Raw genomic sequence first — 57,671 nt, forward strand, 5'->3', positions numbered from 1 at the left:
GAATTAGTGGCAGGGTTGATAATTCATGGTTACTTCCTCTCCAACCATGCACCAAATCGTGACCTTCAAATACGAGCGGCAATAAATCTGCTTAGGTTCTTTGCCCCACAACTCTTCTTCTATGGGGTCATCTCAATCGGAACAGCCCTACTTAACACCTTTAGACACTTTGCCGTCCCCGCCTTTGCGCCCATTGCCAACAACGTCATAGCTATCATCACCCTGGCAATCTTTCACTTCTCATTCTCCTCTCTAACTGAGGCACAAAAGCTGAACTCTCTCGCAAATGGCGGTTCACTACTTTGGCTCTTAGGGATCGGAACTACTGCGGGGGTAGCACTTCAATGTGCAATCGTCCTATATGCAATGAGAGGACGAGGCTTTGCCCTCTCTGTTCGTTTTGACCTCTCCAACCCCGCGGTAAAAGAGATCACTCGCCTTTCGGGGTGGACCTTTGGTTATGTGCTTGCCAATCAAGTCTCTCTATTTTTCATGCTCACCCTTGCAGAGGGCCACTCCCCCGGCTCTGTGAGTGCCTATAACAATTCATATCTATTTTTTCAGCTCCCCTATGGCATTGCAGCCTTTTCGGTCATGGCTGCAATCTTGCCAGACCTTGCCGAATACTACTCCCACCACGAGATAGGGGCCTTCCGTCGCAACTTAACTCGTGGGGCTCGAATCTCGGTAGCCCTATTGATCCCCTTCAGTGCCATCTATGTCACCATGTCACATCAGATAGTTCAGATTCTCCTTGGCCACGGAGCAGCAAGTGCTATTGGCATCAACTTGACATCCAAAAGCCTTATCGCTCTAGGCCTTGGATTACCGGGATTCGGAGCCTACCTAGCACTCGTACAAGGCTTTCAAAGTGCAAGGCGAGCCAAAGAGGTATTTTGGATCTATTTCATCGAGAACCTGCTAAATATTATTCTGGCAATAGTTTTAATCCATAGCTATGGCGTCTTTGGTCTTGCTCTCTCAGTCTCGATTAGCTACAGCGTCTCAGCGGTCATCGCAGCCATTGTCATGCGCCGACTAGCGCTTTCACCTTATTTGAGATCTCTTTTATACTCTTGGATTCGCATTGCGATACCGTCATTAGCCATGGGGATAGTCATAAAGGTTGTCTCAAACTACCTAGGTGCTTCAAATGGGGCTAAATTGATTGTCTATATTGGCGTCGAACTTATATTGGGGTCAATTGCCTTCGGTTCAGTTGTGGCCTTAGGTTATGGAATTTCAACAATCACCAGAAGCGGAAGAACAACAAAATGAGCAAGATCAAAATCATAACGGATTCAGCTTCGGATATACCGCCGCATTTGATCGACGAACTACAGATAGGTATCGTTCCACTTACTATTACCTTCGGCGATAAGTCCTACAAAGACGTAATCGAATTGAGCGTCGAAGAGTTCTGGGAAAAGTCACAAAGCTCGCCAACCCTTCCGCAAACGGCCGCCCCTTCTATAGCGGCTTTCGTCGAAGCCATGACAGAGGCGATTGAGAGTGGTTATGACGGAATTATAGTCATCACTCTCTCCTCGAAACTTTCAGCAACTTATCAAAGCGCTACCCGCGCTAGCGAAGAGGTCGGCCAATCAAAGATTCCGATAATAGTCATCGACTCTGAATTGGCAACATATGGCCAAGGCTCACTAGCCGTTCTAGGAAGTGAAAACTCCTCGTTGCCAATCGAAGAATTGGCAACTTTGATTAGGAACACAAAAGCGAGAACGCGCGTCTTTGGGGCCTTAGACACTCTTGATAACCTAAGAAAGGGCGGCAGAATAGGCCCTGCAGCCGCAACGCTGGGCTCAATCCTCTCAGTAAAGCCGATCATCGAGGTAAAAGACGGGGTAATTGAGGCACCTTCAAAGCAACGCACCCGAAAGCGCGCGCTTGAATATCTCTACGACCTCGTTCAAGGCCAAGCGGACCAGATAGAAAAGATTGCGGTGATTAGCGCTTTAGCGCCAGACACCGATGAGTTCGTCGCAAAGATAAAAGAGATCACAAAACTAAAAGATATCCCAGTGGCGATAATTGGACCTGTAATTGGCTCCCACAGTGGCCCAAGGACTATTGGGGTGGCCTTCACCCTTCAAGAAAAAGCCCACTGAGATAACTTTGGCATTAGGGCTTCTAGAAGGAAAAAGCATTTTATCGGGTACATGGGGCGAATAAACTAATTGATAGTTGAAGACTTCTTTTGCCCCAAATTTTTCGAATCATAAGAGCCAGATCAAGTTATCGAGTTGGTTCATTTAGAAAAACTAGATTTAGAAAAACTAAATAAAGACGAGATGCGTAGATGCCTTCAAGTGAACACTAACCAATTCGAACTGATGAAGATATTTAGAACAACTAGAGCCAACTGGAACAACTTAGATACACCTAAATCTATTGATTCCAAATCCACCCAGACCACAATAACGATTTGACAACGGAGATTCCAATGGACCAAGAGATCAATCCACAAAGCGCCCCGTCCAAAAAGAGCGACTGGCCAGAACGCGCGACAAACTTGGTAATTGAAGTTACCGATTCGATCAGAGAAAAGGGGATCTCACCCATCTATCGAATAGTGAGAGTTCTGATCTTCGGCCTTTTGGGCGCAGCCCTTGCCTCTACCGTAGCGATCCTACTATTAATTGGCATCATCCGAGCGATGACGGTCTATCTCTTTGGAGACAATGTCTGGATCACCTACCTAGTTTTGGGAGTTATTTTCAGCGCCGCGGGGTTCTTTATATGGTCAAAGCGAATCAAAGCGCTCAATGATTAAAGATTTATAAACCAAGGAACAATAAAAAGATGACCCAAAAGACTAAGGTAGCAATCGTCGGATCGGGACCAGCCGGACTCACCGCCGCCATCTATAGCGCAAGAGCTAATCTATCCCCCGTAATGATCGAAGGAGAGATCTCCTCCACCTCGGATCAGCCAGGTGGACAATTGATGCTTACAACAGAGATTGAGAACTTTCCTGGCTTTATCAATGGAATTGATGGTCCGGAATTGATGGGGAACTTCAAAGCCCAAGCCGAGCGATTCGGAACTTTGATACACAGCGCCAAAGTCTCCAAGGTGGACTTTTCCACTCGCCCATTTCGTCTTTGGACCACAGATCAAGTTGGAGATCTCAATGATCTTGATCCAGCCTATGAGACCGACAGCGTCATCATTTCAACTGGAGCTAGATCATTGATGCTTGGCGTTGACCGAGAGATAGAACTAATCGGCCACGGGGTCTCGACTTGTGCCACATGTGATGGATTTTTCTTTAGAGGAAAAGAGATTGCTGTCGTCGGTGGTGGAGATTCAGCCATGGAAGAGGCGATCTTCCTTACAAAATTTGCAACAAAGGTTTACGTGATAGTACGACGCCACGAGCTACGAGCCTCTAAAATCATGGCCGATCGCGCTATGGCTAACACCAAGATCGAATTCATCTGGGAATCTGTCGTTAGTGAACTTATCGGTGAAAACTCCCTCGAGGCGATAGTTCTGCAAAACAGAGCCACCAAGGAGACCTCGAAGCTATTAGTCACGGGTCTTTTTGTTGCTATCGGCCACGTCCCCAATACCGACATATTCCAGGGTCAGATCGACCTTGATGAAAATAACTACATCATCACCCATGATGGCACCTACACCTCCGTGGAGGGAGTATTTGCCTGCGGTGATGTTCAAGACCACAAATATCGTCAGGCTATAACAGCTGCAGGGTCGGGATGTATGGCAGCAATCGACACAGAGCGTTGGCTCGAACACCAAGTGACCCATTGACTCAGGCCAGATAAAGGAATAGACCAACCTTAAAATTGCGTTTTAAATGACGAGCGCTAATGTCGATCGAATTGGTCGTATTTTTGTAGCTAACTAATGGCGAAAGGCTAGATAAAAAGATGGAAATTTTAAAGGATAAATCCTTTGACGAGCAACTGCTAAACAATGATCTTTTGCTCGTAGACTTTTGGGCAGAATGGTGTGGCCCTTGCAAGATGATAGCTCCGATCCTAGAGGAGATTCAGCGCGAGAAAGAGGGAGTACTCCAGATCGGCAAATTGGATGTCGACGAGAACATGGAGACGGCACGCCGATACGAGGTAATGAGCATTCCGACACTAATTCTCTTCAAGAAGGGCGAGCCAGTGCTACGCATGGTGGGAGCTCGATCGAAATCAGCACTACTTCGCGAAATAGAGGCACACCTCTAAGGTCCATGACAGAGCGTTCGTTCAAAGCTGGCGCCAACGAAGAATTTGAGAGCGACCTCGGCGAGGCCGATATCCCAATTGGACCAGGGTCTAAACCCACTTCAGTAGGACACCTACAGCGGCTACTTACCCAATGTGGGTATGTAGCCGTAGATGACTTAGGTACCTTTGGCTCCTCAACCAAAAACCAACTTCGCGCATTTCAGCAGTCAAAAGGCATCACTCCAAATGGAATCTGTGATGGATTGACTTGGCATGTCTTAATTGAGGCCCACTGGAAGTTGGGCGACCGCTTGCTCTATCTAAAGACGCCCATGCTTAGAGGTGACGATATTGCCCAACTGCAAGGTCGTCTCTCATGGCTCGGCTTTGATCCAGGCAAGGTAGATGGTGTCTTTGGACCAAAGACCCTTCGAGCCGTAGGAGAGTTCCAAATTAATGTGGGTCTCTCTGGAGATGGCATATCAGGAGCAGAGACAATAGCCGAACTGGAACGAAACATCGGTCGTAGTTCGGTTACAGTAACTAGCTTCAAAGAAGCCTTGCGCTTTGGAGACCCGGCAAAAGATATAAGAACATTAAAGCTTGCCATTGCGGCCCCGCTCAGTCTTGCCGTGAATGCCGAGATGATCCGCCAATCGCTAAACAAAGAGGGCATTCGCTCCACTAGCTTTATCCATCCCGACATCACTACCATCGCAAGCCTCACCAATACCTCCGGTGCAGATCTCTCGATCTTCCTTGAAATATCTCGCTCAAACCAAGGATGTATCTCCTACTTTCAAGGCTTCAGATATACATCAACTATCGGGCGATCTATCGCCCAAACTATCGCAGATGAGTTAGAAAAAGTCCTACCTATACCGTCGGTTGAAGTATTAGGTTCTACACATAGAATGCTCCAACTTACAAGAACACCATCTGTAGTAGTAGCAATCGGGGAGCCACACCTATGGAGCCTCTACTCCATCGAGATATCAGCCGCTATTATTAGCGGCCTGACCAGCTGGAAAGCTGACCAACAGTAGTTATACACAGGGTTATCCACAACTGTGTAAATCTCAGATTAAGGTTTAGATTCAGACCATCTAAACCTTAAAGTTAGACTTTACCTACCACCTAAATAGATCGAAACAACTCTAAAACACACCTGAGATACCATCGCCATCCCCATAGCAAAAATAATGAAGGCTTCTCAAAAAAACAAGGGCCAAATTGCCCTTGGCCTTGGTTGTGTTACTAAAGAAAACTTATAATCGCCCCGATATTAAAGACAGCTAATTAGTCGAAGGTACCGGAGATGCTATGCAAGTTACGACTAGCTCAGATCGAGAACTCCTTGGTTCGCTACGGAACTTTCTTACCAATACCGAAAAGGCGCTAATTCTCGTAGCTCGAGAAGAAATCATTTGGATCAACAATGCAACCGCAACACTGATGGCTACGGCTGCTATCGATATCATCGGTCAACGACTTGACCAGATTACCACTATAGAGATTCCTGCTAAGCTCAACCACGCTCAAAGTCTCGAGGGCGAACTAGTTCACGCCACTGGAATTACGATACCAATTTCTTGTCTAGCAACCCCGCTCTCCAATAGCGAGATGATGCTAGAGATCACAGACCGAACCGAATTTGATGCCCATCACGAGCTCGCCCTCTATCAAGAGCGCCTCTGGGTTTTAGCAAATCAGATTCCTATAGGAATCTTCTACAGCGAGGTAGGCCTACGTACCGAATTCGCAAATGACTTTCTGGCACAGATATATCAAAGTCCGGTCGAGACCCTCCTTGGCACCGGATGGATTGACCAGATTCCTCCAATAAGTCGTCCTATAATCGAGGAGGCCGTACTAAAGACCCTATCTGGCGTAGTAACAGAGAGCGAAATTGATCTAGTCACCTTTAGTGGCACCACCAAACGAATCCTATATACCATTTCACCAATTATCTCTGGTGACGGGCGAGCAGGATTTGCAGGCACGGCAGAAGACATCACAGACAGATGCCTCCGCGAAGAACAGATGGCCCATGCCGCAACACATGACCCCCTCACCGGACTGCCCAACAGAGCAGCGATGATGAACGATCTCTATAGCCACCATCAAGCTCTCACCAATAAAGAGATTAAGGGCATAACGGTAATCTTCTGCGATCTAAATGATTTCAAAGTTGTAAACGACAGCTTAGGTCATAAGGCTGGGGACCGTATATTGATAGAAGCTGCCAACGGTCTACGTTATGGCTGTCGAGATGGCAATCTAGCCTATCGCTATGCTGGAGACGAATTTGTAGTCCTTTGCCCTGGAATCTTCGACAACGCTGAAGCCACAACAATCATCGCCGAACTAAAGTCATCCATGGAGGCGCCAGTCCACTTCGCAAATACACAAATAAGAATCTCTGGAAGCTTCGGCTCATTTACCTCCAGCGATCCCGCGATATCCCCCGAAGAACTCCTAAATAGAGCTGATGCCTCCATGTATGGTGTGAAACAACGTTCAAAGCAAAGACGCGAGGGGTAATTATGTCCACTTCAACACTTTCAAAGTTAGTATCGCTCCTGAAGAACGCCAACACAAACCCTTCAGTAGCATCAATGATCGTCTCAGCCATAGACAACCCCGACTCTGGGACCGGTGATATATCTAAGTTGATCAACAGTGATCCTATATTAAGTGCGAACATAATTCGAATTGCCAACTCAAACTACTATGGTCTTCCCGGAAGAGTATCTAACCTCAACTTCGCCGTCTCAATCCTGGGTCTTTTGGCAATCAGGTCGATAGCACTCGCATCACTACTTAGAGCTTCAATCGATATTCCCACGCAAATATGGCACAAACTCCTCGCCAACTCTATCGCCACAGCAAAGACTGCAGAAGCAATGTCGCTAGATCGATCATTTGGACTAACTGGAGGTCTCTTGGCGGATTTTGGTGAGGTAATAATCTACAACAGCGACAGAGATACCTGCAATCAAATTCAAAAAGAAACCCTCCTACAACCACTAGCTGAACGCGGACCCTACCAGGAAGAACTCGAACTCATCCAATTTGGTGTCACACATTCAGAACTCTCGAACTCAATCTTAACCAAATGGGGATATCCTGACGAATTCTGCAATGCTATCGCCCACCATCACCATGAACCCATAGAAGCAAGCGATCAAAACTCCAAAGCTCTCTATTGGGGAATGCTCATCGCTGAATCGATTCAGCAACCCGATCACACTACCTCAGACTCGCTCCAACTACCCTCCCCCATGGGCGGATTTAACTTCGAAACGATCTCCGAAGAGATAGGCCTCTTTATCGCGTCAGTTGACACACCGTAAGAACCAGATAGGTCCTCACCAGGTAGAGTTCACCACAATCCCAAAATAGCACGCCTCACATAACCACAAGTGCATAAATCATCCACTCAGAAAAACAGGAAACCATCCCGGAAAACTCACGGATAATTCTCCTGGAATAAACTCTTACACCAGGGATCCTGTCATGGCCATCGACCAAACCAAGACAAAGAGATCTCAATCAAAAGGCTGCCGCGAAATGGGACGACCTACTAAAACCAACCACAAACCTTAGAGACAGCCTATCTTGATGGCACAAGAAACTTTAGCTATAGTCCAATCCCGAAGCGGTTCACTTTAACTAGCAAAACCACACAACAAATGCAATAAATCCAAGAAGACCAACAGTCGCCAGTCGCCAGTCGCCAGTCGCCAGTCGCCAGTCAGAAGCATCTTCTAGACACCACAGTCGCACCGACCTGAAGTCCTTATAGTGGCTCCTGAGACCACCAAACCGATCCACAATCTGTCTTTGAGCATCTACCAGGACTTCCATTACGCTCAGACACAGTACTAGACAACCTCGACCGCATTAGCCGCCACTCAATACAACCCAAGAGCTCTCACACAAGGCACCATATTAAAACGAAGGACAAACCAGTAGTCCCAGCTCTGGATCAATTCCTAGAAAAAGCCTCATATCCATAGAAGCAAGATACTCAAAAGTCTATCCACCAAAGGGTGCTCCTTGGATAGATCCCCTATTGACCCAACCCTAAAGCCCCAACTAATGCACCCCATCTTTACCAACCGGCTCAAACCCAGCAACCTCCCCTTAACCATGGCGAAGCAAAACGAACAACTCGCCCTTAGTCCTCACCCTTGCGGTGCAACAAATCGACCGCAAAACCAATGGAAACCATCACCATAATGACCTCCCCTTAACCATGGCGAAGCAAAACGACACAAAAAAATCGTGCTACCTCAAAACTCCCTAAGAACCATACGAAGAAAGTTCTATGCAAACCACCAGCTACATCCGATGATAACGCACCATAGCCTCTGCCCTAAACGGCACAATCTTCCGCTTTATAAAAAAGCTGGGTGATGGACACAAAACCGATTATCGCCCAACCTATGGCTACGAAACCAGCCAACCAAGAGCCCGGATTTCGATTGCCATGCTTTGCACCAATCCCAACTGGTACCTCTATAACACCCGGTAGAACAATTAGGGCTAGTTCCGCTACATTTCGGACCAAATACTTGCTGGCCAGGAGGAGATCCAACCTCGGGTTGCCTAGAAACACAAAGCTATCTCAAAGAGCAATTGCTACGAAAATCTTCCAATTAGTTCTGTTGCTTACTTTAAATCTCGATATCGCGATCCTAAAGACCCTTGTGCCTCTCGGCGAAATAAAGATCGAACAACTCCCCCGTCACCACTATCCAAACCAACCATGACAGAGCCCAGAAAATTGACTGGACATAAAATTGACAGCCAAGGAAACTAACTCGGCACTGGATATTTGGGCTGATCGGCGAACCAATGTAAGAGACCCTTGAAGGGGAATCAAAAAAACGATCACACCAAAACATAAGAGACCTTCCGATCGCCAGGGGTAATGTTCGCCATATTGATCGTAGTCAGGAGCAAAACCATCCTCCTGTATTATCGATATCGAACGAAATGGATTGCGCAGCTTTTCTAGATCGATCTCACCTACTGAGAATCTGCCGAGACCATACCTGCCATGAAAGCGGTCGATCCAGCACCTAACTTATTTAGTTGCTGAACAAAATACTCAAACTACCGGCTAACTACAGACCAAATGCAAAACAATCAGAATAATACGACGACGCAGACCGGTCACTAGCCAGAATAATCCGAGGCCTAGGGCTATAGGTGTTTCACGTGAAACACAATCGCACTGACGAATGATCACCGAACTATAGGTTAGGTAACATGCCAAACATGGCTTTGACAGGGCATATCTAAGAAAAACCCTGGAAAAGAAAGCCACTAATCACCTCACCCAACAGCCAATTCAAAAACAAAAAGACTCTTTATAGCACTTGACTAGGCGAAGGTAACGCATTAAAGAAGGCAAAATTTTAAAGACAGGAAACAAGGTAGAAGCTAGCCAAAAAGATAAAGGAATAACTAACAAGACAGGATCGCTCTAAGTCCCGAACTCCCCATCACCATAGACCCGGGCAATTAAGGTCTTGCTTCCACTCCGGCGAGATTAGCAACCAAAGAGATCTATCAATAGAGATAACCACTCAAATGCAACTCCTATACCTTTCGACAAAAATTAAAACGCTTCTTTAAACGCGCCACCTGGATAGAGTACACGATTCAACAGAGCAAAACAGAACAGTCACGGTGTAGCCAACTCTAAGCCAAAAACTAAGGATGGCCCCCAGCAATTCAATGCGAACTAGATCGTCTTGAACAGATCCTTCTCGGCCTAGTACAACGGTGCCCCTGGTTCAACGGTGCCACTGGTTCAACCAATCACTACCCCCTTGACAATCCGAACTACTGTCATAGCAAAAGCAAAAAGCTCACGAGAAATCAAGATAGTCTCAGATCGCCGCCAAAACCTTACAAATCCACCCGAATCGGAGATACCCCAACGAGATCTCAATCCTTCCGGAAATACCATCGATTGATGAGATCAATAACTGCCGTACCTGTCACTACGCGATCTCGAATCGAAATTACCTCAACGTTGCGATCCATTAGGTAGATCCGAATAGACAAAAGAGCAAACCGACACCGAAAACGAGTAGCAATGCCACCCTTAATGGTGTAGCCTAACTAACATAAGTGAAACCACTAGATATCGCCCCAGCAGCCCAAAGCAAACGCCTAAATCTCACGTCACCTTCTAGAAGATCCTTCTTGAAGATCCTTCTTGAAAGACTAACGCTGCAGGCATCGATCAAATGTGTGTTTCACGTGAAACAAATGCCGTAAATGTATGGACGGGGAGACCGTGACTGATAATCAAACTAGAATCATCGCCATCGCTAACCAAAAGGGTGGGGTAGGGAAAACTACCACTTCGGTAAATCTAGCAGCCGCAATCGCCGAATCGGGAAAACGCGTCCTGGTGATAGACCTAGATCCCCAAGGTAACGCGAGTACCGGTATGGGAATCGACATTAGAGCTCTAGCCACTACTGTCTACGACGTCCTTCTTCATGATGTACCCATTGAGGATGCAATCGAACCAACCGCTGTCAAAAACCTCTTCGTTCTACCAGCTAACATAGATTTGGCCGGTGCAGAGATCGAATTGGTAAGCCAACTCAGTCGCGAGAATCGCCTCAAGAGGACGCTCGATGAAGTCTCGGACGAATTTGACCTCATCATTATCGACTGTCCACCGTCTCTCGGCCTTCTGACCATCAATGCACTTGTTGCTGCTGCCGAGGTCCTTGTTCCCATTCAGTGCGAATATTATGCATTAGAAGGACTCACCCAACTCTTCCGAAACGTAAAGCTTGTAAAATCTAACCTCAATCCAACCCTCGAGGTTACCCATATAGTGCTCACTATGTACGACTCTCGAACCAAACTAGCCGAACAGGTAGCCGCAGACGTACAATCGCACTATCCACAGATCGTCTGCAAAACAGTGATTCCTCGTTCCGTGAGACTCTCTGAAGCACCCTCCTACGGACAACCAATTACAGTATTTGACCCCATATCCCGTGGGGCAGTGGCCTATCGCGAACTAGCCAAGGAAATAAACTGATGGTACGAAAGGCTGGACTCGGTAGGGGACTTGGTTCCCTGATACCCCAAGGTGAGTCACAAGATCGCCAAGCAACTTACAAAGAGATTCCCACATCGCACATTCGACCCAACCCCGATCAACCGCGCAAATCCTTCGATGAAGAAGCCCTCTCAAGCCTTGCCGCATCGATTGGCGCAATGGGAATCATTCAACCAATCTTGGTACACGAGATCGAAGAAGGTCAATACCAAATCATTGCGGGGGAGCGCCGCTGGAGAGCCGCCCGACGGGTTGGATTAGATACGGTACCTGCAATAGTACAACAGGCCGACTCCAAGATGTCGCTAGAGCAAGCTCTGGTAGAAAACCTGCATCGAGAGGATCTAAATCCAATCGAAGAGGCGATGGCCTACCAGAGCCTGATTGAAGAGTTCGCATTCACCCATGAAACTCTTGCAACCCGAATTGGAAAGTCGCGTGCGGTAATAACAAACTCAATGAGGCTACTGCAACTACCGGCAAATGCCCAGCGACTCTTAGTAGAACGACGCATCTCACCTGGCCACGCTCGTCTGCTACTTTCCATAAGCGATCGCACGCAGCAAGAACAATACGCAAAGAGAATCGTCGAGGAAGACCTCTCAGTAAGGGCACTTGAGGCACTTCTTGGAGAAAACAATGTGCCTAAGGTCGGCAAACCAAAAAAAGACACGAAGCAATTTAAACCCGCTGGCATTATGGAACTCGAGAAAATCTTGGTCGACCTACTAGATACCAAGGTCGAAGTGCAAATGCCCAAATCGAACTCACCAAAGTCAAAAGGAAGGGTAGTCATCGAATTCGATAACCTCGAAGACCTCAAACGAATCACCGAACAACTCATCGAAGATGAAAAGGAATAGACATATCCAAAAAATATTGCGTCCGGAAGATTACTCTTTGGGCGCCGTATAGCAAGATCGCTACAAAGATAACGGCGGCTAGGCAACCAGCCAAAGCGGATCCAAACTCACCAAAAAGACCCTGAAACCTCGAAAACGGATAGGTGGAACCCTACAGAAGACGTCTACCAACCTAAGGGCCTCTGATAGCCCTTTAGCGGCCTTAGGTCACCAGAGTGGATTCTTCACTATATTTCGAAAAGCACGGCCTCTAACACGATCCTGAAGCTTGGGGATAACTACAAAGTGAAAATCTAAATGAACAAATGTAGGAACTCCAAAACCAAGTTTAGAAAGTCCCGCCACAGACCAACGTGTATTGTCGAAGCCTTGGGCGTCGGTGGGCGTCGGCGGTTCGCTAGCTAGCAAGATCCCACCGGGTCTAATAAAACCCGATGCTATCTCTGCCAATATCGGAGGTGCTCCAAAGCACCTAGCAACCACACAGTCGAAGCGTCCAAGAACATCTCCTAGCTCTTCAGCCCGTCCGTTTCGAGCGATCAATCGATCCGCTAAAGCGAACTCTATCGAGTATCGACTTGCCAATGCAGAGCGTTTCGCCATTCCATCGACCAAAGTAACAAATAAAGCGTCGTCTAAAAGGGCCATCAATAATCCCGGAATACCAACTCCAGAGCCGAGATCTAAAATCGAAAGGTTACCCGAACCAAGATGGCCTCGAACTACATCGATGTAGTTCGAGGCCATCTCTAGCAATTTTTCTAAGCTATCGGAACCGATCCCGCCAATCAACCGACTCTCTTGATACCAAGGCTCCAAGGAATCAGAAATTGAGGCATCTGTCATAGTTTGACTACCGTAACCTATCGGTCACGGTCACGGTCAAAATCTTCAGAGTCGCCATTTGACTCCCATGGCCTAGGCGACACCACAACATAGCGACGTGGTTCACGCCCCTCTGAACGGGTAAAGATACCTTCCATATCATTCAAAACGTCATGGACAATCTTTCGATCCGATGAATTCATCGCTTCAAGAGCCTTTTGACGATCAGAAACCTTAACTTGGTTCGCTACAGAGATAGCAAAGGCTTCCAAGGAAGTTCGACGTCGCTCTCTAAAACCCGCTATGTCCACATTGATGCGAGCATTGGCACGACGAAATCGATTTTGAACAGAAGCTCTAGCCAACTCTTGAACTGAGGCCATTACAAGCCCCTTAGGTCCAATTAAAAGGCCAAAATTCGCATCTCCAGTTATATCGATCGATATTTGGTCGTCTTCCATTGATGAAACAGAGATCTGCCCTGGGATGTGAAACTCCCTCATCAAACCAGCCAGAAACTCTTGAGCAGCTCCCGCCTGATCGACCAACGGAATGGCCTCCTCGACTTCATCTTGATAGTCCTCTTCAGTCATCTTTGTTGGAACCCTTCTTCCGTTACGTTCATTTGAAACTTCTCTAGCAGGAGTTTCTCGTTCTTCAACAACATCGCTCTTTTCATAGTTGTTTTTCTCATTGTTGATTGAAGCAGCCTCTGAACGCCCTCTGCCATTGGAGCTAGTGTGAGTACTTGAATTTGAAGCAGTTGGTCGCTCATTAGAGGTCGATGTTCGTTCACTGGAGCCACCAGGTCGCTCACGCCGACGCCTAGTCCTGCGAGCAGCATCCTTGGAACGAGGAATATTTGGTTTAACTCTAACGCGAATTCTAGCTTCACGCTTTGTCCGACCAAACATGCCAGTCTTTGGCTCCTCTAATACTTCGAAATCAATCTCACTCTCGTCAACCCCTAAAAGGTCAAGAGCGGCTGTCATTGCCTCCTCGACAGATCGACCTGTAGTCTCTACCCATTCCATATCTTGATTTAATCCTCTTTGAATTCTATAAAAGCCGCAACAAACTAGCGTTTCTTTTTCTTGGCTTGCGAGTTACCATTGCGACTTGTCGCTGGACGCGGTCTTGGTGGAGTAGTTCCACCTCCCGAACGAGGAGTTCCGCCATTTCCCGAATTCTTCGGTTGGGTCTGGCCCTGAGCCTCTTTCATTCGATCCATGAAACCTACCTTTGGAGGCGCCACATATGTCCCAGCAGCCTTCTGAGCTTTAATCTCATCGGCCTGCTTACGTGCATCGATTGAATGGCTCCTTAGAACCGGATCTCTCCTCCACATAAACTCTTGCTGGACAATTCTAAATAGTGACGAAACTACAAAGTAAAGGTTTACACCGGCTGGAATGCCTATGTAAATTACACCATAAATTAGGGGCGAATACTTCATAATCGCAGCCTGCTGCGGGTTTGCATTTGCAGCAGCTGGATTTTTGGAGTAAATCTGCCAGGTTGATAGAAATACCAGACCAATCGCCAATGCGACTAGTCCGTAATAAGGAAGAGCATTGATAAAACCAGTGTGAACGTGCGTAGCAGCAGTACCTAAATTCAGTCCGATGGAGTGCATATTGCCATTGGAGGCCTTTAGGTTCTTATAGATCAAAGTCGACTGACCCACGTACTTAGGTGCCGCGGTACCGTTGGGCAACTTGTTGGTAAGTCCACGAATAACGTCGTACATGACAAAGAGAACAGGAAACTGCAATAGCATTGGCAGACATCCACCGGCTGGCGAGACCTTATTTTCCTTAAAGAGCCTTTGCATCTCTTCATTTTGCCGTACCTTATCGCCCTTATGCTTAGCTTGAAGAGCCTTAAGTTCAGGCTGCAACTTTTGCATGGAGATCATCGATCTGGTACTCATGGCGGTAAGGGGCCACAAAAAAGCCATAACCGTTACAGTTAACAGGCCAATTGATAGGGAGTAACTATGCAAAAACCCATAATAGAAGGCGATTAGCCCTGCAATTAAGTCGAATAGGGGCTTGAATAAATCACCCAAATAAGTCATCGAACTACCTTTTTACCGTTCGCTTCGGGTACTGGGTCAAACCCAGATCCACCAAATGGATTACATCTTGCTATACGCTTGAGCGAAAGACCAACGCCTTTGGCTAAACCATGTGTCTCAATTGCCTCAATGCTATAGTCTGAGCACGAAGGAAAGTAGCGACAAGGCGACACTCTGCCAAATCTAACCTTTTGGTAGCCTGCTATGGCACCAAGCACTAACTTCTTCATCTCAAAAAACCTTCACCTTAGGACTACGACCATGGAACTCAACTAGGCCATGGCTTTCTTCTTGACAATCTCGATCAAATCTTCTAGCATCTCTTTGAGATCGTCATAGCTCAGAAGATGGGCGCCAGGATAGACAGATATAACGTACATACCAGAGCCTATAGCATCTTCGCGACTACGAAATATCTCCCTTACTCGCCGCCGAATCTTATTTCGAACGTGAGCCTTGCCGACCTTCCTTGGAACTGCCATTCCGATCGACAGCTCTGAGCCCTTATTGAGATAACTAAGGGCCAAACACTGCTTTCGGCTGCGTTTGCCAAGGTTTCTAACCTCTTGAAAGTCCTTTGATTCTCTAATCGAGTCCACAATTAACTCTCGCTGAAATAACAACTCCGCCCAACAAACCTAGGGACGTCACCTTGTGAACATAAACTCAAAATCATCTATTGCAACGATTTGCAATGCCAAGACTGAAATTAAATAGCAAAAATATTACAAAACTGCCACAACAACACTCAATTTTGCGGTCGATACTAATTTTGCTACCTAAATAACTGGCAATTTCGTAAAAAAAATCGAGCAAACTTAGAGATTAAATCGAGCTATCTATGAAATTTAGATCTATATGGGCGGTGACTATGATCAAAAAGATCCATTAATCCCTAAGCGCTAATATTTACTCTACCCTTGAGTCGACGGGCTTTGAGAACGGCTCTACCTGCTCTTGTAGACATACGGTGTCTAAATCCGTGCTTTTTCGAGCGCTTCCTATTGTTAGGCTGAAAAGTTCTCTTCATCGTTACTACTCCAAAATCTCATAAAATTCGAATTGAATCGCGCATTAGCGCTTTATGAACAAAATTCCATAATAGCCTTATCTAGCCCATGGTCGAACCGCCATCTCATACAAGATGGTCACAAGAGCAAATTCATAGCGAATCGATGGAGAATTACATACTTCGAATTATCTAGAATCATAGTCACCATCTCACATTGGTAACTCAACTTTTATACCCTAAAGACAAACGAAACAAAAAACCGAATACGAGGAAGACACGATGCGCGACGCTGATGAAATATGGAGACTATGTCGCCCACACATTCTCGAACGTATTAGTGAGTCCTCGTGGTATGCCCTCTTTGAGACAATTATCCCAATCGACGATGAAAGCGAATCTCTTACGCTTGTAGTTCAATCGACGATAGCAAAATCTCGAATCGAAGAACGTCATCTCACGACGATTACACAAGCACTCGAGGCGATAGGCATCTCAAATGCAAACGTAACTATTCGCGCAGAAAAACACATCGAAGAGGTGGAAGCGCCACGATCCTCTGGATCAACTCGCTCAAATACCCTTTCACCTCTCTTTGAGCCGACTAACACTTCGGGGGGCTTTTCCGCTAAAGATTCCAAAATTGCTAAAGCCAACGAAACGTCTCGTGGCCTTATCAACCCCTCCCACACCTTTGAAGCATTTGTCATCGGTAGCTCCAACCGCTTTGCCCATGCAGCTGCATTATCGGTAGCTGAAACTCCATCGAGAAGCTACAACCCCCTATTCATCCATGGAAAAGCAGGTCTTGGAAAGACTCACCTCCTCAATGCGATTGGAAATTACTCCCTTGAGAACTATCCCGCCCTTACTGTTAGGTACGTTTCCACTGAAACATTCCTAAATGAATTTGTAGATGCAATTAGAAAAAACACCACTACGGCCTTCAAACGTCGCTATCGCGAATGTGACGTACTGCTGATCGATGATATCCAGTTTCTCGAGAGCCGAGAATCTCTCCAAGAGGAGTTCTTCCACACCTTCAACCATCTACATTCAGCCGGAAAACAGATGGTCATCACCTCGGATCGCCCACCAAAGGCTATTGCAACCCTAGAAGAACGACTTCGAAGTCGCTTCATGTCTGGACTGATAACAGATGTGCAGCCACCAGAGGTTGAAACACGTCTGGCAATTCTTCGGAAAAAGTCCGAGCTAATGCCAAATCCTGTACCTTTTGACGTACTGGAGTTTATAGCACAAGCTATCTCAGACAATATTAGAGAGCTAGAGGGGGCACTTATTCGAGTCTCCGCCTTCGCATCGCTAAATAACCTCGAAATTACAGTTCCATTGGCCAGAGAGCTTTTAGTGGACTTAGTTGACGGCTCAACTCCAAAGACAATCACTCCACAGGAGATAATTGAGACGATATCGTCCTACTATGGCCTCTCACCTCTAGAGATCCAAGGTTCATCAAGAAAGAGACCGCTTGTCGAGGCGCGCCAAGTCGCTATGTATGTCTTTAGAGAGCTCACAACACTGAGCTTCCCTGCAATTGGAAAAGAGTTTGGAAACCGAGATCACACCACAGTCATGCACGCAGTCAACAAGGTGGAATCCAAGATGAGCGAAGATAGAGAGACCTATAACCGCGTCACAGCTCTGCTATCTAAGATAAGAAGTCAACAGCTGTGAATAACCCTGTGGATAAGTTGTGAATAATTGGTAAACGAATGTTGAAAACAAGATGAAAAGTAAGCAATCTTTTGAAACTGCAAAAACACCATGCACAGCCTCGACTAACCCTGTGGAAAAAAGTCCGATAAGTTATATACCACAAGCTGGAACAATGGCTAGATATCCACAGTCCACAGCCCCTATTACTACAGTTATCATTTAAATTTAATTCAAGGAGTTATTAGTTGCGTTTTAGTTGCGAGAGAGACCTCTTATCAGAAAGTATCGGCATAGCATCCAGAGCACTTGAGAGCCGATCTTTTGGAAATGGCGTTCATTTAGACTTAACAGGTGACAATCTGGTAATTTACGCCCATGAAACCGATATTTTAATTGAGGTAAGAATTGAAGTATTGGGTCACGAAGATGGAAGTTGTGTTATTCCGACTCCACTGACCAGCGACCTAATTAAATCTCTTGGGGAAGGCATAGTGGAAATTGATGTTGACGATATGGCACTGACCATGCGTTCACAACGAGCCAAGATGTCTGTAAATCTCGTGGCCGACTTCAATCCACCGTATCTAAGAGACGAGACTGTCGCTCCAGTGACCGTGGATGCGGGCGAACTAAAGGAAGCTTTGGCCCAGGTGATTAGAGCTTCAGCTAAAGGTGATGCTCGAGATTTTGTCTACACGGGAGTTTTATTTGCAGCCATCGATGGCGGCCTTCGTTTGGTTGCCACAGACGGAGTACGTATGGCGATACGAGACCTTCGAGGAGTGAATCTGCTCGAGAGCGATTCGGAAGTTATTGTGCCAGCTCGCTCGCTGACCGAACTTGAGAAACTACTAGCTCTTAGATCTCAAAAAGAAGAGCTTCGTGTATCTGTGGGTGATAAAGAAGCCGCCTTCGAGATTGGTGACTTTTTGTTGGTAACTCGATTGATCGAAGAAAGATATCGCGATTATCGACAGGTAATCCAGCCCAGCTATCCAAAACGGCTCGTCGTATCCAAGCGTGAGATCGTTGAAGCTCTACGCCGACTGCGAAGAATGGCTCGCGAAAATCGAGATATGACTAACCTGAGACTCGACATAACGGAGACACGCCTCTTTATGAGTGTTCATATTCCTCAAGTTGGAACTGCCACTGAAGAGCTAGAGGCAACTTACATCGGCGACGAGGAGATTTCACTTGCCTTTGATCCTGAACTGCTAAATGAAGGAATCGATGCCGTTGGATCTGAGTATGCCGCTCTAGAAATAGTTGCAACCAACAAGGCGGTTAGAATTGCTAACGCAGACAATAGCGACTTGACTTATCTGCTAATGCCAATTCGTCAGTAGGCAGGCCAGCATCTCTCAGCGTAAGTGGATCTTTAGCTCTTTGTGGAATTATTTTGCCCGAGAGTTGATCGACGTTTGTTGAAGGGATCTTTTTGCCCTTAGTGAAATGGAATTGCGCTGTTTGTCGGCTTTGTAGAGATTACTGATTTTAGGAAAGTACGATCGGTAACGATTACCCCTTCTTCCGTGGGCGTTACAGCAATCGTTGGTCGCAATGGTCAGGGAAAGTCCTCTATTATCGAGGCTCTTTCCTATGCGATCACTGGTCGATCATTCAGGGGCGCGCCAAAGGATTCCATGATTACAAAAGAGTGTGAATCCTCCATCGTAAGGGCAAATATCTTTTCTAACCAGCGCGAACTTCTCTTGGAACTCTCGCTAAATAGGGGAGGCTCCGATCGGCTCCTGTTAAATCGGAATGTAACACCACGAAGAGATGTAGTTAGAGCGATTCCGCTCACAGTCTTCACGCTCTCAGATATTGAGATTGTCTCAGGATCTCCTGCTCATCGACGGGAATTCATCGATGACTCCTTGATTTTGATGGGTCCGCGAGCGAGCGAGACCGTAGACAATTACGAAAGATTACTTCAGCATCGAAGCCATATCCTCAAATCACTACAACGAGGCGATGGTAGTGTGGGCTATGATTCTTTGGAGATATTCGACGAATCATTAGCAATTGAAGGTGAAAGGCTGATTCGAATGCGCCTTTCCCTACTGTCTAGGATCGAGCCCATCCTAAATGAGTTGTATGCTGATATAGCGGGAAAAGGTGAGAAGGTCCTAACAAGTTATGTGCCTTCTGTTCGTACGAACTTAATGTCGGATCTGTTAGATTCTCGAAGAGACGATATTAGGCGAGGAATAACGAGCGTCGGGCCACACCGTGACGACATTATCTTTAGGATCAATGGTCTAAATGCTAGATATGAAGCATCTCAAGGTGAGCAGCGAACGTTAGCTTTTTCGTTAAAGATGGCGCTCCATGAGTTGTTGCGATCGCGAATCGGTGAAGATCCAATCATATTATTGGACGACGTCTTTTCAGAGCTTGACGAGGAAAGAATTGAAAAGGTATTGAAACGGACGAAAAGCGCACAGGCCATTGTGACTACAAGTATTGATCATCAAATCGATGAAAAAGTTAATCAAAAATTAGTAATTGAAAGCGGTTCACTTCTGTGAGTAGGTCGATCGAAAGTATGGATGATGCAAGTCTGCATCCTTTTACGAATTCAATTGCAATCGTAAAAAAGATGATTGATAAAAATGACTCGCTTTTATTGGATGAGATTATTCAATCATGGAACGAGTTGGTGGGAGTTCTCATAGGTGCACATTCCAGGCCTACTTTGGTTAAGGATAGTATCTTGGTAGTAGCTGTGGATTCGCCACCAACGAAGACCTCTCTTACCTTGGCGTCACGCAAAATTATCGCTGAATTGACAAGTCGTGGTTATGGCTTTACCGGCATTGAGACGCAATTGCGATCGCGAGTAAAGGCCCAAACTCTAAATCTGGAAGGTGACAACGTTGGAAAGTGATCTAGGGACTACAAGCGTCACAGCCGCTTACAATGCTGACTCTATTACAGTTCTAGAGGGACTTGAGCCCGTTCGCTTGCGACCTGGTATGTATATCGGATCGACAAGCACCTCTGGTTTGCACCATTTGGTCTGGGAGGTAGTTGATAACGCCGTTGATGAAGCCATGGCTGGTCATTGTGACCATATCGTAGTTACTCTTTTAGAGGATGGCGGAGTTCGCGTTAGTGACAATGGACGTGGAATTCCAGTCGATCCACACCCAAGCTATCCAGGCAAAAGTGCAGCCGAAGTTGTTCTCACAGTCTTGCACGCCGGTGGAAAATTTGGCGGTGGGGGATATAAAGTCTCAGGAGGATTGCACGGTGTAGGTGTTTCAGTTGTTAATGCACTTTCATCGAGGTTGGTTCTTGAGATAGACCGAGATAAGCGCTCCTACATGATGTCCTTTGTTGACGGGGGAACTGTGGAAAGAGCCCTCTATGATGTTGGTCGATCTAGAGGCAGAGACCATGGAACTACTGTAACCTTTTACCCGGATTCTACGATCTTTGACGACATTGAATTTCGTGCCCAAACCATTACTGAGCGACTTCAGATTATGGCTTTTTTGAATAAGAGCCTAAGAATAGATTTTTACGACAAGCGAAGTGGACGAAGTCAAAGCGAGAGCTTTTGTTATGCTGGTGGCATAGTCGACTTTGTGGCTCATTTGAATTCGTCAAAAGAGGCGTTATTCAAAAAAGTTGGTTATTTTTCAGCATCTGAAGACACTTCCGAAGTTGAGATCTCTTTCCAATGGAATACTGCATACTACGAGAGCATTCACTCGTTTGCCAATGGAATTTCAACTATCGATGGAGGCGCTCATGAAGAGGGGTTTCGCAAAGCGCTGACGACAGTGCTAAATAAATATGCTCGTTCGCGAGCTTTATTGAAAGAAAAAGACGAGAACTTAGCGGGTGAAGACGTTCGAGAGGGCCTCTCGGCGATTATATCGGTTCGCCTTACAGACCCTCAGTTTGAAGGTCAAACCAAAGGACGTCTTGGAAATGCATCGATTCGATCGATGGTTGAGCGAGCTTCAAACGAACGACTGAGTGAATGGTTCGAAGAGAATCCCAAAGAAGCTCAACTGATTACCTCAAAGGCGATAGCAGCCGCTCGTTCTCGATTAGCTGCCAAGCAGGCTCGTGACCTAACCAGGCGAAAGAGCGCTCTTGAAGGCGCTGGATTGCCAGGTAAGTTGGTGGATTGTTCTTCAAAGAATGCAGCGGAATCCGAGCTCTTTATCGTTGAAGGAAACTCCGCAGGTGGCTCAGCTAAGGACGCTAGAGATCCTAAGACACAGGCAATTTTGCCAATTAGAGGCAAGATATTAAATGTTGAACGTGCTCGTTTGGATAAGATGCTCAAAAATCAAGAGGTCCAGGCATTAATTTCAGCGATCGGTGGTGGGATGGCCGATGACTTTGACGTAAGTAAGATTCGATATCACAAGGTGATCATTCTTGCCGATGCAGACGTCGATGGCTCCCATATCCGCACTTTGTTATTGACCTTCTTCTTTAGACAGATGCGGGCCCTAGTTGAGGGCGGCTTCGTCTACGTTGCACAACCTCCACTTTTTTCTACACGAGTAGGTAAATCCAAGATCTATCTAAAAGATGAGGCAGCTAGAGTTCGTTTTCTGAGTAATTCTCCGAATCATAAAGATGAGTTTCAACGCCTCAAGGGCCTTGGCGAGATGGACTTTGATGAGCTGAGGGATACCACCATGGATGCATCAAAGCGCTCACTATTGCAGATTTCGGTTGAACAAGCAGCGCTCGCTGACGAGGTTTGCTCTGTTTTGATGGGTGATGACGTTGAAGTGAGACGAAAGTTCATCCAGACAAATGCCAAGGACGTTAGGTTCTTAGACATTTAGCTTCTCCTTATCTTGGTGAAGGTGTAATTGGTTGATCATTACTTTTTCAATTTTGGTAAATGATCCCTTAGGTTTTTAGTCGTTGTAGTTAGGAGCTATCAGTTGAGTCCTTCAACGTCAGATTCAGATGGCGGAATAATCGGCTCGGTGGAGCCGATTGAGATTCAAGAAGAGATGGAAAGATCTTTCTTAGAATATTCGATGTCGGTAATTGTATCGCGAGCCCTTCCAGATGCTAGAGACGGTTTAAAGCCCGTCCATCGTCGTATTCTTTATTCGATGTTTGCAGAGGGGCTACGTCCCGATAGACCTCATGTAAAGTGCTCCAAGGTAGTTGGCGACGTGATGGGTAAGTTTCACCCTCATGGTGACTCGGCTATCTACGAAGCATTGGTTCGAATGGCGCAGGATTTTTCGCTACGCCATCCGTTGATCGATGGTCATGGTAACTTTGGATCGCCAGATCCAGATACTGGTGCAGCAGCAGCTCGATATACCGAGTGCCGACTGACTCCGCTAGCTCTTCAGCTGATGTCTGGAATCGATGAAGATACTGTAGATTTCATTCCGAACTACGATGGTTCCGAGCAAGAGCCCTCTGTTTTGCCTGCTCGTTTTCCTAACTTACTGGTCAATGGTTCTCAGGGTATCGCGGTTGGAATGGCCACCAATATTCCTCCTCATAACCTTGAGGAGGTTGTTGACGCAACGATCTACCTGATTGATAATCCAGAGGCTACGCCAGACAATTTGATGACCTTCGTTAAAGGGCCAGATTTCCCAACTGGTGCTCAGATTCTGGGACGCGCAGGAATAATTGATGCTTATCGAACAGGTAGGGGTTCAATCAAGATGCGGGCACTCGCAGAGATCGAGGAGACTCGCACCGGCGGCCATCGCATAGTAGTAACTCAAATTCCATACCAAACATCGGTAGAGCAGATCGAACGCAAGGTAGCGGAACTCGCTAACAACCGTGAACTCGAAGGAATTCGAGAGGTACAAAACGACTCAGCGGGAAGAGTCAACCGTCTGGTTATCGACCTAAAAAGAGATGCCAATCCCAATGTCGTCTTAAATAATCTCTTCAAGTTGACTCCAATGGAGTCGCGATTTAGCGTCAACTTGCTAGCGATCGTGGATGGTGTTCCAAGAACCTTGAATCTTGTTCAAGCTTTACGAGCCTACATAGATCATCAAATTGAGGTAGTTAGGCGACGAAGTGAGTTTCGACTCGCTAAAGCTAGGGCTAGGGCGCATATCGTTGAAGGTTTACTTCGATGTATCGATCAACTAGATGCAGTTATTACACTTATTCGGGCTTCAGACGATCGACAAAGTGCTCGAAGCGGACTTATGGGCGAGCCCTTTCTTTTTAGTGAAATTCAAGCTAACCACATCCTAGATATGACACTTGGGCGTCTAACAAGACTTGGTCGCACTGAACTTGAAAATGAGATCTTGGCCCTTAGAGAAACAATTGCCTTTTTAGAGAGTCTTTTAGCCGATGACGAAGCCGTAAATGGGGTTGTAAAGTCCGAACTGATCTCTGTTCGGGATGAATTTAAGAATCCAAGGCGTACCCAAATTGTGACAGATCCAGGTGACTTTAGTGACGAGGATCTTATCGAAGATGAACCGCGGGTTGTAATCTTAACCAAGAGTGGCTATATCAAAGCCATGAGTTCTGACTCATTTAGAACCCAGGCCCGTGGCGGAAAGGGCGTTCAAGGAGCCAAGGTCAAAGACGAAGATGTTGTCTCTGAGGTTCTTCATACCAATTCGCATAGCTATCTTCTCTTCTTTACCAACAAAGGTAAGGTCTATCGAATTAAGACCCATGAACTTGGTGTGCGGGAGAGAACAGCTCGAGGGATGGCACTTGTCAACTTGCTTGCTTTAGATGCTGATGAATCTGTTGCAACTGTTTTGGATACCCAAACATATTATCCAGATTCATTCCTGGTCTTCTTTACCAGGATGGGCTTAGTCAAAAAGACTAGGTTAGCTGAATACGATAAGTCACGCCGTGAAGGTCTGATCGCTTTGGCACTACGTGATGGTGATGAATTGGTAAAGGTCTTGGTGGTAGCGCCCGATAGTGACATATTGGTCTTGACGAAACACGGCATGGGAATAAGGTTTGCCGAATCGGATGTGAGGCCAGTGGGCAGAAGTGCATCTGGGGTGAGAGCCATTCGTCTTCGAATTGATGATACTGTAGTGGCAGCGATTGAAACCGGTACTCGATCTGAAGTTTTAATGGTTACAGGAGCCGGTTTTGCCAAGAGGACAAAGGTGGCGAGATTTAGCGTTCAGACCAGAGGTGGTCAAGGTGTCCGTGCAATTCGATTGACACATGCCCGAGGAGAGCTTGTTGCAGCTTTTGCTACATCTGCTAACGATGAGGTGATTGTAGTAGCATCTGGAGGTACGACAATTCGAACTACGGTATCTTCAATTGCTGATCAGGGTAGAGACGCGACGGGTGTTAAGATAATCGAACTAGATTCGACTCAGTTTGTAAGTTCGGTTACACCTGTGGTACCGATAGAGTCCGAATAAGACGGCGGATAAGTGCCGACATAACACCGAGGCGCCAAGAGTATGAAAGGTAACATCCTAAAGAGATGGTAACTGAAAGAGCTACACGTCAACGGCCTGCGCGGCCCCAGATAATCGCGCGAGAGCAAAAGCAGCGTCGGCAACCCAAGCCGACGCAGCGGATAAAAATTAAGCACATATCATTAGTCTCCCTTTTGAAGGTCTCCTTCTTTTTTTACCTGGGTCTAGTTATTGTTGGAAGTTTGGCAACGCTCGTTATCTGGTCGGTAATGGCATCAGGCGGATATATTATTAAATTGAATCACCTGGTTGATCAGTTGTTCGGCACAACTAATTACAGTGTTTCACTGTCACAGGTTATGGTTATCCAACTAAGCTTTGGCGCGGTATGGGTTTTGATCTCTACGGTTGTAACTTTTGTCGGCGGGGTACTCTATAACCTGTCCTCTGAAATAGGCAACGGTATAGGTATTAGCATCATGGACGACAGCAAGTAGTCATTTACCTGCTAAGTTGTTCATGTGACTTTTTTGGGGCTATAGCTCAGTTGGTTAGAGCGCAGCACTGATAATGCTGAGGTCGCTGGTTCGAGTCCAGCTAGCCCCACTAGATATATTTTGATATCTAGATGGTCACTCTTGAGATAATCAAGAACAACAGGGATAGGTTAATTAGATTTATTCTTGTTGAAAATCTGGGGATGTAGCTCAGCTGGAAGAGCACCTGCTTTGCACGCAGGGGGTCAGGGGTTCGAGTCCCCTCATCTCCACCAGGTATCCCTATGAGATATATTGGCCCTTCAGCTTTTAGCGGGGTCCATGTGTTATTTGGCTCTCCCAACCATCATGTGGTTCTCCAACCTCCCCCAACTGATAAGTGACGCCTGCACGATAAGAACTTTGGGTCTTTAAAAACATTTAATGAAATGTGTAGAAGCTCGTGACCCCAGTTATTTAGACCGGGCGACAGACCATGAAAGCGGCTCTTGCGTTTCTGCCGGGGTGGGGTACTCGATTTCATACGCGGTAAGACTCTTTATCTAGCCCTAAGTGATCTTCTTTATCCGATACGTATCGATAGTTGCGCTGTGGATGAGACCGTATGGAACTATTTAGCCCCAGTTTCGGCGTGCGTCATGAATGAAAGAGGTTGTAAATCATGTAGAAGCTGATAACAATCACACTGCAATGCTACATAGATGATGGAGGTAGGCCCTCCGGGATCGCCTTTTGGGAGGAGATTCCAAACCACCGTACGGGGCATTAGCTAAAGACTGTTGTCCAAAGCGGTACGGAAAAGTTAGAGCAATGACTCTTTCAGGTATGAGTTAAGAAGACGAGTGAAAACAAACCACTGACGAAGCGTTCGAAATTGGTATGGATGATGTCGAAACCGAGGGACGTCGAACTTTCGGGACAACTTGGAGACTAACCCAATTAGTGCTCCTTGGGCATCCGGCGTGTAGGTGGCGTGAGCTTAACATCAGGCGTTTATGTGGAACATGAGAACCCAGTCCTAGACGTTCTTGGCTAAGCCCACATGGGCTAAGCCCAAAGATGAGGAAAAACCTACAAGTTGCAGATCAACAAGAGGGAAAGTACCAAATGCCTATGGATTGGGGGCGGACCATCCCGTAGTAGCTACGAAGTCCTTGTAATGAGGATGGAGCCAAGGGGATGGAGTGAACAGGAAATGCAAATGAACAACTTCTCAAGGTAAAAGTTGAGGGGGAGGGATCAAATGACAAGACCACGACAAGAAAAAGCTTTTGATATCGACAAGTACGTCGTACTTAAAGCATACAAAGAGGCAAAAGCCAATCGAGGAGCACCAGGGATTGATAAGCAGTCCATCTCAGTCTTTGAGATGGATCTAAAGAACAATCTCTACCAACTCTGGAATCGAATGGCTTCTGGAAGTTATTTTCCAGCGGCAACTAGATATGTCGAGATAGACAAGTCAGATGGCGGTAAAAGAATCCTAGGTATTCCAACCGTCAAAGATCGCATCGCCCAAGGGGTAGCTAAAGCCTACATAGAGCCAAGATTGGAAGAGGTCTTCCACGAAGACTCCTATGGTTACAGGCCGAATCGCTCAGCCCATGATGCCATTGAAAAAGCACGCAAGAGATGTTGGAAGTACGATTGGGTCATTGATCTAGATATCAAGGCCTTCTTCGACACAATAGATCATGAACTGCTGCTAAAAGCTGTCTCTATGCACGTATCAGAGCCATGGATAATTCTCTACATCAAACGTTGGTTGAAAGCTCCAATGCAAAACAAAGATGGACAACTAATAGATCGAGAGCAAGGATTACCCCAAGGCGGGGTGATTTCTCCGATTTTGGCGAATCTGTTCTTACATTACGCTTTTGACAAATGGATGGTAAAGAACTTACCCTATGCCCCGTTTGAACGATACGCGGATGACCTTTTGGTACATGTGAAAACAAAGAAACGAGCCGAAGAGATCCTAGAGGCTATAGGTCAGAGAATGACGCAGGTCAAGTTGGAGTTACATCCACAAAAGACCAAAATCGTCTATTGTAAGGACTCCAACCGTAAAGGAGAGTTCGAACAAATACGCTTTGACTTTCTAGGATTTACCTTTGCACCACGCTACGCCCGCAATAAGTTCAAGCAGCAGTTTAACAACTTCCTGCCAGCGGCTTCAGATAAAGCGGTAGAAGAAATGGGCAGAGAACTTAGGCGGTTTCGTATTCACCTCCAAACAGGCCAAACCATAGCCGAACTCGCCAGGCTTTACAACCCGGTGATCTTAGGCTGGATCAACTACTATGGACGCTTCTACAAATCCAGATTAGGCCAACTCCTCCGTCGTATCAATATCTATTTGATTAGATGGGCACGCAAAAAGTACAGGCGACTTAGCATACGAGCAAATGCTTGGAAATACCTATCTCAAATAGCCGAACGTGAACCCAATCTTTGGGCTCACTGGTCATTTGGGGTAATACCAAAAGTCGGTTCGCTAGGAGCCGTGTGAATTGAGAGGTTCACGCACGGTTCTGTGAGAGCGGGGAGGGGAAGTTCCTCCCCGCCACTCGACGTGCGTCATGAATGAAAGAGGTTGTAAATCATGTAGAAGCTGATAACAATCACACTGCAATGCTACATAGATGATGGAGGTAGGCCCTCCGGGATCGCCTTTTGGGAGGAGATTCCAAACCACCTTATCGATAATGGCACGGGGCATTAGCTAAAGACTGTTGTCCAAAGCGGTACTAAAAAAGTTAGAGCAATGACTCTTTCAGGTATGAGTTAAGAAGACGAGTGAAAACAAACCACTGACGAAGCGTTCGAAATTGGTATGGATGATGTCGAAACCGAGGGACGTCGAACTTTCGGGACAACTTGGAGACTAACCCAATTAGTGCTCCTTGGGCATCCGGCGTGTAGGTGGCGTGAGCTTAACATCAGGCGTTTATGTGGAACATGAGAACCCAGTCCTAGACGTTCTTGGCTAAGCCCACATGGGCTAAGCCCAAAGATGAGGAAAAACCTACAAGTTGCAGATCAACAAGAGGGAAAGTACCAAATGCCTATGGATTGGGGGCGGACCATCCCGTAGTAGCTACGAAGTCCTTGTAATGAGGATGGAGCCAAGGGGATGGAGTGAACAGGAAATGCAAATGAACAACTTCTCAAGGTAAAAGTTGAGGGGGAGGGATCAAATGACAAGACCACGACAAGAAAAAGCTTTTGACAAAAGACAAGTACGTCGTACTTAAAGCATACAAAGAGGCAAAAGCCAATCGAGGAGCACCAGGGATTGATAAGCAGTCCATCTCAGTCTTTGAGATGGATCTAAAGAACAATCTCTACCAACTCTGGAATCGAATGGCTTCTGGAAGTTATTTTCCAGCGGCAACTAGATATGTCGAGATAGACAAGTCAGATGGCGGTAAAAGAATCCTAGGTATTCCAACCGTCAAAGATCGCATCGCCCAAGGGGTAGCTAAAGCCTACATAGAGCCAAGATTGGAAGAGGTCTTCCACGAAGACTCCTATGGTTACAGGCCGAATCGCTCAGCCCATGATGCCATTGAAAAAGCACGCAAGAGATGTTGGAAGTACGATTGGGTCATTGATCTAGATATCAAGGCCTTCTTCGACACAATAGATCATGAACTGCTGCTAAAAGCTGTCTCTATGCACGTATCAGAGCCATGGATAATTCTCTACATCAAACGTTGGTTGAAAGCTCCAATGCAAAACAAAGATGGACAACTAATAGATCGAGAGCAAGGATTACCCCAAGGCGGGGTGATTTCTCCGATTTTGGCGAATCTGTTCTTACATTACGCTTTTGACAAATGGATGGTAAAGAACTTACCCTATGCCCCGTTTGAACGATACGCGGATGACCTTTTGGTACATGTGGAAACAAAGAAACGAGCCGAAGAGATCCTAGAGGCTATAGGTCAGAGAATGACGCAGGTCAAGTTGGAGTTACATCCACAAAAGACCAAAATCGTCTATTGTAAGGACTCCAACCGTAAAGGAGAGTTCGAACAAATACGCTTTGACTTTCTAGGATTTACCTTTGCACCACGCTACGCCCGCAATAAGTTCAAGCAGCAGTTTAACAACTTCCTGCCAGCGGCTTCAGATAAAGCGGTAGAAGAAATGGGCAGAGAACTTAGGCGGTTTCGTATTCACCTCCAAACAGGCCAAACCATAGCCGAACTCGCCAGGCTTTACAACCCGGTGATCTTAGGCTGGATCAACTACTATGGACGCTTCTACAAATCCAGATTAGGCCAACTCCTCCGACGTATCAATATCTATTTGATTAGATGGGCACGCAAAAAGTACAGGCGACTTAGCATACGAGCAAATGCTTGGAAATACCTATCTCAAATAGCCGAACGTGAACCCAATCTTTGGGCTCACTGGTCATTTGGGGTAATACCAAAAGTCGGTTCGCTAGGAGCCGTGTGAATTGAGAGGTTCACGCACGGTTCTGTGAGAGCGGGGAGGGGAAGTTCCTCCCCGCCACTCGACGTGCGTCATGAATGAAAGAGGTTGTAAATCATGTAGAAGCTGATAACAATCACACTGCAATGCTACATAGATGATGGAGGTAGGCCCTCCGGGATCGCCTTTTGGGAGGAGATTCCAAACCACCGTACGGGGCATTAGCTAAAGACTGTTGTCCAAAGCGGTACGGAAAAGTTAGAGCAATGACTCTTTCAGGTATGAGTTAAGAAGACGAGTGAAAACAAACCACTGACGAAGCGTTCGAAATTGGTATGGATGATGTCGAAACCGAGGGACGTCGAACTTTCGGGACAACTTGGAGACTAACCCAATTAGTGCTCCTTGGGCATCCGGCGTGTAGGTGGCGTGAGCTTAACATCAGGCGTTTATGTGGAACATGAGAACCCAGTCCTAGACGTTCTTGGCTAAGCCCACATGGGCTAAGCCCATAGATGAGGAAAAACCTACAAGTTGCAGATCAACAAGAGGGAAAGTACCAAATGCCTATGGATTGGGGGCGGACCATCCCGTAGTAGCTACGAAGTCCTTGTAATGAGGATGGAGCCAAGGGGATGGAGTGAACAGGAAATGCAAATGAACAACTTCTCAAGGTAAAAGTTGAGGGGGAGGGATCAAATGACAAGACCACGACAAGAAAAAGCTTTTGATATCGACAAGTACGTCGTACTTAAAGCATACAAAGAGGCAAAAGCCAATCGAGGAGCACCAGGGATTGATAAGCAGTCCATCTCAGTCTTTGAGATGGATCTAAAGAACAATCTCTACCAACTCTGGAATCGAATGGCTTCTGGAAGTTATTTTCCAGCGGCAACTAGATATGTCGAGATAGACAAGTCAGATGGCGGTAAAAGAATCCTAGGTATTCCAACCGTCAAAGATCGCATCGCCCAAGGGGTAGCTAAAGCCTACATAGAGCCAAGATTGGAAGAGGTCTTCCACGAAGACTCCTATGGTTACAGGCCGAATCGCTCAGCCCATGATGCCATTGAAAAAGCACGCAAGAGATGTTGGAAGTACGATTGGGTCATTGATCTAGATATCAAGGCCTTCTTCGACACAATAGATCATGAACTGCTGCTAAAAGCTGTCTCTATGCACGTATCAGAGCCATGGATAATTCTCTACATCAAACGTTGGTTGAAAGCTCCAATGCAAAACAAAGATGGACAACTAATAGATCGAGAGCAAGGATTACCCCAAGGCGGGGTGATTTCTCCGATTTTGGCGAATCTGTTCTTACATTACGCTTTTGACAAATGGATGGTAAAGAACTTACCCTATGCCCCGTTTGAACGATACGCGGATGACCTTTTGGTACATGTGAAAACAAAGAAACGAGCCGAAGAGATCCTAGAGGCTATAGGTCAGAGAATGACGCAGGTCAAGTTGGAGTTACATCCACAAAAGACCAAAATCGTCTATTGTAAGGACTCCAACCGTAAAGGAGAGTTCGAACAAATACGCTTTGACTTTCTAGGATTTACCTTTGCACCACGCTACGCCCGCAATAAGTTCAAGCAGCAGTTTAACAACTTCCTGCCAGCGGCTTCAGATAAAGCGGTAGAAGAAATGGGCAGAGAACTTAGGCGGTTTCGTATTCACCTCCAAACAGGCCAAACCATAGCCGAACTCGCCAGGCTTTACAACCCGGTGATCTTAGGCTGGATCAACTACTATGGACGCTTCTACAAATCCAGATTAGGCCAACTCCTCCGACGTATCAATATCTATTTGATTAGATGGGCACGCAAAAAGTACAGGCGACTTAGCATACGAGCAAATGCTTGGAAATACCTATCTCAAATAGCCGAACGTGAACCCAATCTTTGGGCTCACTGGTCATTTGGGGTAATACCAAAAGTCGGTTCGCTAGGAGCCGTGTGAATTGAGAGGTTCACGCACGGTTCTGTGAGAGCGGGGAGGGGAAGTTCCTCCCCGCCACTCGACTGAATTCCCCCCAAGACCCCGTTTAAGCCCCCTTTTAGCCCCTATTTGGGGGTAACCCCTATTTGGAGATGCTGGTAGATGAAGTTCGGTTTTCTCAAGTGGCGAATGTAGTGCCCTAAGCTTAGAGTTAGCTATGAATATTGACCTACAAGGTAATTCATCTGGTATACTTGTTATATGTTCATTCGCGAGAAGACCACTAAGAATAAGGCAACTGGAACTAAATATATAAAGCATCAGTTAGTTAGGTCTTATCGCGAAGGAGACAAAGTACGCCAAGAGATAGTTATGGATCTAGGACGACTTGAGATCGATCCTAAGGACTACAAGAAGCTAGCTCAGATATTGACGATGAGACTAGCTGGCTCTGAGTCTCTGTTTGAAGGTGACCTAGAACTAAAGTCGATAGCCGATAAAGTTCTATCTAGCTTTTCTGTTACTCAAACACTTCGCTCCGATTCTGAAGTAATCACAAAAGATGCCGAGTTCCTAAATGTCAATACATCATCTCTAGAGGCATCTGATATTAGGCGCTTAGGTCCTGAACTAATAGCTAGTAGCTTCTATGACAGATTGAAGATCAAAGAGCAACTACTACGGTGTGGCCTTAGTGAAAAAGAGACAGCAATTGCTAAAGCTGTAATATGTGCTCGTTTGGTTGCTCCTTCTTCTGATCTTGAAACACATCGCTTCCTAAAAGAGGACTCTGCACTCTATGAATTGGTAGACCAAGACCTTAGCAATATCGGTAAAGATGCTATTTATGAGATAGCTGATGCTATCTACGAAGCTAAAGACTCAATCGAGATGGCACTTATCAAAGCCGAGAATGAGCTTTACCCAACTAATAAGCGTCTCTTTTTATTTGATCTTACCAATGCCTATTTTGAGGGACGAACACTTGGTAATGATCTAGCCCAATATGGCCACTCCAAAGAGAAGCGCTTCGACTGTACTTTAGTAAGTCTTGCCCTTTTGGTGGATGATCGTGGACTACCGATCTATAGCCACATATATCCCGGTAATCAGTCAGAGCCTGAAACCCTTGGTGATGTCTTATCTAGTATCTCTAGTCACCTAAGACAGGGACTCTTTAGCGAAGATCTCCCAACGGTTATCATGGATAGAGGGATAGCAACTTATGACAACATCGCACTGATTGAGTCCTATGGTCTTAGCTATCTGGTAATTACACGCGCTAATGCAGCTAGACACTATCTAGCTGAACTACGCCAAGGAAAAGATACCTTCTTAGAGATCAAGAACTCCTCCAATGAGAGCATCTACATCAAAGAACTGGGTGATGACCTGGGTGCTGAGGTAGAAGTTGCCGAGGGAGAAGTTGCCGAGGCGGGTGCTGAGGTAGAAGTTGCCGAGGGAGAAGTTGCCGAGGCGGGTGCTGAGGTAGAAGCTGCCGAGTCGGGCAATGAGTCGGTTACTGTCGATTCCATGGATGGCCCTCCACAAGCCAACGAGTCGCTTGGCGGCGATTCCCTCGGTATCGATTCCATGTATGGCCCTCCACAAGCCAACGAGTCACTTGGCGGCGATTCCCTCGGTGTCGAGTCAATTGTCAACGAACCCCAGAGCAATGAACCCCAAGCCAACCATTCCAATAGAGCTCAACCATACGCAAGTGACTCCATGGACAACAAGATAAAGCAGATCCTATGTATCTCAGAGCGTCGCAGGGATAAAGAAGAGGCAATTGCTATAGGTATGCAAACTAAGTTCCAGAGTGCATTTGACAAACTAGCTGACTCAGTTAAGCGTGGTCAATATTCCAATGCCACAACTGTGGCTTCAAGAATAGGAAAGCTAAAGCAAGAGCATCGCTCTATTGCACGTCGCTATGAGATAGATGCCATAACTGGCGATGACCAAAAAGTCAAAGAGCTGGTTTTGACTGAGAAACCAAAAGTAAAAGAAGCAGCTGAGACTCTCTATGGTGCATATGTGATTGAGACCAATAGGAACGATCTAGAACCAGAAGAGATCTGGAAGCTCTATATGACCCTAACAAAGGTAGAGGATGCATTCAAAGCCCTAAAGAGCAATCTAGGGATGAGACCGATCTATCACCAACTAGCTAGTCGTACCGCTGCTCATCTATTTATTTCAGTAGTTGCTTATCACCTCTATGGAGCAATTGCACTTAGCTTATCTCAAGCCGGTGACAAAAGAAGTGTTCACAGCATTCTTGCTCAAGTGTCTACCCATAGCCGCTTGAACGTAACGATGTTAGATGATAACAAACGTCTACATAACCTTCGTATCTCCTCTACTCCAAACTCTACCCAAAAAGAGATCTACTCTATTCTTGGAGTAGTAGATACCCTAGCTCGAACCAAGAAGGTGATTGCTCAACTGTAGTGCCCAAATCCAGACACCAATATGGTCATTACCTGGGCTTTCATGGGGTGGTTGCCGAAAGTAGGGTTAGTCAACTCAGATACGCCAAAACAAAGGGCATCACTAACATGATGATCATCTTGTTGTTTGTTGTCTTTGGTAAATGAAAGTGGGTATTGGTGGCTTAGTTATTTCACCACGATGGAATCAAGTACTCTCCAGTTGGGCTTTCCGCCATAGAGTAGTGCTCTTATGCGGTAATTTTCGAAGTTGGTAAAGCCAAAAGCTACACGCTTTACTCTTTTGATCAAGTTGTTGAGTCCTTCGGTAGGACCATTGGTCATTCGTTCTTCGTGAAAGGCCATGATCTTTTTAAACATACTTATCAAGTTTCGTAAGCAAGAGCCATTTTGGAGTCAGATTCGCGGAGTAGCGGATGTGGAGACGCAAACACACATGTATTGAGAAGTCGCTCTACCAAGGACATTTCAAAGTGCCTTGGGTTGAATCGGTATGCAAATTCCTCGAGGCATAAGTTGCTTATGTTCCTCACGTCCGTGGTATGTTCCGTCGATAAATTTCTTGCAGTTCCCTATCAGGATGTTGAGCCATTTGAATGTTACATGTGCTTGTTCGTCTTTGGATAGAGTGAACCAGTGCGCTAGTCCAAGGTCTTTCAGCACATACCCCGTAACTTGGGTTACCATTACTTATCAGCTTGGTATTAGAATCTCAACGTCTCACAAAAACATCTTTGGGTGATTTAGCAGTGGTATCTTTGATTACTTCCATGAAGCAATGAGTAGGAGCACCATTGCTAATCGACACTCCAATTAGAACATTGGTTTGTTTTGTTCCCTTTCCTCTTCTGCCTTCGCCATGGCTCTCACCATCTAAAAAGAACTCATCTACTCAGGCGTTTTCTCCAAGTTTGTATAAACCATCTCGGTCAGCCATTACGCTCAGCTATTACGCTCAGCCATTGCCTTAGGTAGCTTATTTAGCATCAACCAGCCAGTCGAATAAGATACTTCAACGAATTTAGCAAGGGCTCTTGACTTTTCCACAATCTTTGGACCGCCTCGCTGAAATCTTTGGACCATGATTCCACAATCTTTGGACCACCTCGCCGAAATCTTTGGACCACCTGATTCTTTATCTGATTAACTTGCTTTGGCGTCCCAAAAAATGTGGACGCCAAAGGAGGAATGAACATAAATGGCTTCAAAGAAATGGAAGGTGGATATGAAAGATATCCGTAATTTATTGGCTCTTGTAGCCAAGGGTAGTTACAGCAATAGAGAGATAGCAACATCGCTTGGTATCTCACACCAAAGCGTAAGTCGACATCTCGATAGGCTCGCCAAAGCAGGCGTTAGTATCCAAGAGGCATGCGACCTTGACGATGAGGCACTCTCTGCTATCTGCTATCCAAATAGTCCGGGTCCAAAATCCAATGGAGCGGTAATGCCGAATTTGGATGCGATACTCACAGAGCTAGCCAAGCCGAATCCACCAACTCGTAAAGTACTTTTTGACGAGTATTGTGAGCAATTTCCCGATGAGCACTATGGATATTCGCAATTTGCCGAATTTATCCGTCAAGCCAAAAAAGACCGTAGTCTCACGATGCACTTAGAGCATGTACCAGGGGATCAGCTATTGATTGACTTCGCTGGGGATAAGGTGGGAATCTACTCATCGCCAGGTGCTAGTGATCCCGACTACCAAGCCTCTATTTTTGTTGCTACTCTTGCCTTTTCAGGCAAGACATTTATTTGGGCTACCAGATATCAAGATGTATCTTGTGTGATAGATGCAACCGAAAGGGCTCTCTACTTCTTTGGCGGTGTTGTAGGTCGATTAGTCCCAGACAATATGGCTGCAGCGGTAACTACCGCCAAAGGTCCTAAGACTGCGCTGAAGCTAAATAATTCTTTCAAGGAATTTGCCAACCATCTTGGTACTTTAATAGCTCCGACCAGGGTTCGCAGGCCAAAAGACAAAGCTCGCGTAGAGCAGATGGTTGGCTATGTACAAAGAGATATTCTCGGGAGACTGAGAAATCAACGCTTTTACTCTATAGCTGAGCTCAATGTAGCACTTTTAGATGGGATCAATCGGCTAAATAACAACAAGATAGGTGGCCAGGACTTCTCTCGCGAGGATAGATTCGTAGAATTCGAAGCTAACTGCCTAGCTCCACTTCCTCCTCATAAGTTCCAATTCGGTATCTGGTCTAATGCCAGAGCAGGATCCAACTACCACGTCAAGGTAGCAGGAAACTACTACAGCGTTCCATACCGCCTAGCAAATAGCTCCCTAAGTGCTAAGGCAACCATCGATACGATTGAGATCTATGAAGGTAGCAACTGCGTGGCTATTCATACAAGATCGATGCTATCTGGAAAATACACCACCATCGAAGCACATATGCCACAAAATCACCTCATCTATCAAAGATCCACATCCATCGATGGACTGATTACGCAGATCAAAAATATAGGCCCATCAGCAGTTAGCTTCGCCGAGGTAATCCTAGATAGAGTGGGGCCATCTACTGGATTAGCAATTGGCTCTTTAGCTCAGATAGCTGAAGTAGCCAAACTCTACGGAGCTCAAGTATGTGAGCAATCGTGCGCATATGCAATAGCTATTGGATCCACTAAGTCATCTTCTCTTAGGAGCATCGCTTCCAAGGGACTCTTTGAGACAGAGGTAATTGAAACCCCAAATTTGCCATGCATCACAACTCATGACAACATCCGGGGTGCCTGCTACTACGGAGGTATGGAAGATGTCATCTGAGGCCATAGTTACCCAACACCTAAATAGCCTAGGACTATCGGGCGCTCTGGAAGAGTTTCATCGGCAATTAAATGAACCAGCCTCACTGTCATTGGGATTCGAAGAGAGGCTGGCCATGATCCTTGGTGCACAAGTTGATCTAAGGGTTAATCGTAGGATCCAACGACGTATAAAAGAGGCGGAATTAAAAGTTTTAGCTCATCCAGGCGAAATAGACTTTTCAGTTGATCGGGGTGTTCCTAAGGCCAAGGTAGCCGAGATACTCTCACTTGGTTTTCTAAGACGTCACCATAACCTTTTAGTTACCGGTCCTACTGGTTGCGGTAAGACCTATCTGATCTGTGCTATAGCCCATAGCGCAATCGTGGCGGACCATACAGTGCGTTACTTTCGACTGTCGCATCTACTTGAACAGATAACCATAGCAAGAGCCGATGGCACCTACAAGTCGTTCCTCACCAAGATAAGGTCCAAGGACGTTATCTTGATAGACGACTTTGGTCTAGCACCAATTGCATCACGGGGTAGCCGAGAGCTACTAGATATTCTTGACGAGCGCATTGGTGTTGGATCTACCATCATCGCCTCACAACTTCCCGTTAGCACTTGGTATCAAAGTTTTGAAGATCTAACAGTTGCAGACTCAATACTCGATCGTCTCGTTCATGACTCAATGCGCCTCGAGATGAAAGGCGAGTCAATGCGAAAGATACGAGCACAACATAGCGAAATGGGAGACGGCTCATGAGTAACGAAATCCCGTTGCGTCACGATAGCGTCACGATAGCTTGTCCGGTTTGCCATAGTGATTTCTTAGTATCGGGTCGTAAGACCTACTGCTCAGAGCGTTGTAGAGCTAGTGCTTATCGAGCTCGACGCGACAACAGCCAATCCAAGGTACCTGTTGTAGGTAAGAAACAGCCGCTAAAGCCAATCACTGTATATGAGTGTGATATCTGCGGGGAGCGAGCCCTCGGGGAGCAACGCTGCGACGAATGTCAGAAATTCATGCGTCGTGTTGGCTTTGGAGGACTGTGTCCTCATTGTGATGGCGCAGTTGCCTATGACGAGCTAACCGTTGGTTAAGCGAATCTAACAAACTAAAGATCAGGCCATCTTTAGTGAGCGGTGGACGCCTGCACGCTTGCCTCGCAAATAATCTGACACATGTGAATAAGCGCTTCGCGTTTACATGCAGGTGCCAGATCTCGACCACAGGGCCCACCGCTATCGCTACTACCGATAAACAAATAATAAAAAGAAGGGTAACTGGTTCCGAAACTACCCATTGGGACCAGTTACCCCTCGTGCTACTCCTGGCTTAGAGTTGTCCGTAATCCTCAGAAAAGCGAAAGACAACTTTCTAATCCAACAACGAGAGGACTATGGACAAATAAATATCAAAAAGACGAGCCATTTAGGCATTAATTAAGGGACCTTCTAGCCTGACATCTACCGGGATTGAGGTAACTTAGAGATAGGTTAAAGGGATCAGGAAAGTCTGGTCCAAAGACTTCGGTACAGTGGTCCAAAGATACTGGTGCTGTGGTCCAAAGATTCTACCAATAGTGGTCCAGAGAATCGGAATAGTCAGGCTCTAATGGCTAGGGGGTAGTAGCCGAAAGACCACGCTTGTCGTTGGACAATAGATAGATAGCGGAGAACCACTTGGATAAAGAGATATGGCTTCGATGAAAGATAGTCCTGGAGGTAACGCTAGTTTGACGTCGACAAGATTTACATTGAAAAAGTGGAGCTCGAGACGCTGCATTTCTTGAAATGATTTGGCCTTACTAAAGTAAATTGGTCAGAGTCACACTTTGGACATCTAAATCCGTCATAGCATAAGCAATTTGATCAAATGATCTTCACATGCTTACTTTGAAGCGAAGCGTACCATAAAGCCTGAGAGATCCACCATGCCACCTTAGTAGAACATCTGTTCTACTAAGGATTAGCTCCAATCTGGTCTCGGTGAAGGCGAAACTTACGAAACTTGATAAGTATGTTTTTAAACCAATATTTGAGAGTCTTTCCAAGTCTGCGAAGCTCTAGTGGCATAGCCACAAGTGATATGCGATCGACAATCTCTTCTAAGTATTTTTGTGCCTGGTGAATATCCCTACACTCATAAAAGTCAGATAATGCTTCTTTTACTCTGTAGGCAAGCGCAACCTCAGCGTTTGGATCTCCCAATTCAAGAAGCGTTTCTATACGCTTGGTGGTCTTTTCATCTAAGTTCTTCCCCTTCATCACAAGTAGCTTGCGAGATCGATACAAAGGATCATCTTTTCTACCTCTGTGACCAGTTCTCTCTAGCTGCAGCCGTCTGCGTACTCCATCTAGTGCAGTAGTGGCAAGCTTGATGACGTGAAATCTATCTACCACTTGGGTTGCTTTTGGTAAGGTAACACTAAAGACAGCAGCATAGGAATTTGACATGTCTAAAGTGCCATAGGCAATTCTTTCCCTAAAGTGAGTTGGACGTTTCTTTACCCATTTTGCTACTTCGGTAAAGCTCCTTGATTCGACGATATCGATCAGCTGTCGGTTTCCGCGACATCACAAATAGTTGTGCACCAGTTCTGCGTGCGATATTTACCAGTTCTCACAAAGAGGGTCTCGTCAAAGCCAAGAGCCCTTGTTTTTCCAATTCGCTTCTTATCAGCTTCTAGTAGAGCTCTACTGTAGATGGTTACTGCTCGATTTATTACGCCCCAGTCACAGTTGAGTTCTTTTGCTAGCTCAGATACACATCGGCCCATACCCACCAGCTTTGTCGCCCACTTGGCAGCTCTAGTTGTAAGTACACTATGTGAAGCTGCAATACGGTGATCACTAACGTCCAACTTCTCTTCTCGCATGAAGATTGATTACAAGTCATCCGATGTTTCTTCCACTTGATCCTCGTAGGGGTACCCCCAAAAGGAAGATCGATATAGGTGACAAAGGGTCGTTCCTTTACCTGTGCCGGATTGAGACAAAGCGGACAGGTCACTTTTGAGATAACTTGCTCAATTGCAATCTCAGCCATAGGGCCATTTCTGCAGTAGTAAAGAATTCTCACTCCCTTTAAACCAACGAGTGCATTACAAATATCGCTAGGATCGAAAAGGACGGGGGAGCCTACAATAGGCTTTGTTTTGGTAGGGTCGAACCAGAGCGCCCTGCCAACGTTTCCGTCGGTGGGTTTCTCTGGTCCGCCCTCCGAACCAGACCTGCGACTTCTACCGCATCCGGCTCTCTCTTCCAGCGTGGGTACCAAATCGCTTCCAGCGCGTTCCAGGGAGACATCCTAAGATTCAGTCGCCGAAGTGCCTGGCTCCAGTTCTGCCAGCGAGGGTAGATTTTGGCGACGCCGTGAAATTGGAACGAATAATAACCATTCCGGCTTGGCTTTCGCTGGGTTTACCGGTATGGCTACTCAGGCGTTGAGGCCTTTTCGTTCTCGGCCAATTTGGTCACCAAAGTCAATAGGAAATATCTCCGCAGGTGCCCCACATGCCCACCGCCGCAGCGTATTAGGAGTTGAGCGGATTGAGCCAGATAAGTTCGGGGAAGCGCGCGAAATCGGAGTCAGCGCTGATGACAGCCAGGCCGTGCTCGATGGCGAGCGCGGCGAGCGCGGCGTCGCTGACCAGGTTGCCTCGCAGGTCGAGATCGATCACTAGCCGTGTAAGGATGTCTCGGTACCCGCGTCCCGGATCGGGCACCCACGCGGCGGGGGCGTCGAGCCAGTCGGCGACGAATGACCACGCATCAACTGGAGTGAGTGGGACGGGCAGGGCTCGCGGATGGGTGACGATGCGAACGAAGGCCAGCAGCGACTGCCAGGGCAGCCCGATTCGGCGCGAGCCGTTGAGTGCTTCTTCGAGCCAATTCCGAGCGGCGCTATGAGCTCGCGACCGTTCGTCGACGGCATAGATCAGGACGTTGGCGTCAACTAGCATCAGCGGGTCGCCACGCCATCGAGGATTTCGAGGGCGTCCGCGACGCTCGAGACGTCGACGCTTACCGAGAGCGGTGCTGTGCGCTGGCGGAACGGGGGATGTATGACCTGGGCAACCAGGCCTCGGCGAATCAGTTCGTTCACCGCCTCGGACATGCCAAGGTGTTGTTCGCGCCGCAGGGCCTCGATGGCCTGGGCGGTGTCCTTATCGAATTCTACTGTCGTCCTCATGCCGCTATTCTAGCACGTGCATGCTTGTAGTAACGCACGCATATGTTTGCTGCGTTTATGCCGCCAGCGGAATGCTTGTCAACTTTTGGGTCGTTGGCCAGGCGATAAGTACCTACTAAGTTACGAAGAAGTTGCAGCGGCGATAGTGTCAGTTTGCAGCGCAGAGGTGGTAGTAGCACTCGATCTATTTTGCCAGATTTGTTTTGCTTGGCTCACTGGAAATGGAGATGTTCACGCCAAAAATATCTCAGTTGTAAAGTCGCTTAGTGGCCTATGGTCGCTTTCTCTCGCATACGACCTTGTCTCCACTCTGTTCTAGGGTGTTCTATGGTGAGAATTCCATGGCGCTAAGACTAGCTGGGTCTACAACCGAACTATCAAGGCGCATGATCCTAGCATTCGGCTCGACTATTGGATTAAGCACAGTTGGATTAAGCACAGTTGTGGCGACCAAAATTCTAGACAAACTTATCGCCGCAACTGAGCTAATTTTGGTTGAACTAGTCAATGGTGCGCTATCGTTTGATGAAAATAAGACTAATAAAGTACTTAAAGTATTGAAACATCGATGGAATAACCTCGCGCTTCGGTAGATTTCTATTTTGATAAAGTTTTCTAAATAGAGTTGTGAACTTCCGCACCGTTACAGATGGGGCTTGCGGCCGCGTCTTTTGGTTGAGGTTGCCTAGTATCACTTCCATCAAGGCATCACGACCAACCGGTCTGATAACGATTATCGAGAGTGCAATATGAGCTCGCAAGCAAGTTTTCGCCTTGTGCGAATTTCAATGCTACGGGTAAGCGTACGTAAAGATCAGCTAATTTGGCGACTGCGATAGCGAAAATACTTTTTATGTGATTATTAGTTAGCCATTTCCAGGGAGATGGTTTATTGACCATGTTAATTTATCCACCTGGTAATTAGTTTTGAAAGTTGAATAATTTCTCTTTTACCAATGGGGCGTTTGGTAACATTTGCCACATCGGTAAGATTTTTGGAGGCGAAGATGGATCTTGTAGAGGCGATGCGTACACAAGGTACTTGTAGATATTTTCAAGATCGAGAGGTGCCAGACGACGTCTTGTTCAGGGCCTTCGACTCAGCACGATTTGGCCCACAAGGTGGAAATCGCCAACCGGTACGGTTCATAGTGGTGCGGGATAAGCAGAAAAGACAAGCACTCAAAGATTGGTATATCGGCCCGTGGCGAGCCTATTTAGCTGGCATTGGGAGCGGGGAAGTGCGTGCTGGTGCTCTGGATAAGACCGTTCAAGCCGCAGACTATTTTGCAGAGCACTTAGAAGAAGTTCCAGCGCTAGTAGTGGTCTGTGCCGAGGTGGATGGACTGCATCCAACTGATGCTGGACTTGGACGCATAAGCGTCGTTGGTGGAGGTTCCATATATCCAATAGTTCAGAATTTCCTATTGGCTGCTCGTGCCGAAGGGCTAGGAACTGCTCTAACGACCCTGCTGTGTATCTCAGAGCCCCAAGTAAAGGAGTTATTGAATGTTCCCGATGGCTTTATAACGGCCGCGACAATAGCCGTTGGATGGCCACTGAACCCCTTTCCAACTAAGTTGACCAGGATGGAGGTCTCGGATATGGTTCGTGTCGATGGCTTTGATGGTAGAAGTCTTAGTCGTGATTAGGAGCCAATGAATGGCCGACGAGATCAGAAGAACGACGAGTGGAATAGAGCTTAAACCCATATATGGTTATGGAGATATTCCAGAGGGTCATCGAGAGCTTCTTTCGACTTCGCCAGGCGAGCCCCCATATCTTCGTGGCGCATATCCAAAGATGTATCGCACAAAGCCGTGGAGGATCTTTCAACTTTCTGGCTTTGGGAATCCAATCGACGAGTCCGAGAGGATTAAGTTTTTACTGAGCCACGGTGAGAGTGGCTTTTTGATGGAGCACGACAGGATGACTGCGGATCATCTATATGACGTAGATAATCCCGAGGTGTTGGCGCGCAGTGGTGATGTGGGGCTAACTGGGGCAGTTATTTTGTCGATTCGTGACTTTGCGACGATTCTTGATGGAATAGATATTGAAAATACCTACGCGCACGCCGGTGGGGCAGTCGTACAGCACGGCCCGTTCGCGAATGCATGCTACTGGAATGTGGCGGCTAGTCGTGGTATTGATCTAAAGCGTCTGGCGGGCACCGGTCAATCTGACTTCAATTTGACATATTTGGGGTGTATCGCCAAGGAGCAGATTCCTCCACGCGATGGTTTGAGGTTGAATCTTGATCTAATTGAGTTTTGTCACCGAAATCTTCCCCGATGGGTTCCCGTTTCGATAGCCGCCTACAACGGGGCGGATTCCGGGCTAAATGCCAAAGAAGAGCTAGGGTTGCTCATGGCGAATGCCAAAGAGTACTTGGATGGAATTGTGGAGAGGGGCAATATTGAAGTTGCCCAAGTCGCAAGGTCTATCGGTGGCATCAACCTTCGAACGTCGATGGATATCTTTGAAGATATCGCAAAGCTTCGAGCGGCAAGGGTTATGTGGTCGAGGATGCTCAAAGAGCGCTACGGAGTCGACGACGAGCGTGCTCGCCAACTTAGAATTCATGTAGTCACAGCTGGATCAGCTATGACCTATCAACAACCCCTAAACAATATCGTTCGAGGCACTTTGATGGCTCTGGCCGCGGTCTTGGGGGGTGCTCAATCTTTAGGGGTCTCTGGTTACGATGAAGCCATCACAATTCCAAGTGAGCATGCGCACCAGATGTCGCTTCGAATTCAGCAGATCCTTCAAAACGAATCAAATTTGACTTCAGTCGTTGACCCACTTGGTGGGTCATATTTAATTGAGAGCCTCACTGGCCAACTTGTTGAGGAAGGGTTTGGAGTCTTCGATGAGATTGTAGCCCAGGGTGGTTATATCGCCACTCTAGAGTCAGGGTGGTTATACAGGAGGGCAGTAGCAGGATCAAATGAGGCCGCATATGACATTGAGACCAACCGTGTGGCAAAGGTCGGAGTTAACTGCTTTATGGATGACGTCTCTCCATATGAGATTGAGGCCTTTGAAGCCCCGCGAGACGCCTTTGACAATGCGATGGAACGACTCGTTGACTTGCGAGCAACAAGAGATCAAAAGGTACTTAGGGACGCCCTTGTAGGGCTCGAAGAGGCATGTGTGTCCTCTTCGAATATAATGCCGGCAATGATGGCCGCAACAGAGGCTGAAGTATCCTTAGGTGAGATTGGCTCGGTCTTTAGAAGTTCGTTTGGAAGCTGGGAGGTTCCATTTGACTTTTAACCAACCACCTCCTTATTCGCCTAGAGTCGTGATGGCAAAGACGAGTTTAGATGGCCATTGGAGAGGAATCACCGTCGTCGAACACGCCCTGCGAGAAGCGGGTTTTGAGATTGTGCTTTTAGGTATGGCCACTAGGGACGAGATAATGAGTGCAGTTATCCAGGAGGACCCTGACCTGGTGGGGTTAAATGTCGGTGGACGTCTGGATTTGGTATTGTCGCTGGTCGATGAGATCGCTAAGTTGGAGTCGCCGCCACCAGTTATAGTTGGAGGAATCATTACTCCATCTGCTAAGAGGACCTTAGAAGCCCTTGGTGTTGACGCATTTCCTCCGGGGTCAAAGTTGACTTCGATCGTCGAGGCAGCTAAAAGATTGACAAATTTTAATTAATTTTTTCCAAGGATGGACTTTGTCTGTTCTAACTAAATCAAAGGTGGAGTCACAGTGAGTCGTTATAAGGATACAATGACGCGCGCGAGCCTCGCCGATCAGTTAAGGCGCAATGCCTTGCACTTTGGCGATCGCCAGGCGGTGGTTTCTTACGATTTGAATTCAAATAGGAGTGTTATGACCTATTTGGAACTCGATAACTATTCCGACAAGGTGGCAAGTGCACTGAGCCAAGCTGGAATGGAAATCGGAGATCGAATCTGTGCAATTGCTAAGAACTCTTTGGACTATGTTGCTCTTTGGTATGGCGCACTGAAGGTAGGTATGCCATTATCTGGAGTAAATCCACTGTTGACCCCTTTGGATATTGAGGATCATTTTGCCTCACTGAGGCCTCGTGTTCTCTTTGTTGATCGCGTGTTTTTGGAGAAGTACGAAGGTGTGATCAAAGATGCACACTCTATTGAATTGGTGGTCATCGCTGATAGAGATGGGGACTATAAAGGCAAGCTAAAGCGAACACAAAAGTTGGTCGATCTATCGCATTTTGATACGATGGCTCCATTTGTCCCTAATCGAGAGGCAGGCGAAGATGATATAGCCATGATCGTTCTCACCAGTGGTACCGAGGCAAAACCTAAAGGGGTGATGCTTTCAAATCGAAATTATCTGATTGCCACTATTCCCTCGTGGAGCATCGACCTATCTTTGACGCGTGATGATCGGTGGTTGTTCGTAATGCCCTTCTTTACAATGGCGGGAATTGGAACCATGACTACTTTAACCCAAGTGGGAGCAACTGTAGTTTTGCCAGCAACTATCGATCCCGATAGGGCAATTGCCCTGATTCTGTCCGAGAAGATAACGATAATGGCCCAAACTCCAACTTTTTATCTTGCTATGTCAAAGAGTTTGAATTTTACAAATGCAACAGTCTCCACCTTGGCCAGAGCGATAACTTATGGCGGTTTGGTTCCCAAAGCAATGCTAGATGCCTGGTCGGCGGTCCATCCGAAGATTCTATGGGGCACCTATTGGAGTCAATCTGAATTGGCTCAAGTAGGGACTTCGGGGTGGTTTCATACGATGGAAGAGATTCCAGATAGAGATCCTTCTTGGATTGGACGAGCGATGCCCGCACTTGAGATTCGGATTGTCGACCCAGATGGAAACGATACCAATGTCGGTGAAGCTATCGCTCGAAGTCCAGGGATTACAAGTGGTTATTTCAATGACATTGATCGAAGCGAGAAGTTGTTTGGCGATGGTTGGCTTCACACAGGAGATGTGATGAGAATCGACTCGTCGGGAAATCTGTTTTTTGTCGATCGCTTGAAGGATGTCATTAAAACCGGCGGCTTTAATGTCTCGTCAGTCGAGGTTGAACGTGTTATCTCTCAACACCACGCAATTGAGCGAGTGGCAGTGGTGGGTGTTCCTGATCCCTATTGGTCAGAGGCGATCACAGCCTTTGTCGTCTTGCGAGATAACGTTGCATGCGAAGTCGATGAAATTTTGGCCTTTGCTAGAGAACGACTTGCGTCATTCAAAGTACCCAAGTCGATTCGTATCGTCGATCTCTTACCCACAGATTCTCAAGGTAAGGTCCTAAAGAGAGTCTTGCGCTCGCTTTAGATTAATACCTAACTGCAATATCAGTTGTGGAAATTTGATCTGGCCATAGAGTAATTTGCAACTAAGAGCCCAATTGTTTGAGGGAGTTTTGTGTTCTTAGAGATCATTTCCTGAATATGAAAGATTGAAACTCTTATTTACCAGGGGAAAGTCGGGCACGATAGTGTTGGTCATGGCAATTGGAAGGCTGGGCCAATTGAACCACGAGGGATCGACTATCTTAGCATTGGTTATAATACCGTCTTTGATCTCGACTCGATGAGCAATAGTGCCTCTCCAACCTTCGACGAGAGAAAAGCCGCTTTCCCTAGGAGGCGTTGACACTTGTGCGATGGGTTCTTCAACCCTTAGAAAGCGGGCGAGCTCTCTAATGTAAGAGACTGATGCCCTTATCTCATTCACCCTTTGCAGGAACCGACTATTTACGTCTCCGGTTTCTAGGGTTGATGCCGTAGGTCCAATTGTCATAAAGGGATGGTCGATTCGGGCATCTACCTCTATGCCGCTCGCTCGGGCCACAACCCCAAGACAGCCCATCTCTTTTGCTTGGGCCACGCCCAAGATTGCGGTTCCATGGAACCTATCTCTTACCATTGAATGGTTGGTGAGTATCTCGATCAGCTCTTCAAATTTTGAGGCAATTCGATCGATTCCAATCAGATCGAGGTGATCGGAGATCTTAACTGTCCCTACTCCAAGGGTTCCTCGAAGTAGGCGACTTTGGGTTAGAGACGAATTGAGGCGCATCATCTCCTCTTTGAGATCTAGCGCTATTGCATTTCCCCAAGAAAACCCTACGTCGTTGGCGAGTGCTCCGATATCTCCTATGTGGTTGTAGATTCTTTCAGCCTCCAGAAGGATCGCTCTGGCACTTGCAACTCGGGTCGGTACTGTGATTCCAAGGGCATCTTCGATCGCCATTGTCATAGCTAGGCTATGGCCAAATGACGTATCACCTGAAATCTTTTCAGCGAGAGTTATCGCTTCAGCTGGAGTCTTGCCTACAAATAGTTTTTCTAGCCCCTTATGGAGAAACCAGAGGCGGATTCTAAGGCGTATGACAGTCTCACCTAATGCGAAGAAACGGAAGTGGCCCGGTTCGATCATTCCAGCATGGATAGGACCAACTGGAATTTCATAGATTCCACTTCCGGCTACCTCTTGGAAGGGGTAGCCAACTTGGCGATCTGATTCGAACTTGGGTTTTTCTTGGCTCGAGATCATGGGGTACCATTCTTCTGGCCAATGGCCATGGCGTACAAGCCTCTTTGGTAGAGGATGATTCAGCGGAATAATCCCGTAAAGGTCGGCCATCTCACGTTCAAATCGGGATGCCGAAAAGCTGATTTTGGCCAGACTTGGTAGTTCGGGTCGCTCTCTTTTTACCTCTAATTGGATCTCATGGCGTCGATCGGGGTTTTTCCCCACCAGACAATAGGTAACAAGAATAGTTTGAGGAAGTGGCTTAGCACAAACAAGGCTAAGGCGATAGCCCTCATTGAGATAAAAGGCGACTCGACCCAAAAGACTATCGGAGTCGGTGGCTTCGCTGCTTCTAATTACCGAGATTCCGCTAGTGATTTGATGAAGCTGCTGATTTATAGAATTCGTCACAAGCTCACTCCAATGGCATTGGCTCCAGCGCGCGCAATGGTGGTTACATTTGGGCCATCGATTCCTAAAAGAAGCGATAGAAGGCTTGCTCCAAAGAGCATTAGAGTCGCTCTTGTTTTAATTGAAAATGGCCTTGTATCTTGACCTGGGCCAACTGGGCCAAAGAGCATGGCGATACCATGGCGATAGATCGAGATAGCAGCTATCAAAAGTGCGCCAGCGACGATTATCAATGCGATTATGTCGTGGGATCGAATCAACCCAAAGGCAATCGAGGTCTCTCCTCCAAAGAGAAGAAAGGGAGGAAATCCCAAGATTCCAACTGTTCCAATGATCGCGAAGGTGGCAAGGATTGGACTTCGATGCGATAGGCTTCGAAGCGAATCGATAGAGGTATCACCTAACTCGTCATAGATGTGGCCGGTTGTAATAAAGACGATTCCTTTGGAGATACCATGGCCAACGATTTGGATTATAAGTCCATAGATAGCGATCTTGCTTCCAACTGCAATTCCAACTGCTATAAGGCCCATGTTTTCCAGTGACGAATAGGCATATAGGCGTTTGTAGTCCTTTTGGCGCACAAGCAACATCGCCGCTATGACTATGGTGGCTACTCCCATCGTCATAAGAACGTCGCTAAAGACTTTGTGGCCGATGCTGAGGCGACTGATCTCTGAGATGCGAAGTAGGACTCCGCCGGCAACGCTAAGCAAGACACCACTCATGAGTGCAGAAACAGGCGCTGGCGCTTGGGAGTGAGCGTCGGCTAACCAAGTATGAAATGGAAAGAGACCAACTTTGGTGGCGTATCCAATGAGCAGTAGTCCAAGGCCCAAAGTGGTCGCATTGTTTCTCATGTGTGAGGCATTTTTTACCAAGTCGTGAATGACTAAGGCGTTGGCTGGACTCATTCCGGAGTTGATCGCTGAGAAATATAAGATAACGGTTCCAAAAAAGGCGATTGTTATTCCAAAAGAGCAGATGATTACATACTTCCAGGCGGCCTCTGAAGCTTTGGTGGTGGCTTTGTGTGCAACTAGGAATGCTGTAGATATGGTGGTGGCTTCAATTCCTACCCATGTAAGTCCCAGATTGTCCGATACGACAGCTAGCGTCATCGCTGCAATAAAGATCTGCATTGCCATGGCGTAGCCCTTGTTGCTTTGAACGAGTTTGGTTTGATCACCGGGATGGCGCTCGAGATATTCACGACTGGCAAGGATTGCCATCGTCGAGACAACGCAGGTAAGCCCCAGCAAGATAGCTGTTAGAGCATCTCCAGAAAGAAGGTTATGAAATTGTAGGAGTTTTCCGTGGCGTGAGTCAAGGTATATAACCACTGAGGCGACTCCTATCGCCAGGACGCTAACAACTTCCATTTTTTGGGTGGCACCGTTCCACCCAAAGAAATAGAGTGCCACCGATACAAGGATCGGTAGAAGCACGATTAAACCAAGTAGATCGGATGCGTTCATTCGTGCAACTCCCTTAGTTCTGCAATATCCATACTCTGTGTCTGACTCCTCATATTGGATGCCAGGGCGACCAGGACAAAGATCAAAAGAAGAACGTCTAATAGCGCGCCAGATTCAACTACCAATGGAACTCCTTCGGTTAGGACGAAGGCACAGGCCGAAATTGCGTTGTCAAAGAGGGCAAAGGCGATCAATTGAGTTGCGATGCGCCTTCTAGTTACAATGAGAAAGACGGCTATTAGCAGTGCGGAGACTCCAACAGGAAGGCTTGCGATCCGTTTGGTCGGATTTAGAGCCACCAACGGCTCTGTCAATATGTATGCAAATGCAGTTATTGCTGCCACAATCAAGATTGAAGCAGTCGTATTTACAACGCGAGTCGACTCCCATTGGTCGCCTGAATGAGGAATTGCCCTTGCGATTATGGTGGGAATTCCATATGCTCGCACTAGCAATATCACAATAGAAAGGCCAATAAGCGCAGCGTCCTTGGCATAGATACCACTGAGTAGCCCCAACAAAAAGAGCGCAATTGCATTTGCGCGTAAGAGTCGGACTTGCCCAAAGAGACTTTTTCTCCAGGCAATGGCCATGGTGAAAAATAAAAAGGCGCCAATGTCAAAGTAAAAGAGGCTGGTAAAGGATCCCACAGACATATCTAGAACTCCTAAGCCTTGATGACCGGTAGAAAATATGATGCAGTGACGGCTAGAAAGCCAAAGACAAAGGATCCAGCTAGAAGCTCCGGAACCCTAAAGAGGCGTAACTTGGCTAAGAATACCTCCACAAATGCCAACAGACCAGCCAAAAGGGAGACCTTTATGACAAGTGCCACGATCCCCAAGATGATCGATCCGACAGAGGAGGTTGAATATGAGATGCCAATTGGAAAAAATAGGTTTACCACAAGGCCAATCAGGATAACCAACCTCATGGAAGAGGCCAGTTTTACCATTGCCAATTTTGGTCCATTTACCTCTAGTACCATCGCTTCGTGGATCATGGTGAGCTCTAGATGTGTCGATGGATTGTCTATTGGTATCCTGCCAGCCTCGGCAACGACGACGATAACAAGGCCAATTAGCGCTAAGGCACTCTGTGGCGAGGCGATCTGTTGCGGATTTGAGAGGGTTGCATGCACGATATTGAAGATATTGGATGAGTTTGCCCGAATTGAAAGCGCATAGATGGCCATAAGTATGCTTGGCTCTATAAGTGCGGCCACCATAAGTTCACGACTGGCTCCCATTCCTCCAAAGGCTGTGGCGGTATCGAGTCCGCCAAGGCCGAGGGCAATTGTTCCAATCAGTAGGATTCCTACCACCCAGAAGAGGTCGTAGTTAGATGAGCCCGGAAGTTTGAGGGCAATTAGCGGAATTATGGCAGATAAAACCAGGGTGGATACTAAATAGATCGCCGGTGCTAGCGCGAAGGCGCTCCCAGTTCCAATCGGGTTGATCTCTCCCTTTTTGAGGAGTTTGCCAAGTTCTCGAACACCTTGAAGCAAGGAAGGTCCTCTTCTTCCTTCGGCTTTAGATTTGATCTTGATCATGAGTTGGCCAATTAGTGGCGAGATCACTACGATTAGCGTGATCTGAAGGATGAGGGAAAGATAACTCAATGTGTCACCACCATTACTACGGCAAATCCCAATCCACCGAGCATTAAATACCGAATGAGCGATCCATTGTGAAAGCGTCGGAATTGACTAGCGACAAGATCTAGAGCTCTGGCCAATCGATTCCAGAGGGCGGTCTCGATAGCGTCATGAGGAGACTCTCGGAGATCTATTCGTTTTACGATTAGATCAAGTGAATCAAAGGCGTCGGTCTCGATATCTCGACGAGGAACCAAGATGTCCGAGAAGATCCGCTCTAGGGGTTCAGCAAATGAGGTTGCGGTATATTGCATCTTAGGGGTCAATTCTTTGGCTCCACAGCCCCAACGAATCTCATCTAATGGCTGTGGTCTCTTCGAAGCGGTTAAGCGTCGGATTAGATAGATCGCAATTGCACCCACTATAAACAGAGCCGCACCTATGCTAGGAAAGATCGCAGACGAAGTGGTGGTAATAGAGATGCGAGATCCAAGGGCGATTCTGGGATAAACCCCGCTGATTGATTCGCTCAGATGAAGGATGACAAAATTTATCACACCCGGATCAAATGCGAGACCAAGGTTGGCGATCATAAGGGCGATTATTGAGGTCGACATGGTCGTAGATGATTCGTGGGCTTCGCCTGCTCTCTTGGATCTTGGCGTACCTAAAAATCCAATTCCAAATGCTTTGACCATAGTTAGCACGCTCAATCCAGCGGTAAGTGCTACTACACCAAGAGCAATAGGACCGATGAGGACCAGGGAGCCAATATCTCTTGGAAGATGAATAATTGTTTGAAGCAGGAGCCACTCTCCAATGAAGGCACTTCCAAATGGGAGACCAGAAGCCGAGAGGGCCGCTATTCCAAAGCCAACCGTTGATACCGGCATTATTTTGGCGAGTCCACCAAGTTGATCGAGGTCGGTTATACCTATTTCGCTTTGAATCGAGCCGGCTACTAAAAAAGCTAGTCCCTTGAATAGGCCATGGGCAACAAGGATCAATACGCCAGCCCCAAGTGCTTCGGCGGCCAAATTGGGTAGGTGAAGGATCCTAAAGAGTTGAAATAGCCCTATCGCTATGAGGGCTAACCCCATGTTTTCAGCCGTTGAATAGGCAAGAAGCACCTTTAGATCCTTATTAACTGAGGCCTGAAGGATTCCATAGATGGCAGTAATTGATCCAAATACGATCAAGGTTATCGCCCACCACTTAGCCCCGGTCCCCAAAGAGAGGATACAAAACCTAATTATGCCGTAGATTCCAAGGCTCACCATTGCACCGCTCATTAGGGCTGAAGCTGGTCCAGGCGCTTGGGGATGTGCCTTTGGGAGCCAAATATGAAATGGTACAATACCAGCCTTGGAGCCAAAGCCAATTAAGGCTAACAGAAAGGCCAGGGATCTAAGAGTGTTCGAGTCGCGGCTACTTAGGGCCGAAAGGCCAGCTAATGGGGTTCCTGGGTGCGATGCGGAGATAATTGCCAAAGCGACAAGAATCGCCATCGCTCCCAGTTGTGTCATTGCCAGATAGACAAAGGTAGCGCGTCGACCGCTTTGATCATTGGGGTGGGCGGCGACTAGGGGTACTGAGGCTAGAGCCATCAACTCCCAGAAAAAAAAGAAGGTAGGAGTAGAGTTGGCGAGCGGAACGAGAGCCATAGTGAAGATGAAGATCGGTATTGCTATGACGGTTGTTGTTGGAAGATGATTTCTTCGCAAGTAACCATAGAGGTGGGGTATGACCATTACCCCAAGGGAGCCTGAGATCAAGAGAAAGACCCCAGAGAGAGGATCTGTTGCGAGTTTTAAGCCATATATTGCTAGAAATAAGTTCGTTGAGCCATGCCAAGGCGGTCGAGTGATCGCTAAAAGGGCGATGGTGGTAGCAGAAATAGCAACCAATGCGCTAAGAGTGCAGATCATAATGACAAAGAAACGACCCATTGGGTCAAATCTTTTTTTGATTTGGTCAGATTCGACTGCTTTTGGATTGGGTATTTGGGTCGATATCATGCTTTTGCGATCCGCCGGAGTTCGGCGATTATCGACTTGGGCTCGGGAGGACAGCCTCGAATTTGAAGGTCGACCTCTAAAAACTCACCTACAGCTCCCTCAACTCCATATCCATCGCCAAGGCCGTTGCAATTGATCGCGCAATCTCCGAGTGCAATGACTACCTTGGGAGCGGGTGTGGCTCGATAGGCATCCATAAGTGGTGCTGCCATGTTGGAGGTAACTACTCCTGTGACTATCAGACCATCGCTATGGCGTGGGGATGCAGTCAGAGAGATTCCATAGCTCTCTATGTCGTAGATTGGCGCGAAGCAGAGGCCGAGTTCAACTTCACATCCGTTACAGCTACCGACGTCAACGTGACGCAACACCAGCGATTTTGAATTAATGTCGGGGCGAATAAAGGTTTCAGAGTCGGGTAGGGGTTCGGTTTGGGTTGTAGTTTTTCTACCCAACACAGCTCTAAGTAGATTATTTTCTTTCTTATTACGACTTTCTGATTTCGTCGATTCTTCGTTGCTCATTAAGTGGCCTATGACTGTTGAAGATCTTTTAGAAGCGAGGTGGCGTTGGTTAGGACCTCGGTAAGGATGTGTCTGGCGACTTTTAAGAGATCGCCAACCTCTGGGTGAACTATTGAGTAAGTCACTGTAGACCCTGATTTTTCTGAGACTATGAGCCCAGCTCGCCTTAGCACCCCTAGTTGTTGGCTTAAGTGGGAAGCTTCAGCGCCGATCTCGGCCATGAGTGCCGAAACGGTCATCGACTCTTGGGTCAGAAGCTCCAAGATACGGATTCTCATCGGGTGTGCCATCGACTTAAAGAACTCCGCTTTAAGTTGGTGAAGAGGTGTGCTCATTGAAACTCTCTTTTATCATATGATGAATTTGTAAATCAATACTTTAAGTATAGCATCAAGTTAGCAACCCTTAAGTTAGGTATGTGTTGAATTTCTATGGACGATAAAACCAAAGCATGACCACAGTCAGGGGTTGCAACAGTTGACGCAGAGATGTGCTATAACGATATGTAATGAACTTGCGTGAGTGGGCGCTGTCCCAAGGTATACATCCTCAAACGGCATATAAGTGGTATCGTGCCGGTACTCTGCCTGTCCCTGCGCTAAAGTAGGGCAACTGATATTGGTGGGAGACCTAGAGTCTCAACCGTCCGTATCTAAGTCTGCCGTCATATATGCACGAGTGTCTTCTGCAGATCAAAAATCAGACTTAGATCGCCAGGTTGCCAGAGTTCTTACCTGGGCTACAGAGCACGGGTACTCAATAGATCGCGTAGTAACCGAAGTTGGTTCGGCACTTCGCAGACATAGGCGAAAGTTTCTGTCGTTACTTAAAGACCCAACAGTAGACACGATTCTGATAGAGCACAGAGACCGCTTCTGCCGGCTTGGAGCCGAATACATAGAGGCCGCACTTGAGGCTCAGTCCAGGAAATTGGTTGTGGTAGACCCAGGCGAGGTAGACGATGACTTAGTGCGTGATGTCACGGAGCTACTCACGTCTTTGTGTGCTCGGTTATACGGTCGCCGTTCGGCTGCTAACAAAGCTCAGCGTGCTATTGATGCGGTGTGCTCATGATCGCGATAATGCGGACAAAAGCACAGGCTCAAAGAGTATCCGATCTCACCGGAGGTAAGGTTCTTCTTGACGAAGGTAACCCAACAAGGAAGATATCGCTCACCGGAGATTTCGAGCAATACCGAGATGCACTAGAGCCAGTCAGCGTACTATTTGCAGCTATGTGACGATACCGGCGAGAAGGTTCCGACTGGTTGGACGGTCACAGGGGCTTCGTTTGAGGTCGAGTGGCCAAAAGATCCACAGGTAGCATCTGGTATCCGTTCTCACTTTGGTGCTAGACGCTTCGCCTACAACTGGGCACTAGCCAAAGTCAAGTCGGATATGGATGCCAAGAGAACAGACGTAAGCTACCCATCCACACCGTGGACTCTTGAGGCTCTCCGCAAACGGTGGAACCAGGAGAAGAACGAGGTCGCGCCCTGGTGGGGAGATAACTCCAAAGAGGCGTATGCCTCTGGTATAGCTGACCTAGTTCGCGCGCTATCTAACTGGTCTAGCTCTAAACACGGCAGACGAAAGGGTAGAAAGGTCGGCTTCCCGAAGTTCAAGTCTAAGAGAAAAGACCGCAACAGAGTACGTTTTACGACTGGCACTATGGGTTTTGAGGACGATCATCGAACAATCGTGCTGCCGATGATAGGTGCGCTACGCTCTATGGAGAACACGCGCAGAATACAGCGTCACCTAGCTAAGAACAATGCTCGTCTACTCAAGCGCACTCTATCACAGAGATGGGGTCGGTTGTTCGTCTCCTGCCAGCTCGCGATCAAGACAAGCGTAGTTACTCCACCGTCTGCAACTATGTCCAAGAAAGACCCCCGCGCCGGTGTCGATCTAGGACTAAGGTCACTTGCTACTATCGCAGACAGCAATGGCGGCATAACAGCTATTCCTAACCCCGCTCCGCTCAGAGCTACTATGAATGAGCGTCGTAGGGTTGGGCGCAATCTCATCCGACGGATACCCGGATCACACGGTCACAGGCAAGCGAAAGCCAAGCTTGTCAAGTTAGACCGTAAAGCCGTATACGTCCGTCGTGAAAGTATCCATCAGTTAACCTGTTACCTGGTGGATAACTACAGCGAAGTTAAGATTGAAGACCTTAACATCGCTGCCATGGGTCGAAGTATGGGAAGACGGGCATTGCGCCGTTCGGTATCTGATGCCGGACTCGGAGCCTTCAAACCAACGCTTACCTATAAGGCCGAACGTGCCGGAGTCAAGGTAGTCGTTGTAGATCGCTTCTTTCCCTCGTCGCAAATCCACCACAACTGCACAGGCAGACTCACGGGTGCAAAGCTCGCAAAGAGACTTATCTGTGATACTTGTCATGTTGAGGTGGATCGAGATGAGAATGCTTCATTGAATATCCGTGACTGGTCGGTTATCAGTTGTGGGCCAGTTGGGTCCAGCGCCCTGCCCGTTCCCAGGCCATTTGGTACAGGCGGCAGTTGCGATGATGGGATGACTCATCATCGCAAGAGAGAACGTAAGACCGCTAGCAATACTGGCGGTGCTCAAAGAGGCAAGAACGACCCTCGGGCGAGTGAGAATGAAGCCCGAAGGAAGAACCTTGAAAAAGGTGCATCTAGTGAGTAGACTCACCATTTATCATTCAGATGCAACGGTCGGGTTATGGCGCTAAGCAGACCACAATTATTTGATTGGGCGCTTTTTTGAGAGGTGGATTTTTGAACCGCAATCGAATCCATCATTGGGCATTTGATGTGGCGTTTCCCTGAAAATGCTAATCAAACTATTTAACTTTATTTCAGGTGTTAATTCTCAGGCCTAAAAAAGTTATCAGGTAGCAGAGGTGCGGTGCTTGTCTTTCTGATCTGATAAAGGCGCTAGCAGTGCCAAATCAGAAAGACCCAAAAGTTCTTATCGTACAGGCGTTACTTATCTGTTATGGGGTCTTGGTGACGCACATGATGGTAAGGAGAGCCGAGTTAAAGATGGTGGACAAGGGTTCAACTTGATCTTTTGTATTGGATCTATCGCTGTAGTTTTAGAGCCTTAGATGGGTATCAGGACCCAAGGCTTCTCTTTATTGTCGAAAGATTGTCCAGACCAAAGGCTATTGGTGAATAGTGATGGGCCAACTGATAATTTTAAGGCCCGGGTGCTTCTTTAGGTAGTTGACGGCTCGCATTGCGTCATCGTTTTCTTCAAAGAATTCAATGACCAAAGGAAGGTGTGCCTCTGGATTTAAAATTGTAGCTTTGTGGATCTCTCGGTGTTCTCCAAAGCCTCCAACGGCGCGTAGCAATGTGGCACCAGTTGCCAGAGAGTTGTCGTGCAGCTCGCGTAGAACTACATCGGCCAAGGAAGCCCTTTTTTCGCGGTCGCCTTCAGTTAGATAGACATGGATCATCATCATTATGGCAATACTACTTCTTACCTAGGACGCTTCCAAGATAAACTGCACCCAATCCTAAAATAACAGACATGAGCGAGTAAGAGATTGCCTTGGTGACCTTACCTTCTTGAAAGAGACTCAATGTTTCGATAGAGAACGTCGAAAACGTCGTATAGGCACCTAGAAATCCAGTTAGCACTCCAGCTCTAATAGATGGT

The 57,671-nt window shown here is 47.0% G+C and carries 49 protein-coding genes, 2 tRNA genes and 5 pseudogenes (2 of these 56 cut by a window edge); 34 read left to right on the plus strand and 22 right to left on the minus strand.

Annotated elements, in window-relative coordinates; genetic code table 11:
- The 10 genes and pseudogenes from murJ to ACIDITHRIX25_RS98480 form a co-directional block, all read left to right on the plus strand.
- Positions 1-1,278 carry the 3' portion of a murein biosynthesis integral membrane protein MurJ gene (gene murJ / locus ACIDITHRIX25_RS98435; protein ID WP_052606088.1) on the plus strand. The gene continues 339 nt to the left of window position 1, outside the view, so 1,278 of the gene's 1,617 nt are visible here — the last part of the coding sequence; its start codon lies beyond the left edge, outside the window; its stop codon occupies positions 1,276-1,278.
- Positions 1,275-2,126, plus strand: coding sequence for a DegV family protein (locus tag ACIDITHRIX25_RS98440; protein WP_052606091.1), 852 nt, complete (start codon positions 1,275-1,277; stop codon positions 2,124-2,126). The genes murJ and ACIDITHRIX25_RS98440 overlap by 4 nt, the downstream gene beginning before the upstream one ends.
- Before the next feature lie 335 nt (positions 2,127-2,461).
- A complete protein-coding gene (locus ACIDITHRIX25_RS98445) occupies positions 2,462-2,791 on the plus strand; it encodes a hypothetical protein (RefSeq protein WP_052606093.1) in 330 nt (109 codons plus the stop codon).
- A 29-nt stretch (positions 2,792-2,820) separates the two neighbouring features.
- Positions 2,821-3,795, plus strand: a complete 975-nt coding sequence (gene trxB, locus ACIDITHRIX25_RS98450) for a thioredoxin-disulfide reductase (protein WP_201733507.1) — start codon at positions 2,821-2,823, stop codon at positions 3,793-3,795.
- Positions 3,796-3,908: 113 nt separating this feature from the next.
- A pseudogene (trxA, locus tag ACIDITHRIX25_RS98455) lies at positions 3,909-4,226 on the plus strand (thioredoxin); the annotation flags it as partial.
- 5 nt (positions 4,227-4,231) lie between these two features.
- Positions 4,232-5,254, plus strand: coding sequence for a peptidoglycan-binding protein (locus ACIDITHRIX25_RS98460; protein ID WP_052606099.1), 1,023 nt, complete (start codon positions 4,232-4,234; stop codon positions 5,252-5,254).
- Between the two features lie 277 nt (positions 5,255-5,531).
- Entirely contained in the window at positions 5,532-6,752 is a 1,221-nt protein-coding gene (locus ACIDITHRIX25_RS98465; RefSeq protein ID WP_201733508.1) for a GGDEF domain-containing protein, read from the plus strand.
- Positions 6,753-6,754: 2 nt separating this feature from the next.
- Positions 6,755-7,564, plus strand: coding sequence for an HDOD domain-containing protein (locus ACIDITHRIX25_RS98470; protein WP_201733509.1), 810 nt, complete (start codon positions 6,755-6,757; stop codon positions 7,562-7,564).
- Positions 7,565-10,527: 2,963 nt separating this feature from the next.
- The gene (locus tag ACIDITHRIX25_RS98475; protein ID WP_249685755.1) at positions 10,528-11,292 is read left to right on the plus strand and encodes a ParA family protein; all 765 of its coding nucleotides are present in this window, start codon (positions 10,528-10,530) and stop codon (positions 11,290-11,292) included.
- Positions 11,292-12,176: a ParB/RepB/Spo0J family partition protein gene (locus ACIDITHRIX25_RS98480; RefSeq protein ID WP_052605637.1), complete on the plus strand. Its 885-nt coding sequence runs from the start codon at positions 11,292-11,294 to the stop codon at positions 12,174-12,176. The genes ACIDITHRIX25_RS98475 and ACIDITHRIX25_RS98480 overlap by 1 nt, the downstream gene beginning before the upstream one ends.
- 207 nt (positions 12,177-12,383) lie before the next feature.
- Here ACIDITHRIX25_RS98480 and ACIDITHRIX25_RS98485 read toward each other — a convergent pair whose 3' ends face one another.
- From ACIDITHRIX25_RS98485 to rpmH, 6 genes are all read right to left on the minus strand, one after another.
- Positions 12,384-13,022, minus strand: a complete 639-nt coding sequence (locus tag ACIDITHRIX25_RS98485) for an RsmG family class I SAM-dependent methyltransferase (protein WP_201733511.1) — start codon at positions 13,020-13,022, stop codon at positions 12,384-12,386.
- Between the two features lie 17 nt (positions 13,023-13,039).
- A complete protein-coding gene (jag, locus tag ACIDITHRIX25_RS98490) occupies positions 13,040-14,035 on the minus strand; it encodes an RNA-binding cell elongation regulator Jag/EloR (RefSeq protein WP_052605635.1) in 996 nt (331 codons plus the stop codon).
- 44 nt (positions 14,036-14,079) lie between these two features.
- On the minus strand, positions 14,080-15,081 hold the full coding sequence (locus ACIDITHRIX25_RS98495; protein ID WP_052605634.1) for a YidC/Oxa1 family membrane protein insertase: 1,002 nt from the start codon (positions 15,079-15,081) through the stop codon (positions 14,080-14,082).
- Entirely contained in the window at positions 15,078-15,311 is a 234-nt protein-coding gene (gene yidD / locus ACIDITHRIX25_RS98500) for a membrane protein insertion efficiency factor YidD (RefSeq protein ID WP_052605633.1), read from the minus strand. The genes ACIDITHRIX25_RS98495 and yidD overlap by 4 nt, the downstream gene beginning before the upstream one ends.
- 42 nt (positions 15,312-15,353) lie before the next feature.
- On the minus strand, positions 15,354-15,680 hold the full coding sequence (gene rnpA, locus ACIDITHRIX25_RS98505) for a ribonuclease P protein component (protein ID WP_160291806.1): 327 nt from the start codon (positions 15,678-15,680) through the stop codon (positions 15,354-15,356).
- A 296-nt stretch (positions 15,681-15,976) separates the two neighbouring features.
- Complete coding sequence (gene rpmH, locus ACIDITHRIX25_RS98510) at positions 15,977-16,111, minus strand: 50S ribosomal protein L34 (RefSeq protein ID WP_082058636.1); 135 nt, start codon at positions 16,109-16,111, stop codon at positions 15,977-15,979.
- A 261-nt stretch (positions 16,112-16,372) separates the two neighbouring features.
- Between rpmH and dnaA the strand changes: the two genes are divergently transcribed.
- The 13 genes from dnaA (at position 16,373) to ACIDITHRIX25_RS98575 (ending at position 34,508) form a co-directional block, all read left to right on the plus strand.
- On the plus strand, positions 16,373-17,788 hold the full coding sequence (gene dnaA / locus ACIDITHRIX25_RS98515; RefSeq protein WP_052605631.1) for a chromosomal replication initiator protein DnaA: 1,416 nt from the start codon (positions 16,373-16,375) through the stop codon (positions 17,786-17,788).
- A 227-nt stretch (positions 17,789-18,015) separates the two neighbouring features.
- On the plus strand, positions 18,016-19,119 hold the full coding sequence (gene dnaN / locus ACIDITHRIX25_RS98520; RefSeq protein WP_052605630.1) for a DNA polymerase III subunit beta: 1,104 nt from the start codon (positions 18,016-18,018) through the stop codon (positions 19,117-19,119).
- A 138-nt stretch (positions 19,120-19,257) separates the two neighbouring features.
- Positions 19,258-20,307, plus strand: a complete 1,050-nt coding sequence (gene recF / locus ACIDITHRIX25_RS98525; RefSeq protein WP_268749153.1) for a DNA replication/repair protein RecF — start codon at positions 19,258-19,260, stop codon at positions 20,305-20,307.
- 17 nt (positions 20,308-20,324) lie between these two features.
- On the plus strand, positions 20,325-20,666 hold the full coding sequence (locus ACIDITHRIX25_RS98530) for a DciA family protein (RefSeq protein WP_152625999.1): 342 nt from the start codon (positions 20,325-20,327) through the stop codon (positions 20,664-20,666).
- On the plus strand, positions 20,656-22,596 hold the full coding sequence (gene gyrB, locus ACIDITHRIX25_RS98535; RefSeq protein ID WP_052605627.1) for a DNA topoisomerase (ATP-hydrolyzing) subunit B: 1,941 nt from the start codon (positions 20,656-20,658) through the stop codon (positions 22,594-22,596). Before ACIDITHRIX25_RS98530 ends, gyrB begins: the two co-directional genes overlap by 11 nt.
- 102 nt (positions 22,597-22,698) lie before the next feature.
- Positions 22,699-25,161 (plus strand): DNA gyrase subunit A, encoded by a 2,463-nt coding sequence (gyrA, locus tag ACIDITHRIX25_RS98540; protein WP_235347729.1) that lies wholly within the window; start codon positions 22,699-22,701, stop codon positions 25,159-25,161.
- Between the two features lie 65 nt (positions 25,162-25,226).
- Positions 25,227-25,658, plus strand: a complete 432-nt coding sequence (locus ACIDITHRIX25_RS98545; RefSeq protein WP_201733512.1) for a DUF3566 domain-containing protein — start codon at positions 25,227-25,229, stop codon at positions 25,656-25,658.
- 35 nt (positions 25,659-25,693) lie between these two features.
- Positions 25,694-25,767 (plus strand) — tRNA-Ile (locus ACIDITHRIX25_RS98550).
- A gap of 90 nt (positions 25,768-25,857) precedes the next feature.
- A tRNA-Ala gene (locus tag ACIDITHRIX25_RS98555) sits at positions 25,858-25,933 on the plus strand.
- A 968-nt stretch (positions 25,934-26,901) separates the two neighbouring features.
- Positions 26,902-28,170, plus strand: a complete 1,269-nt coding sequence (gene ltrA, locus ACIDITHRIX25_RS98560) for a group II intron reverse transcriptase/maturase (protein ID WP_201733475.1) — start codon at positions 26,902-26,904, stop codon at positions 28,168-28,170.
- A gap of 716 nt (positions 28,171-28,886) precedes the next feature.
- A complete protein-coding gene (gene ltrA, locus ACIDITHRIX25_RS98565) occupies positions 28,887-30,128 on the plus strand; it encodes a group II intron reverse transcriptase/maturase (protein ID WP_201732520.1) in 1,242 nt (413 codons plus the stop codon).
- Between the two features lie 675 nt (positions 30,129-30,803).
- Entirely contained in the window at positions 30,804-32,072 is a 1,269-nt protein-coding gene (gene ltrA / locus ACIDITHRIX25_RS98570; RefSeq protein WP_201733475.1) for a group II intron reverse transcriptase/maturase, read from the plus strand.
- A 240-nt stretch (positions 32,073-32,312) separates the two neighbouring features.
- Complete coding sequence (locus tag ACIDITHRIX25_RS98575) at positions 32,313-34,508, plus strand: IS1634 family transposase (protein WP_201733513.1); 2,196 nt, start codon at positions 32,313-32,315, stop codon at positions 34,506-34,508.
- 167 nt (positions 34,509-34,675) lie between these two features.
- On the opposite strand, the gene ACIDITHRIX25_RS98580 is transcribed toward ACIDITHRIX25_RS98575, so the two are convergent.
- Together ACIDITHRIX25_RS98580 and ACIDITHRIX25_RS98585 are read right to left on the minus strand one after the other, a co-directional pair.
- On the minus strand, positions 34,676-34,867 hold the full coding sequence (locus ACIDITHRIX25_RS98580) for a transposase (RefSeq protein ID WP_201733514.1): 192 nt from the start codon (positions 34,865-34,867) through the stop codon (positions 34,676-34,678).
- Between the two features lie 5 nt (positions 34,868-34,872).
- Positions 34,873-35,536 (minus strand): annotated as a pseudogene (locus tag ACIDITHRIX25_RS98585) (IS1595 family transposase); the annotation flags it as partial.
- Between the two features lie 169 nt (positions 35,537-35,705).
- On the opposite strand from ACIDITHRIX25_RS98585, the gene istA reads away from it, so the two are divergent.
- From istA to ACIDITHRIX25_RS98600, 3 genes are read left to right on the plus strand one after another with little or no spacing between them, the layout of a single operon-like run.
- A complete protein-coding gene (gene istA / locus ACIDITHRIX25_RS98590) occupies positions 35,706-37,295 on the plus strand; it encodes an IS21 family transposase (protein WP_201733515.1) in 1,590 nt (529 codons plus the stop codon).
- On the plus strand, positions 37,243-38,043 hold the full coding sequence (gene istB / locus ACIDITHRIX25_RS98595; protein ID WP_082058385.1) for an IS21-like element helper ATPase IstB: 801 nt from the start codon (positions 37,243-37,245) through the stop codon (positions 38,041-38,043). Before istA ends, istB begins: the two co-directional genes overlap by 53 nt.
- Positions 38,040-38,381: a hypothetical protein gene (locus ACIDITHRIX25_RS98600; RefSeq protein WP_201733516.1), complete on the plus strand. Its 342-nt coding sequence runs from the start codon at positions 38,040-38,042 to the stop codon at positions 38,379-38,381. The genes istB and ACIDITHRIX25_RS98600 overlap by 4 nt, the downstream gene beginning before the upstream one ends.
- A 524-nt stretch (positions 38,382-38,905) precedes the next feature.
- Here ACIDITHRIX25_RS98600 and ACIDITHRIX25_RS98605 read toward each other — a convergent pair.
- From ACIDITHRIX25_RS98605 to ACIDITHRIX25_RS98625, 5 genes and pseudogenes are all read right to left on the minus strand, one after another.
- Positions 38,906-39,156 (minus strand): annotated as a pseudogene (locus ACIDITHRIX25_RS98605) (transposase); the annotation flags it as partial.
- Positions 39,157-39,242: 86 nt separating this feature from the next.
- Positions 39,243-39,839 (minus strand): transposase, encoded by a 597-nt coding sequence (locus ACIDITHRIX25_RS98610; protein ID WP_201733599.1) that lies wholly within the window; start codon positions 39,837-39,839, stop codon positions 39,243-39,245.
- Positions 39,836-40,159 carry a hypothetical protein gene (locus ACIDITHRIX25_RS98615; RefSeq protein ID WP_249685757.1) on the minus strand — a complete coding sequence of 108 codons (324 nt, stop codon included), beginning with the start codon at positions 40,157-40,159 and terminating at the stop codon, positions 39,836-39,838. Before ACIDITHRIX25_RS98615 ends, ACIDITHRIX25_RS98610 begins: the two co-directional genes overlap by 4 nt.
- 657 nt (positions 40,160-40,816) lie before the next feature.
- Positions 40,817-41,245 carry a TA system VapC family ribonuclease toxin gene (locus ACIDITHRIX25_RS98620; protein WP_082058633.1) on the minus strand — a complete coding sequence of 143 codons (429 nt, stop codon included), beginning with the start codon at positions 41,243-41,245 and terminating at the stop codon, positions 40,817-40,819.
- Positions 41,245-41,475 carry a ribbon-helix-helix domain-containing protein gene (locus tag ACIDITHRIX25_RS98625; protein ID WP_201733519.1) on the minus strand — a complete coding sequence of 77 codons (231 nt, stop codon included), beginning with the start codon at positions 41,473-41,475 and terminating at the stop codon, positions 41,245-41,247. Before ACIDITHRIX25_RS98625 ends, ACIDITHRIX25_RS98620 begins: the two co-directional genes overlap by 1 nt.
- 16 nt (positions 41,476-41,491) lie before the next feature.
- Between ACIDITHRIX25_RS98625 and ACIDITHRIX25_RS98630 the strand changes: the two genes are divergently transcribed.
- From ACIDITHRIX25_RS98630 to ACIDITHRIX25_RS98655, 6 genes are all read left to right on the plus strand, one after another.
- Positions 41,492-41,794, plus strand: a complete 303-nt coding sequence (locus tag ACIDITHRIX25_RS98630; RefSeq protein ID WP_283770439.1) for a HipA domain-containing protein — start codon at positions 41,492-41,494, stop codon at positions 41,792-41,794.
- A 22-nt stretch (positions 41,795-41,816) separates the two neighbouring features.
- A complete protein-coding gene (locus ACIDITHRIX25_RS98635) occupies positions 41,817-42,068 on the plus strand; it encodes a hypothetical protein (RefSeq protein WP_052605620.1) in 252 nt (83 codons plus the stop codon).
- Between the two features lie 414 nt (positions 42,069-42,482).
- Complete coding sequence (locus ACIDITHRIX25_RS98640; protein WP_052605644.1) at positions 42,483-43,127, plus strand: nitroreductase family protein; 645 nt, start codon at positions 42,483-42,485, stop codon at positions 43,125-43,127.
- Between the two features lie 10 nt (positions 43,128-43,137).
- Complete coding sequence (locus ACIDITHRIX25_RS98645) at positions 43,138-44,757, plus strand: acyl-CoA mutase large subunit family protein (protein ID WP_201733521.1); 1,620 nt, start codon at positions 43,138-43,140, stop codon at positions 44,755-44,757.
- Positions 44,747-45,148: a cobalamin B12-binding domain-containing protein gene (locus tag ACIDITHRIX25_RS98650; RefSeq protein ID WP_213333458.1), complete on the plus strand. Its 402-nt coding sequence runs from the start codon at positions 44,747-44,749 to the stop codon at positions 45,146-45,148. The genes ACIDITHRIX25_RS98645 and ACIDITHRIX25_RS98650 overlap by 11 nt, the downstream gene beginning before the upstream one ends.
- 54 nt (positions 45,149-45,202) lie before the next feature.
- Positions 45,203-46,783, plus strand: a complete 1,581-nt coding sequence (locus ACIDITHRIX25_RS98655) for a class I adenylate-forming enzyme family protein (protein ID WP_201733523.1) — start codon at positions 45,203-45,205, stop codon at positions 46,781-46,783.
- Positions 46,784-46,879: 96 nt separating this feature from the next.
- On the opposite strand, the gene ACIDITHRIX25_RS98660 is transcribed toward ACIDITHRIX25_RS98655, so the two are convergent.
- From ACIDITHRIX25_RS98660 to ACIDITHRIX25_RS98690, 7 genes are all read right to left on the minus strand, one after another.
- Positions 46,880-48,397 (minus strand): hydrogenase large subunit, encoded by a 1,518-nt coding sequence (locus ACIDITHRIX25_RS98660; protein WP_200891247.1) that lies wholly within the window; start codon positions 48,395-48,397, stop codon positions 46,880-46,882.
- Positions 48,394-49,875 (minus strand): proton-conducting transporter transmembrane domain-containing protein, encoded by a 1,482-nt coding sequence (locus ACIDITHRIX25_RS98665; RefSeq protein ID WP_052605616.1) that lies wholly within the window; start codon positions 49,873-49,875, stop codon positions 48,394-48,396. The genes ACIDITHRIX25_RS98660 and ACIDITHRIX25_RS98665 overlap by 4 nt, the downstream gene beginning before the upstream one ends.
- Positions 49,872-50,531, minus strand: a complete 660-nt coding sequence (locus ACIDITHRIX25_RS98670; protein WP_052605615.1) for a hypothetical protein — start codon at positions 50,529-50,531, stop codon at positions 49,872-49,874. The genes ACIDITHRIX25_RS98665 and ACIDITHRIX25_RS98670 overlap by 4 nt, the downstream gene beginning before the upstream one ends.
- 11 nt (positions 50,532-50,542) lie before the next feature.
- A complete protein-coding gene (locus ACIDITHRIX25_RS98675) occupies positions 50,543-51,496 on the minus strand; it encodes a respiratory chain complex I subunit 1 family protein (RefSeq protein ID WP_201733524.1) in 954 nt (317 codons plus the stop codon).
- Positions 51,493-53,421, minus strand: a complete 1,929-nt coding sequence (locus ACIDITHRIX25_RS98680; RefSeq protein ID WP_201733525.1) for a proton-conducting transporter transmembrane domain-containing protein — start codon at positions 53,419-53,421, stop codon at positions 51,493-51,495. The genes ACIDITHRIX25_RS98675 and ACIDITHRIX25_RS98680 overlap by 4 nt, the downstream gene beginning before the upstream one ends.
- A gap of 65 nt (positions 53,422-53,486) precedes the next feature.
- Positions 53,487-54,014 carry an NADH-quinone oxidoreductase subunit B family protein gene (locus ACIDITHRIX25_RS98685; RefSeq protein WP_082058630.1) on the minus strand — a complete coding sequence of 176 codons (528 nt, stop codon included), beginning with the start codon at positions 54,012-54,014 and terminating at the stop codon, positions 53,487-53,489.
- Positions 54,015-54,022: 8 nt separating this feature from the next.
- The gene (locus tag ACIDITHRIX25_RS98690) at positions 54,023-54,349 is read right to left on the minus strand and encodes an ArsR/SmtB family transcription factor (RefSeq protein WP_052605612.1); all 327 of its coding nucleotides are present in this window, start codon (positions 54,347-54,349) and stop codon (positions 54,023-54,025) included.
- Between the two features lie 173 nt (positions 54,350-54,522).
- Between ACIDITHRIX25_RS98690 and ACIDITHRIX25_RS98695 the strand changes: the two are divergent.
- Positions 54,523-55,088 (plus strand): annotated as a pseudogene (locus ACIDITHRIX25_RS98695) (IS607 family transposase).
- Positions 55,085-56,690, plus strand: a pseudogene (gene tnpB, locus ACIDITHRIX25_RS98700) (IS607 family element RNA-guided endonuclease TnpB). Before ACIDITHRIX25_RS98695 ends, tnpB begins: the two co-directional pseudogenes overlap by 4 nt.
- Before the next feature lie 481 nt (positions 56,691-57,171).
- On the opposite strand, the gene ACIDITHRIX25_RS98705 reads toward tnpB, so the two are convergent.
- The gene (locus tag ACIDITHRIX25_RS98705; RefSeq protein WP_052604462.1) at positions 57,172-57,474 is read right to left on the minus strand and encodes a DUF190 domain-containing protein; all 303 of its coding nucleotides are present in this window, start codon (positions 57,472-57,474) and stop codon (positions 57,172-57,174) included.
- Between the two features lie 10 nt (positions 57,475-57,484).
- A protein-coding gene (crcB, locus tag ACIDITHRIX25_RS98710) for a fluoride efflux transporter CrcB (RefSeq protein WP_052604461.1) crosses the window boundary here: on the minus strand, positions 57,485-57,671 show its 3' portion. 182 nt of this gene lie beyond the right edge of the window; the window shows 187 of its 369 coding nt (coding positions 183-369); the start codon falls outside the window, past its right edge; its stop codon occupies positions 57,485-57,487.

The organism is Acidithrix sp. C25 (assembly GCF_904848545.2).

Bases quoted from the DNA above. Each gene is read 5' to 3' on its own strand.
- ACIDITHRIX25_RS98440 (WP_052606091.1), top strand. From the start codon at position 1,275: ATGAGCAAGATCAAAATCATAACGGATTCAGCTTCGGATATACCGCCG.
- ACIDITHRIX25_RS98445 (WP_052606093.1), top strand. From the start codon at position 2,462: ATGGACCAAGAGATCAATCCACAAAGCGCCCCGTCCAAAAAGAGCGAC.
- trxB (WP_201733507.1), top strand. From the start codon at position 2,821: ATGACCCAAAAGACTAAGGTAGCAATCGTCGGATCGGGACCAGCCGGA.
- ACIDITHRIX25_RS98460 (WP_052606099.1), top strand. From the start codon at position 4,232: ATGACAGAGCGTTCGTTCAAAGCTGGCGCCAACGAAGAATTTGAGAGC.
- ACIDITHRIX25_RS98465 (WP_201733508.1), top strand. From the start codon at position 5,532: ATGCAAGTTACGACTAGCTCAGATCGAGAACTCCTTGGTTCGCTACGG.
- ACIDITHRIX25_RS98470 (WP_201733509.1), top strand. From the start codon at position 6,755: ATGTCCACTTCAACACTTTCAAAGTTAGTATCGCTCCTGAAGAACGCC.
- ACIDITHRIX25_RS98480 (WP_052605637.1), top strand. From the start codon at position 11,292: ATGGTACGAAAGGCTGGACTCGGTAGGGGACTTGGTTCCCTGATACCC.
- ACIDITHRIX25_RS98485 (WP_201733511.1), bottom strand. From the start codon at position 13,022: ATGACAGATGCCTCAATTTCTGATTCCTTGGAGCCTTGGTATCAAGAG.
- jag (WP_052605635.1), bottom strand. From the start codon at position 14,035: ATGGAATGGGTAGAGACTACAGGTCGATCTGTCGAGGAGGCAATGACA.
- ACIDITHRIX25_RS98495 (WP_052605634.1), bottom strand. From the start codon at position 15,081: ATGACTTATTTGGGTGATTTATTCAAGCCCCTATTCGACTTAATTGCA.
- yidD (WP_052605633.1), bottom strand. From the start codon at position 15,311: ATGAAGAAGTTAGTGCTTGGTGCCATAGCAGGCTACCAAAAGGTTAGA.
- rpmH (WP_082058636.1), bottom strand. From the start codon at position 16,111: ATGAAGAGAACTTTTCAGCCTAACAATAGGAAGCGCTCGAAAAAGCAC.
- dnaA (WP_052605631.1), top strand. From the start codon at position 16,373: ATGCGCGACGCTGATGAAATATGGAGACTATGTCGCCCACACATTCTC.
- ACIDITHRIX25_RS98530 (WP_152625999.1), top strand. From the start codon at position 20,325: ATGGATGATGCAAGTCTGCATCCTTTTACGAATTCAATTGCAATCGTA.
- ACIDITHRIX25_RS98545 (WP_201733512.1), top strand. From the start codon at position 25,227: ATGGTAACTGAAAGAGCTACACGTCAACGGCCTGCGCGGCCCCAGATA.
- ltrA (WP_201733475.1), top strand. From the start codon at position 26,902: ATGACAAGACCACGACAAGAAAAAGCTTTTGATATCGACAAGTACGTC.
- ltrA (WP_201733475.1), top strand. From the start codon at position 30,804: ATGACAAGACCACGACAAGAAAAAGCTTTTGATATCGACAAGTACGTC.
- ACIDITHRIX25_RS98575 (WP_201733513.1), top strand. From the start codon at position 32,313: ATGTTCATTCGCGAGAAGACCACTAAGAATAAGGCAACTGGAACTAAA.
- ACIDITHRIX25_RS98580 (WP_201733514.1), bottom strand. From the start codon at position 34,867: ATGTTTAAAAAGATCATGGCCTTTCACGAAGAACGAATGACCAATGGT.
- istA (WP_201733515.1), top strand. From the start codon at position 35,706: ATGGCTTCAAAGAAATGGAAGGTGGATATGAAAGATATCCGTAATTTA.
- istB (WP_082058385.1), top strand. From the start codon at position 37,243: ATGACAACATCCGGGGTGCCTGCTACTACGGAGGTATGGAAGATGTCA.
- ACIDITHRIX25_RS98600 (WP_201733516.1), top strand. From the start codon at position 38,040: ATGAGTAACGAAATCCCGTTGCGTCACGATAGCGTCACGATAGCTTGT.
- ACIDITHRIX25_RS98615 (WP_249685757.1), bottom strand. From the start codon at position 40,159: ATGCGAGAAGAGAAGTTGGACGTTAGTGATCACCGTATTGCAGCTTCA.
- ACIDITHRIX25_RS98620 (WP_082058633.1), bottom strand. From the start codon at position 41,245: ATGCTAGTTGACGCCAACGTCCTGATCTATGCCGTCGACGAACGGTCG.
- ACIDITHRIX25_RS98625 (WP_201733519.1), bottom strand. From the start codon at position 41,475: ATGAGGACGACAGTAGAATTCGATAAGGACACCGCCCAGGCCATCGAG.
- ACIDITHRIX25_RS98635 (WP_052605620.1), top strand. From the start codon at position 41,817: ATGGCGCTAAGACTAGCTGGGTCTACAACCGAACTATCAAGGCGCATG.
- ACIDITHRIX25_RS98640 (WP_052605644.1), top strand. From the start codon at position 42,483: ATGGATCTTGTAGAGGCGATGCGTACACAAGGTACTTGTAGATATTTT.
- ACIDITHRIX25_RS98645 (WP_201733521.1), top strand. From the start codon at position 43,138: ATGGCCGACGAGATCAGAAGAACGACGAGTGGAATAGAGCTTAAACCC.
- ACIDITHRIX25_RS98665 (WP_052605616.1), bottom strand. From the start codon at position 49,875: ATGAACGCATCCGATCTACTTGGTTTAATCGTGCTTCTACCGATCCTT.
- ACIDITHRIX25_RS98670 (WP_052605615.1), bottom strand. From the start codon at position 50,531: ATGTCTGTGGGATCCTTTACCAGCCTCTTTTACTTTGACATTGGCGCC.
- ACIDITHRIX25_RS98680 (WP_201733525.1), bottom strand. From the start codon at position 53,421: ATGGGTCGTTTCTTTGTCATTATGATCTGCACTCTTAGCGCATTGGTT.
- ACIDITHRIX25_RS98685 (WP_082058630.1), bottom strand. From the start codon at position 54,014: ATGAGCAACGAAGAATCGACGAAATCAGAAAGTCGTAATAAGAAAGAA.
- ACIDITHRIX25_RS98690 (WP_052605612.1), bottom strand. From the start codon at position 54,349: ATGAGCACACCTCTTCACCAACTTAAAGCGGAGTTCTTTAAGTCGATG.
- ACIDITHRIX25_RS98705 (WP_052604462.1), bottom strand. From the start codon at position 57,474: ATGATGATGATCCATGTCTATCTAACTGAAGGCGACCGCGAAAAAAGG.